Here is a 57671-nt window from a genome sequence, read left to right on the forward strand (position 1 = left end):
GTTTCAGGGAAATATTGGCCTGGTAGGTATCACTAAGGTTCAAATTGGGCATTAAGGCGGTGCGGGTTACTACCCCTTTGATCCGCATTTGTGCCTTGATCACATCTTCTATATCCGGCAATAGGGCTGTAGGTTCTTTACTCACTTTGTCATTAGTTATTGAAATACCTTACAAAGGTAAAGCAGTATCCAAAAGGATAAGCAGGGTTTGCGGGATTTTTACAAAGCTAAGCCTCTTTCAAATATGGTGATTTACCTTCAATAAGTACAAATTTCAAGTAGAATGAAAACGTTTGCATTACACTCTTATCAGTCATTTTCCAAAATCATCCTTAACTTTATTACAAGTTAAAATGTGGTTTTTCTTCTGGAGTCCTATGCTTAAATACTGAGAATAAACCATCATTTTAGTGCATAAAACACATTTCACCTTTTTGATTCACTCAAAATATAATACTGAGAATGAAATTCATTTACTTATTTACTTTTTTAGGTATTATTCAAGTTTTTCTTTCCTCCTGTGAAAACAAGAAAGAACAAACTACAAAACAGTCTCCGTTACGGCTATGGTATCAGGAGCCGGCAAATGTTTGGGAGGAGGCTTTGCCCGTAGGAAATGGCCGCTTGGGGGCAATGGTGTTTGGCAATCCGAAACATGAACGCATTCAACTCAACGAAGACTCCATGTGGCCTGGCAAGCCGGGGCAATGGGGGAAAACCAAAGGTTCACCGGAAGATTTAAAAGAAATCAGACAGCTTGTAAAGGATGAGAAGTTCCAAGAAGCGGACAAATTGTTGGTGGAGCGTTTTTCCAGAAAGAGCATGGTCCGTTCCCATCAAACATTAGGCGAGTTGTTTTTGGACTTTGCACACGATAGTGTTATTACAAATTATCAACGGGAATTGGATCTGGACAAGGCTGTAGTGACCACTACCTATCAACTTGAGGGGTACCCCGTCACACAAACTGTATTTGCCTCTCATCCGGATGATGTTTTAGTGATAAAGTTGGAAACCGAGCATCCGGAGGGTTTGGCTTTTAATATCCGACTGGAACGCCCGAAAGACGGGGATTGGGAAACGGCCACTACCGAATGTATGGACAAGCATACCTTATTGATGTCCGGGCAAGCAATGCAATCAGAGGGTATGGTGGATTCTCAGGAAGCACCTTTGCAGGAAGGGGTAAAATTTACCACCTATTTGAAGGTGCTCAATAACGGAGGTGAAATAAGCCCGGAAAATAATCAGTTGAAAGTGAGTAACACTCAATCTGTAACCTTGCTTTTAGTGGCTAATACAGATTTTTACCATGAGGATTATAAAGAAAAAGGGAAGGAACAAATGGTACAGTTGGAAAAAATAGCTTATCAGAGTTTATTGGCCAGCCATATCAAATCCCATCAAGAATTGTTTCAACGAGTGCAATTGGACTTGGGTACAGGGACTTTGGCCGACTTGCCTACCAACCAACGGGTGGATTCGGTAAAAGCCGGAGCCGAAGATCCTGATTTAGCGCGTTTGTTGTTTCAATACGGTCGTTATTTGCTGATCAGCTCCTCTCGGCCCGGAACGAATCCGGCAAATTTGCAGGGTATCTGGAATCAACATATCAAAGCCCCCTGGAATGCAGATTATCATTTGAACATCAATTTGCAGATGAACTATTGGCCAGCCGAAGTAAGTAATTTGAGTGAGTGCCATGAGCCTTTATTTGATTTTATAGACCGTTTAGTAGAGAATGGAAAGCTTGTAGCCAAAGAGCAATACGGTTGCCGTGGGTTTATGGTACACCATGCTACTGACCTGTGGGCAACCGCATATATGCGGGCGGCACAACCGTATTGGGGAGGCTGGCAACATGGAGGAGGTTGGTTGATGCAACATCTTTGGGAGCATTATCAGTTTACTCAGGATAAAGAGTTTTTACAAAACCGGGCGTATCCGGTCTTGAAAGAAGGAGCTTTATTTTACATGGATTGGCTTCAAAAAGCTCCGAACGGGGATGAATTGGTTTCCTATCCTTCTACCTCTCCGGAAAATTCATTCATTGCTCCCAACGGGCAACAAGCGGCAGTCAGTATCGCTGCAGCCATGGACCAACAAATCATTGCCGAGGTGTTTGACAACACTTTAGCTGCGGCTGAAATTTTGGGAATTGAAGATGCATTTATAAAAGAACTGAAGGAAAAACGAGGCAAGTTGCGTTCCGGGACCGTAGTGGGACAGGACGGCCGCTTGATGGAATGGAGCCAGCCGTATGAAGAACCGGAAAAGGGGCACCGGCATATGTCGCACCTGTATGCGTTCCATCCGGGAGATGATATTACCAAAGAAGGAACTCCGGAACTGTTTGAAGCAGTAAAGAAAACGTTGCAATACCGCTTAGACCACGGTGGTGCCGGAACGGGCTGGAGTCGCGCTTGGTTGATTAACTTTTCTGCTCGTTTACAAGACGGAAACATGGCGCATGAGCATATTCAGTTGTTGTTACAAAAATCCATTTTTAAAAACCTGTTCGATGCACACCCTCCTTTTCAAATAGATGGGAATTTTGGCGTAACGGCCGGAATTGCCGAGATGCTATTGCAATCGCACGAGGGTTTTGTGCATTTGCTGCCGGCTTTGCCTGCTCAGTGGCCTGATGGAAGTGTGAAAGGCCTAAAAGCAAGAGGGGGCTTTACAGTGGACATTACTTGGAAGAATGGAAAAGTTACGGATTATGCCATTCAGTCAACTGATGGAAAACCTTGTGTCGTCTTGGTCAACGGGAAAAAGAAATCCATTCAATCCTCAGTCTTGTAGAAAGGATGCTTTGATTCAGCCATCAGTATTTATCCTGATGGCTGAACCTATTTGCTGATCCAACGTTCCAAAATATCTCCCACGAAATATGCCAGAACAGCTGCGGAAACGCCTAACAAGAGGGTTTCAAAAATGCCCTTCCATCGGCTGGTTTGATTAATATAGGATTTTAAAAAACCTATAAATATAAATGCCAAGGAAGTCAACAGGCAAGAAATCAGAAAAGCATGTGCCAATACTTTTTCTGTAAAGTAACTGAAAACATAACTCAACAACGGAATAAAACCTACGGCCAAAAAGGATAAGAAAGTAGTGGTAGCGGTGGCCAATGGAGATTTATGATCCGGAATCATGCCTAATTCATCCTTCATCATCACATTTACCCAGCGGTCTTTATCCGAAGTGATTACTTGTACCACTTCTTCCAAAAGTTCTCCTTCAAAGCCTTTTTCCCGGTAAATTTGCCGGATTTCCTCTTTTTCTTCTTCGGGCATGTGTTCGACTTCCCAGTATTCTACGCGTTTGTGTTTTCGGTAATTTTCCAATTCTGATTTGGTAGAAAGGTAACTGCCTACAGACATGGAAAAACCATCTGCAATCAAATTGGCAAAACCCAGAATAATGGTGACTGTGGCGCCTAATTCTGCACCGGCAGTCCCTGCTACTACGGCAAAAGTGGTGACACTGCCATCAATTCCTCCATAGACAAATTCGCCCAAATGCTTTTGAAATGTCTTCAAAAAACCATTGAGTCGGGCTCCGTGGATTTTATCTTCCTGATGTACTTGCATATCAAAAGAAGTGGTTTGCTTCAGGCTGTACAATTTTCTTGTCTCTCCTTGGAAAGGCTGCTGCTCAGGGTTTCCAAAGGATGCAATTTAGACATGCTCTAAGACATAATTTACACAAGCTTTTTAGAAAGGAGAAATTCTTTTAGTTTTTTTGATGTGCAATAAGAGGCCTTCCTAAGCTTTCGGGAAAGGTTTCAGTTTCTCTTTTGTTTCGGGCAATTCACTCCTGAATCATTGTCCAAAATAAGTAAGGGGAATGTTGGGTGCTATTTTTAAAGTTTATCGTATAGCTCTTTTACTTTTACTCTTTGTTGCTCTTCTTTTTTGTTGATTTCGTTTTGAATAATGATTTCTGCTTTATGAAAAAGCGAGTGGGTAGAATCAAAATAATAAATTTCATATTCTACACTATCCTCTACTAGAATAACATTTCCTTGTGAGTCAATGATTTTCTGACTTTTAAAATCAATGGCTTGGTTCAAGTATTTTTCTTGTAAAATACTTTGGACTTCCTGTTGGTTTGGGACCGGAAGATGAGGGAAAGTGTATTTATAAAGGAATAGTTTCTCTTCGGAAAAGTGGAATTCACACTTTACCCTAAAGCCACCAATTAGCATTTTATAAAAAAATATGGATGTTTTGAGTGGTAAACCTTGCTTGAAATTAATGATGGGTTTACCCAGGATTTTTTTGACTTCCTGTTCCGTATTTCCAAAATGAGGACGGGAGGCTGACGACATGATCTTGTCAGTCCGTATACTATTTTTTTGAGTGCTTTTTTTACATAATTCTATGTATGTTTTAGGGTTTTTATACGATTCTGCAATTCGTTCATAATGGAAATACCTACTAGGGTAGTAATTTCTATTTTGCAGATAAGTATCTTTTATGAGCAATCTGCTCATTGTCTTCTTGAAACGATGTTTAAATTTGCTCATGAGGTCTCGTTAGTCTGTAACGGACAAGGCTATCAGGAGTGTAATTGCCTATTATTTTTTTCAAAGTTAGTTAAAGTGAATAAGCCAATGAATGATTGAGGTCACTCTGTTCTATGACATTTTTTATAAGCACAGAGTGCACTAATGGTTCATTTTCTTAGAAATTACTCTACATAAATTGTGGAATCCGGGTGCAATTTACAAACTCCTTGAGCTCATTTGAAAATGAACAAATGATAATTTTTAGGTAAAAAGTACATGCCCCTTTTAAGAAAGCATAAAGTTTCTTTTGTAAAGGAATAAGCATAAGAAGGTGTCTGAAATTCGTTGCGGGGAGCCCCCCCTTTGATGGCAAAAAGTCTCGATTTAGGGTTCTCAGAATAGCATTATTTGACGGGAATATACTAAGAAGAAAAGTGGCTGAAAGAGTCAGGTTGATTGGTAGACTCTTTCAGCAGTGGAGTGATTTACAGGATTGTCTTGATCACGCCCCCGTCAGCACGTATGGCTGCTCCATTGGTAGCAGAAGCCAATGGACTGGCCAAATATGTGACCATATGAGCGACCTCATCCGTAGAGGTAAACCGTTGGATAAGAGAGGTAGGTCTTGCCTCTTTGAAAAATTCCTGTTCAATGGTTTCCACACTTTTGTTTTGTTGAGTAGCCAAATCTTTGACAAAGCCCTCCACGCCTTCGGATTTGGTAGGGCCAGGCAATACGGAGTTTACGGTTACTTGTGTGCCTTTGGATAATTCTGCTAACCCACGGGCTACGGCCAGTTGGGCTGTTTTGGTAGTGCCGTAGTGAATCATTTCTTCAGGAATTTGTACAGCCGATTCGCTGGAAATAAACAGGATCCGTCCCCAGTTTTTTTGCAGCATGACAGGGAAGTAATGTCTGGATAAACGTACACCACTCAGTACATTGACTTCAAAAAAATAAGACCAATCCTCATCGGAAATGCTTTCAAACTCTTTAGGCTCGAAAATCCCAACGTTATTGATCAGGATATCTACTTCGGGTTCTGATTGCAGTAATTTTGCAATAGAATCTTTTTGAGAAAAATCCACGGCATATCCCTTCAATTGAGCTTCGGGTATTTTCTTTTTTATCCTTTCCATCGCCTCGTTTACCCGTGAAAGGCTACGACCAGTGATAATGACTTCGGCACCCTCTGCGGCCAGTTGTTTGGCGGTTGCATAGCCAATGCCTGCCGTAGAGCCGGTAACCAGTGCTGTTTTTGCTTTAAGTTGTAAATCCATGTGGTTGATAGGTTTGTATGTTGGAATGTTGTATTGTCGAATAGGGTAATGACAGAAAGGCCTCCCTGGCAATCAAGGTTTACCAAAACTATGAAAAAGAGCATTTTCAGCCATTAACTTGATCTGTTTCCCTACTTTCGCTAAGCGGGTGCAACGAAGTATAAAATTAGTGAAAAACAATTAGAAGGAGGGAGGAATGCCAAGAAGGTTGGCGGTCAATTTTTGAAGGGATGATTGGATAATACAAAACAAATAAAAAAGGGGGCTGATTTCCAGCCCCCCTTTTACCTACATCTATTAACAAGATAATCATTAATAAGACCAAAGTGTCGCTTCGTATTCCATTAATTTGTACAAAGCTTCTTGAGACTTAATCAACCCTCTTTTCCCCTCTCCATAAATATCTACAATTCGATTGTCGCGAGGGTTTTCATATTTTACCAGTAAACCATCGTACAACCTCAAGTCAAAAGCATGCTCTAGACTCATGTGAGCCGCAGCGTTTTGAGAATTGAACCATACCGCATTGGGATCGTTTCTAAATACATTTTCAACGAGCTCTTTATAGCTAAAAGAGGCTAAAACTTTATCGATGCCTGTTGGGTTTACTTCCGAAGGAATTAGTATCGTGATCGCCAAGGGATCGTGAATCATTCTGGAGCGTCTTTTATCAAAGATCAAATCTTCTTTTAGCTCGATTACATATAGTTGCCTGGCTAAGTACTCTTCCGGGCCCAATTCTACGGTTTCATTGGTATTGGTTCCCCAGTTGGCATTTTCTTCCTGAGTACTTTCCCAGTTATCTTCAAACATGATTTCTTCCCGTTCTGTTTGAGGAATTCGTAAGCCTTGGATAAATTCCTCTTGGCTCATACGCGTACTCAACGAGTCGTTTTTAAAAGGTTGCAACTTACCCGACTTCACTGCATCAATGATGACTTTTGTAATCTCCCTGTTCTGGGCATAGAACCCGGAATTGATTTTGCTTCGCAAGTCAATTCGAAACCACAAAGATTTTTTCCACATGATATCATGGGATCTTACCGGTCTCACGGATTGTGCATTGTATTGGTTGTCGGTTGGTTTGGGATTGCTTAATTGTGCATAAGAGGTTACAGTCCCTAGCATTATCACCACAAAGCTGGTAAATCGTATGATGGACTTCATATTCATTGAATGCGTTTGGTCTTTAGTTATAAACACTGACTTCATAATATAAAAAGTAAATATTATGCCATTCTTATAAGAAATGAGAAATAAATTACTTTTAACATCGTTTGAGCTTCTTATTCTAAAAAATTTACCACTTAATATACCTTTTGTGCCATTTGCACCCAGTGACAGTAGGGTGTTGTATATATAACTGAGTTTAAACTAAAAAAGTAGGTCCACCGGAAAAAGAAAACCCCAATCTTTGTTAAGAAGATTGAGGTTTGTGTATTAAAAACGAGAGCATGGATTACACTTTATTTAATGCCTCATGGTACATGTGGTCTTTCCCATATATATCTTCGTACAACATCAGATTGCCCTGTTCATCTACCCAAGCCGTCATATACACTAAATATACCGGAATTTGTTGGTTCAGCCGGATACTTTTTGTTTCATGGCTTTTGATAAGTTTGTTAATTTCCTCTTTTGCCAAGACATCCTGATTTTCCAAAATATCAGTGGCTAAGGCGATGGGGTTTTCTACCCGGATACAGCCGTGGCTAAAAGCCCGGTGTGCATAGTAAAATTTGCTTTTTGAAGGGGTATCGTGCAAGTAGATATTCCAGGGATTTGGCATATTGAACTTTACCATACCCAGGGCATTGCCCGGTCCCGGCTTTTGCCTGATTCTGACTTTGGTATAATCAATGCCGTTATTCCAATCGATATCACTGGTTAAGTCCAATTCATCATTTGTGCCCCAGCCTCCTACTAATTCATAGTTCTTCTTGCTGAGGTATTCCGCATCTTTACGGGCTTGCGGACTGATTTCATTTTTGGCGATGGAGTAGGGTACATTCCAGTACGGGTTAAACACCAGGTTGGAAATGTTACGTGTCAGCATGGGAGTACGGTGCTTTTTTGCTCCGACTACCACCTTGTGTTGTCTCACTACTTGGTCATTCCTGTAGTAGCGTAAATTGTATTCGGGAATATTGACCCAGATATACTGGGAGTTGACTTGTTGTTGGTTTGGAAGCCATTTGAACCGGTCCAAATTTATTTCTATTTGGCGTAAGCGATCTTCCACCGGAATATTAAGGTTATATAAGGTGTTTTTACCGACCACCCCGTCAGTCTTTAAACCGTGTCGGTTTTGGAATTTTTTTACGGCAATTTCTACAATGGAATCATAGATATCCCCGGGTAAATGTTGGTCGTGGAGATCATTGGTGACCGAAAGCCGTTGTTTCAAAGACTGAACAATCGAACTGGTATCTCCTACTTCTATATTCAAAATACTGTCGGGCACAGAAGGCCAGCCCCCATGTAATGCAATTTCTTCATAGTTGCGCTTATAGGTTAAAAGCTGTCGATAGACCTGATGTTGAGGTAACAGGCTGTCCAGTGTTTCCTGGAAATGGGCCGTTGCCTTTAAGTGGTTGATAAAGAGTTGGTCGATTTCCGCATACCTGGCCGAAATGTACCACTCGGAATTCTCCATTGATTCAGGCGTGACGTATCCTTTCAGGTTGTATTGAGCCTGTTGGATAAAGGCCTTGGACAAAGCCAGTTCTACTTCTCCGTAAACGGAAGCCGGAACATTGTTTTCTCCCGAGGTTTGTAATTGCCCTAACTTCCCATAAAAACTCTCCGTCAGGATTTTTTGAGGGTATGGGCATTGCTGAAGATATTGTAAAAGCTCTTTCGCCCGGCCATTGAGTTCGCCTTGCCGGGTTAACCAAATGGATTGAAAGCCTTGGGTTTGGTATACGGCATATAAAATCTCTTCAACACTAAAGGGCTTATTTTGAGTATTGATTTCAGGAGTTGCTACTGAAAGTTTGATATAAGTAGATACTTTATGAGGAATTTCATTAGGAAATGTTTGTGACAACCCCTCACTTATATGAAGTGAACTTACAGCATAAACAAAGAGGAACAATTTGCTAACTGGTTTCATTGTTAACTATCAATTCAAGAAATTTATAAATGGTAGTTTATTTATAATTTGGTAATACGTAATGTACTAATTAGAGTTGGTTCAACTCTAAGGAAGGTTGGTTGTCTGGATAGTTTATTAGATGGGTATTTTATTCTGAAGTAAATCCTAAAGCAAAGATATTAAAAAGAATCAGAGAGTTTTGTTAATAAAAGTTTTTAACGAAAATAGATTGTTAATGAATCTTAACAGTGATTTGCTTTATAAAAAGAATGCCTCCCTGCGGATTTAAAAAAGATTCTTTGGTTACGAAGGGGCTTGAAAATAATTGACTAATAGCAAGGATTTTCCTAACTTGATCGGATCGCTAACCCTCAATGTTGAATAAGCCATGAAGTTCTTGTTCCTTTATTGTAGCCTTTTGTTTGTCTGCTTCCGGTATACTGCAAATGCCCAGCAAACTCCTTCCTTACAATACCAACTGGACAGCGTAAATGAACAAGTGAGGCAGTTGCAAAAACAACTGGCTGAAGAACATTATACCCGCATTCCCAATAATGATTTTGACGAACGGCTAGAGTATAAAATTTCCAATCAAATGCAATCCGAGTTTCTGTTTTGGGGTACCGGAATGATTGCCTTTTTTGGGCTGATAGGGGGAATATTGGCCTTTGCCGGCGACAAATTAATGAATGACCGGGTGGAAAAGGTGGTTCGGAAAGAATTGAGTCATTTAAAAGATCAGTTGGTTTCGGATATTCACCAAAAGATAAAAGATGTGGAAGGCTCTTTGGAAAAGGAGTTGAGCCATGTGGAAGCCAGTTTGACCGAAGTAATGAATTTTACGCTGGAATCGAAGAAATTTATCTACCAGCAAGAATTGGAGAAGCTGCGTAATGAAGTCAACAAAGCCCCGAACTCCACAGATGTGATGCATCGACTACAGGAGTTGTTGCGCAAAGCCGAAGAAATTCGGTACGAAACGTTGATTCCTTTAATTGTAGAAGAGTTGACTTATGTATACTATGCCAGCCGGAAGTACAAAGACTTGGAAAAGTTGATCTCTACCTATGCCAAAGATTATCGTTTGAAAGAAACGACTTTGGTGAATGCCGCCTTGAGTTGTATCAATGATTATGAATCCTACGGATCCAAGTCCAAGCGGGAAAAGGGGCTGGAGTATTTGGAATTAGCCTTGGATCAAGTGTCGGGTTATGGTGAAGCTCAAGGATTGAAACTACAGGTCTATATGATAGACTATTCCCGGGCAAAGGTGGAACAAGAGAAAAACATGGCCCTGAAAGGTGCCCAAGGGGTGCTGGATGAAATTGTATTCGCCTATTCGGATGTTTCGGCTGGTGAAACGTTGCGAAGGTTGAGCCGGGATCATAAAAACAAAGCTTTTGCCAAATATGTGGACTTATTGCACAATCTCTTTCCTGAAGAAATGAAAAAAATGGAGGAAAGAGCAACAAATTACAATCATTTGCTTCAAGAGGCCAAGTCGGGAAATTAAGGGAGTTTTTACCGGCTCAATGAAAATTTGCCCCGCTTGAGTCAGTTTCTTGCAGGTGCTCAGTATATTAGACTTAAAGTTTGTCTTGAAAATGGAAAAAGTGAAGGAATAATTGTATGAAACACATTAAAACGTTCCTCGCTTTTAGGTTATTTGATAAAAAGGTATAAACTTTGTGTCAGAGTTAATATTTTGAACTCTCAATGAACTTCGTTTGAGAGATGGCAAATATGCGATTTTTGTGGAGCTAATCTAGCTTTTTATCTTTGCTCGGGTTAAATTGACGATTAGTTTTACAAATTTTTTTCCCCTTCCTGCAAAGTACAACTACTAACTTAAATTATAGAACTGAGGTTATTAATTTTTTTTGAGGAATAGTTATGAAGAATGTTAAGCTTATTGTCTATATCACTTGTCTTTCATTGTTAAGTTTTAGCTCTTACAGTCAAGACGCGAGTGAGTCAGATAAGAAGACCGAGACAACTACTCAACAAACCCAAGTAGATACACAGAAGAAAACCTCTACACCAAAGAAAAAGAGGACGGTGCAAAAAAAACAAGAAGATGAAGAGCCTACGGCTTTCGGAAGCTTGGATGATCATTTCAAGTATTTGAAAGACAAATCCAATAACTACGAGACGTACAAAGTCATCAAGAAAAACCGCTTGGAATCTTTCTGGAATGTAGTGACGGATTCCGTCCATGAATTGAAAGGTAAGTTGGACGAAGCTAATCAAAAAATTGTAGCGCAACAAAGCAATATTGAGCAGTTGAACGGCAATCTGAAAACCAGAGATCAGGCCTTGGAGGAAAGCAACTATTACAGTGACCATATTAAAGTCATCGGGATTGATTTTTCAAAAGGCTCGTATATCACTATGAATTTTGTAGTCATCATTGTACTGATTGCAGCCGTTGGAGTGATTTTTTACCGTTTCAGAGATGCCAATATGGTAGCTACGGAGAAGCGCAAAGAATACGATGATATTGTAGAGAATTTTGAAGAGTATAAAAAGCAAGCCCGGGAAAAGCAAATTAAGTTGAAGCGGGATTTACAAACCGAGTTAAATACGGTAGAAGAATTAAAACAAGAAATTACGGCTTTAAAAAATAAAATGCTTACTTAAGCAAGCTTTTGTAATTGATTTGAAAAAGCCCGGGAAATATCCCGGGTTATTTTTTTGCCCTATTTGCGGAAAGGGTATTATTCAAAAGGCTGATCGTGTCTGGCTTTGGGCTTGGCTTTGGGAAGTTTGATTTCAAAAATGGTAAACTTATTTACTTCACTTTTTACCGTGACAGTGCCTCCAAGTTTATCAATCGCCTTTTTGACGACATAAAGCCCCAGGCCATTGCCTTTTGACAGCTCTGAGCCTCTGAAAAACATATTGAATATTTTGGGCAAGTGTTCTTTGGGGATACCGGAACCATTATCGGCCACATTTACCCGGATATAAGGCCCTTCGTCTTTAGCATTCACTAAGATATAGGGCTCTACTTTATAGCTTTGGGAGCGGAAGGTAATGGAATTTTCAATCAGGTTGCTTAAAATCATTTTAATAAGCTTTTCATCCGAATGGATATTAAATCTTCCATCCATATCCACCTTTAATTGGATCTTATTAGGCGACAGTAAAGAGTCAATAGGGATGCGTATTTCATCCAGAAGTTTGTGAAAATCAATAGGGACAGCATCCAGGGCTGAGCGATTGATAACATTGATCATTAGCAATTTATCCAAAGTGCTGTCCATGTCGTGAGCAGTGCTTTCCAATTGATCCAGATAGGAAAGAGCCGTATCTTCTTTAATGTCCAGTTTGGCGATATTTGTTAAGCCTGTTAGTCTGGCCAAGGGTCCTTTTAAATCATGAGAAGCCCGGTATACAAACAAATCCAATTCTTCATTGGCTACTTTCAGGTCTTCGTTGGCTTTGCGGAGTTTTTTAGTTCTTTCATAGACTTGCTTTTCTAACTCCATATTCATCCGTTGTAATTCTTCATTGGCAGCCTTGAGTTGGTCTTTTGCATCGATGTATTGTTGGGTGCGTTTGCTAACAACTTTTTCCAGTTTTTCATTTTCCAGCTCTAGTTTTCTGACTCTGTAACGAATATACAGATATACCAAAAAGGCAAGGATGAGCACCACCATGCCAATAAACCAGGGTTTTTTCCAAATAGGAAGAGCTACTTCGATATGTAAGGTTAAGGGCAATGTACTGGCAATGCCATCGCTATTGAATGCCTTTACCTGAAGGGTAAACTCACCCTCTTCTACTCTGGGGTAAGTAATCTGGTTAGAGGCACTGGGCTCTGTCCAGTCAAGGTCATAGCCTTCCAGTTTAGAAGTGTAAGTAACTTTCCCCGATTCTTTCAAACTCACTCCTCTGAATTCAAATTCCATTTTGTATTGGCCGTAAGGCAACTGAAGGTTTTCGGTAAGAGGAATGGGCTCGTCATTGATTTTTATCGAAAGGAGGTTGATTTGAGGCGGGAATGTGTTGATTTGATCGTCTGCTATATTGTACCGGACAAGCCCTTTGTCGGAGCCAAACCATAGGTTGCCATTTGTATCTTGTACGGCGGCATTATTATGAAATTCATTTTCGATACCTTCCTTTTCCGTATAGGTTTTGAAATGATCTTCCCCATATACTAGTTTGCTGAGGCCATTGCGATGCCCAACCCAGATGTTGTTTTTGGTATCGGTAATGACACTGTAACAATAGTCCGACAGTAAGCCATTTTCACTGGTATAGATGGTAGGGTGAGCGTTGACAAATTTCAATAGCCCGTTCCCGGCGGTTCCCAGCCAAAGATTACCTTGTTGGTCTTCGGTGATGCACCGGATGTTGAGCAGAGGAGAGGAGTTGTGAATAGCAATCCGTTCCACCTGTTTTTCTTGGTCTATAGCGATGAGAAAATTTCCTTGTGTTCCTACGTATACCTTATTGTTTGTTGTAGACTTATAAAGACAGTTGATCCGGTTGTGAACCAGTCCTTTTTGTGTGTTGATGGTATCCAACACTGTACCTTGTGGGTTGAGAATATAGATGCCTTCTTTGGTGCCTGCCCAAATGTGCCCTTCATACTCGATAAGGTCTGTGATAAAGTTTGCCGGGTTATTGGAAGAGTGCATGACCTGCCGGAGTACTTTATTGCTGGGGTTAAACTGAAACAAGCCATTGCTTTTTGTACCTACCCATAGAGTGCCGTTTTTACTTTGAAGGATACTGCTGACTTCTTTGGGTTGTTGAGAAATAACTTCAATATTGTTTTGTTTTTCATGCTCAACACCCGGTATTTTCAAAATGCCATTTTCAGTTCCCAACCATTTGTTGCCGGAAGAGTCAATGTTTACAGAAAAAACCTGGTTACTCTTTCCTAAATGTTGAAATTGGTAAAACAAGAAGTAGTTGATGTCTAGTTTGAACAGTCCGTCACCTGTTGAACCCAACCAAATATTACCTTCCCGGTCTTCAAAAATTTTCCGGATGTTTTGAGTGGCGAGCCCACTTTGAGGTTGATATAAGAATTGTTCCTGTATTTGAGAGGCATTTTTTGTCAGTATTAATTTTGAGACTCCTTTTCGCAATTCGCTGACCCAGAGTTGGTCTTGCCCAATGACTTGTATGTCCAGAATATGTTTGAAATCCTTACTTAGGAGAGTCGGTTTTGCACTTTTTTGTGTTGTAGATAACTGAAAAATACCTTGCTCTTCCGTTCCGATCCATACCTTTTGATTGTCTGTTGATGTCAGACAAGTAATCTTTTGACCTTTTAAACTTTCAAATTGATAAGGGGCATTCAGTTCTTCCCTCTCCAGTTTATAAGAGAAGAGGCCCTGATCGGTTCCGAGAAGGACTCTTTGATCGGGCAAAAATGCAATGGAATAGGTTAAGAATTTACTTTTCTCTATAGGCACTTTGCCTAGCCGGGCATGGCTTTTATCCACCAGGAAGATTCCGTTGTTCAGTGTGACGACCCATATATCGTGGTTTGTATCTTCAATAATTTGGGTAATAGGGCTGGCAATTGTCCCTTGTGTATTGATAGAACGGAACGTTTTTCCATCTTTCGAAAGAGAGAGGCCTCCTTGATGATGGCCAAACCATAAGGTGTTATCGGAGGAAAGGTAGGAACTGGTGACATAGTTTTCAGCCAGTTTATTTTGTGTGGAGAACCGTTGAAAGGAAATGCCATCGAAGCGTGCCAAGCCATCTCCCGTGCCAATCCAGATAAAGCCATGTGCATCTTGTATGAGGGTATAAACAAAGGATTGCGGTAAGCCATCACTGGTCAAATACTGGTGAAATTTGTAAAACTGAGCCGATGCAAAAGAAGAGATGAAAAAGCATAGACAACCAAGCAAGTATTTACCTGCTGTCAGATGGAAGTTGAATGTTAGTTTCATTGTGTATATCCTGGATTAGTTATACAATTCTAAAAGTAGTAGTTTAGGTCAAAAGGCTGAGCTAAGTTGTTTCTGGTAAGAAAGGCAAAAGCAGCGCTTTGTATGAAGAAGCAACTTGGCTATCAGTAACTCACAGTATGTACGCGTTGATGTTTTACTCTGACTTTTTTCCTTACCGGTGAATAGTATTATCCTAAAGTTACAAAAATCAAGTTTAATAATTTTAGAGTTATCCTCCATATAATTTTAACCGGGCCTAACACTTATTAACTTCTTTTTGGCATCTAAGAAGAATTATTGAAAGGTAGTGGGGTTTCTGAAAGGTAAAATATAAAAGAAAAGCCCTTGCACTAGTGCAAGGGCTTTTTCACTTGAAAAAGGTATGTTTTATAATACTTCTTCCAAAGAAGTATATTCCAAATCAAAGGCTTCGGCCACTGCTTGGTATACTACTTTTCCCTGGATGATATTCAGTCCTTTTTTCAGTTCTTCATTTTCCCTACATGCTTTTTTCCAGCCTTTTTCAGCCAGTTGTAAGGCATATGGTAAGGTAGCGTTGGTCAAGGCCAGAGTAGAGGTGTAAGGAACGGCTCCTGGCATATTGGCCACGCAGTAATGAACCACATCGTCAATAATGAAGGTTGGGTTTTCGTGGGTAGTCGGTTTACAGGTTTCGATACACCCGCCTTGGTCTACGGCAACGTCAACCAATACCGTACCCGGACGCATTTCTTTCAGCATATCTCTTGTAATCAAATGAGGGGCTTTTGCGCCAGGAATCAATACAGCACCCACAATCAAGTCTGCTTGTTGGATCAAAGAACGAATGTTGTATTCGTTAGACATGATGGTGTTTACGTTTGCCGGCATGATATCTTCCAGGTAGCGCATTCTGGCTAAGTTAACATCCAATATAGTGACATCAGCTCCCAAACCCGCAGCCATTTTTGCCGCTTCTGTACCCACTACTCCACCTCCTAAAATCAGTACTTTTGCCGGAGCAACGCCAGCAACGCCTCCTAACAAGATTCCTCTACCTTTCATGGTTTTTTCCAGGTATTTTGCACCTTGTTGAACCGACATTCTACCAGCTACTTCAGACATTGGGACTAACAATGGCAATGAGCGGTCAGGTTTTTCTACGGTTTCATAAGCCAAGCAAACCGATTGGCTGTCAATCATGGCTTTGGTCAGAGGCTCATAAGACGCAAAGTGAAAGTAAGTGAATACCAACTGATCTTTCTTGATCAATTTGTACTCAGGCTCGATAGGCTCTTTCACTTTCATGATCATTTCAGCGATCTCATAAACATCTTCTATGGTTGGCAATACACTGGCTCCGGCCTGTTGGTATTCTTCATCGGTAAAACCGCTTCCTTCCCCCGCAGTTGCTTGCATATACACCGTATGTCCCCGCTTCACAAATTCTTTGACACCGGCTGGGGTGAGAGCCACCCGGTTTTCATTTGTCTTAATTTCCTTTGGTACTCCAATAATCATTTTATGCCTTGTTTATGTTTAAGTTAATTTATTGACTATTGATCGCAAACATAAGTATCAAATTTTAATTTTTTATGGCTTTGATACAGGGAAATTACACTTTGAATCAGATTGACAGAAAGAGGTTGGATTAAGGCTTTACTTGCTTCTTAAGGTTGGCACAGAGGGGATACAAAAACTTATCTCGTAAATCGGATGTTTTTTTGAGTTTTTAGGTTTGAAAAGTGAGTTGTATTATCTGTTGTAGAAGGAGGAAAAATGGACTGGAATTTTAATCCTTATCCAAACTTTTTTGCAAGTCTTCCAAAAAGGCCTTGACTTTTTTCAGGGAATTGATCATTTCTATTTTGTTCTCTACCTGAGGTTTGGAACGGAGGAGCTCTTTGGCACCCTGAAGGGTATAGCCCTTTTCCTTTACGAGGTGGTAGATGGTTTGAAGTTTTTCGATATCTCCTCGGGTGTATTGCCGGACTCCGTTTTTATTTTTTTTGGGCCGGATCATGTCAAATTGACTTTCCCAAAAACGGATCAAGGAAGGGGCAACATCAAATTGCTCCGCCACTTCTCCAATAGAGTAGTATTTCTTTTCGATTGCCATTAGGTGAGATTTTAATTCCAGTGTGTTAGTTGAATGAATACAAGTATAACAAATTGCGCGCTTATCTATTGAAAAAAATAGAGGAGACACCTGCAGGTATCTCCTCTTGTAATGAGTTTGTGTATGATACATTAATATCCCAAAGACGAATTTTCCCTTGAGGCCATCTCCACCAAAATTTCAAATTGCTCTGGGCTTAAATCATTGTAAAAATAGTGTACCGGGTTTTTCTTTTTTCCTTTATGAATGACTTCATAGTGCAAGTGAGGAGCCACTGACAAACCTGTACTACCGACTTTTCCGATAACTTGTCCCCGGCTAACTTTCTGCCCTTTTTTTACATTGAACTCATTCATATGAGCATATTTTGTGATATACCCGAAGCCATGGTCGATTTCCACTTGTTTTCCGTAACCTCTATTGAATTCTACCGTGATGACTACCCCATCACCTGTGGCGTATATGGGTGTGCCTTTGGGAGCGGAAAAATCACAACCCGTATGCATTTTTTTAACTTTTAAGATAGGGTGGAGGCGGTAACCGAAGCCTGAGGCGAATCTTTTTAAATCTTTGTTGGCAATCGGCTGAATGGCGGGCATGGCGGCAAGTAGCTTGTTCTTATTTTTGGCCATTTCAACCAAATCGTCATACGACTTAGTCTGGATGTACATCTTCCGTCTTAATTGGTCGACCTTTTTTAACGTTCCGTGAATCAGTTTTTCACGGCTAAGTTTTTTGTCTAACAAGTCTTGGAATTTTTGACTTCCTCCCGAACCTGCATTCCGGATTTCCATGGGGATGGGATCCATTTCGAAGATCACCCGGTAAATGTTTTCATCCCGGTCTTGGAGGTTAGCCAACATGTCATTGGTATTTTCAATTTCTTTTTGGAGTAAATCATAAGAGTAGAGCAAATCTTCATTCTCTTTGATTAACTGAACTTCTTTGGACGAGGGGAAATACTCAGAGTAAATAAGTGAGAAAATAAAGCCAAAGGTGATACACAAAAACATTAAGCCTAGTGCATTGATAACGATATCCGTTGTGGAGGTTTTAATTCGCTCGTACCGGCATGTTTCTGTGTCGTAATAGTATTTGATCTTTGCCATTACTTAAAATTAAATTTCTACTAGATTTACAACGGAATTAGTCGTAAATCCTTATATCTTCGCAAGAGTTTGAAGCTTTTTCGTAAGTTTAAACAGTCGCAAAGATAAGAGTCCAAAAATAAAATGCCAGTTTTTTTTCTGAGCATTATTTTGTAAAGGATTAAATATTAATGAGTTAAACAAATGGAATCGAAGGAGATAAGAAACCGGTTTTTGGAGTTTTTTCGTGGGAAAGGTCATAGCATTGTCCCTTCTGCCCCTATGGTGGTAAAAAACGATCCGACCCTGATGTTTACCAATGCAGGGATGAATCAATTCAAAGACTTCTTTCTAGGCAATGCCACACCGGAGGCCCGTAGAGTAACCGACACACAGAAGTGTCTTCGTGTATCCGGAAAGCATAATGACTTGGAAGAAGTAGGCTTGGATACCTACCATCATACAATGTTTGAGATGTTGGGCAACTGGTCTTTTGGAGATTATTTCAAAGAAGAAGCCATTGCCTGGGCATGGGAATTGTTGACAGAGGTGTACAAACTGCCGAAAAACAGGCTGTATGTAACCGTGTTTGAAGGCGATAAAAAAGATGGCTTGGAAGCAGATAATGAAGCCGCTGAAATCTGGAAAAAACATATTTCCGAAGACCGTATCTTGTTCCAGTCGAAAAAAGATAACTTCTGGGAAATGGGTGACACAGGTCCCTGTGGCCCTTGTTCAGAAATTCATATTGATATCCGTTCCGAGAAAGAAATCGCACAAAAGCCAGGAGGGGAGTTGGTAAACCAGGACCATCCCTTGGTCATAGAAATATGGAACCTGGTATTTATCCAGTTTAACCGCAAGGCAAATGGCAGTTTGGAAGAGCTGCCTGAAAAGCATGTGGATACAGGGATGGGTTTTGAGCGCTTGGCCATGGCTATACAGGGAAAAACTTCCAATTATGACACAGACGTTTTCCAACCCTTAATCCGGTTTATTGCCAAAGAGGCCCAAGTGACTTATGGAGAAGATGAAAAAATAGACATAGCCATACGGGTGATAGCCGATCATATCCGTGCGATTGCCTTTGCCATTGCTGACGGACAACTGCCGTCTAATAACAAGGCCGGGTATGTTATCCGGAGAATCTTGCGGAGAGCCGTGCGGTATGCAATGACTTTCTTAGGTTTTAAAGATCCTTTTATCTATCGATTATTGCCAATATTGGCTGAACAGTTCGGAGAAGTGTTTCCCGAAATCAGATCACAAGAGGACTTTATTGCCAAAGTAATTAAAGAAGAAGAAACTGCCTTTTTGAGAACCTTGGAACAGGGATTGAAAATCCTCCAAGACATTATTAATCAATCACAATCTCAAAAACTGATTGATGGCAAAACGGCTTTCGAATTATACGATACTTTTGGTTTTCCATTTGACCTTACGGCATTGATTGCCCGGGAAAATGGCTTCGAAGTAGATGAAAAGGGCTTTGAAGCGGCTATGCAAGAGCAAAAAGACCGCTCAAGAAATGCAGCTGCTTCGGAAAAAAGTGATTGGACTGTGGTAAATGAGGGAGACGAAGTAGAGTTTATTGGCTACGACCATTTGTCTGCCCAAACGCGCATCCTGAGATATCGTCAGATCAAAGAGAAGAAAAAGAGCTTTTATCAAGTGGTGTTCGAAAAAACACCCTTTTATGCCGAAAGTGGTGGGCAAGTCGGAGACCGCGGCTACCTGGAATTGGAAGGCAAGCGCTTTTACATTCTGGATACCCAGAAAGAAAACGATTTGATCTTCCATCAAATGGAAAAGCTTCCCGAAAACCCGGCTCAATTATTTACTTGCTATGTGGATGAAACCAAGCGTAAGTTGACGATGAATAATCACTCGGCAACACACTTGTTGCACGCAGCATTGAAAGAAGTGTTGGGTGAGCATGTGGCGCAAAAGGGTTCTTTAGTGAATGACAATTTGTTGCGTTTTGATTTTTCCCACTTTTCTAAAATGACGGAAGAAGAAATTGAACAGGTAGAGCGGATTGTCAATGAGAAAGTAAGAGCCGATATCCGGCTGGAAGAGCAGCGCAATGTGCCTATCGAAAAGGCAATGGAGATGGGAGCTACGGCATTGTTTGGAGAGAAGTATGGTGACTTTGTACGGGTGATTACATTCGATAAAAATTACTCTGTAGAATTATGCGGAGGTACGCATGTGCCTTCTACCGGGCATATCGGGTTTTTAAAAATCATAACCGAAACGTCAGTGGCCGCCGGAGTAAGGCGTATCGAGGCAATCACGGCAACCAAAGCCGAAGAGTACGTTAGAGAACAAGAGCGCTTATTGAAAGATATTACGGAGCTTTTGAAAAGCCCTAAAGACTTGAGAAAGTCCATTCAGGATTTACTCGAAGATAAAAATAACCTGTCAAAGGAGCTGGAGCTATTGCAAAATAAAGAGGTGCAGAGCTTGAAGACGGGCTTGCTTGAAAAAGTGAAGGAGATTGACGGAGTTGCCTTTATAGCTGGAAGGGTGGATCTTCCAAAAAATGATAGCTTGCGTCAGTTGGCTTTTGACCTGCGGGCGAAAGTCGATAACTTGTTCTTGGTTTTGGCCGCGAATATCAACGGAAAACCTCAAGTGGGAGTCATGATTTCGGATGAGTTGGTGAAGGAGCGAGGCTATCATGCCGGACAAATGGTGAAAACACTGGCAAAGGAAATCAAAGGTGGGGGAGGAGGACAGCCCTTCTTCGCAACCGCCGGTGGGAAAGACATCAATGGTTTGGATGCCGTATTGCAAAAAGCAGAGGAATTATTATAAAATAAATGAAACGATATAATTGATCTGTATCCGGCTTGGCAGGTTTATCTGTCAAGCCGGATTTTTTTATAAGATGGGATTTTTCTTATTGAGCTTCCTCTAAGAAGAAGAAAAATACCCTGTTTGGGAAGATTTAAAAGTGTAGAGTGCGTAATTTAGTACAATAAATGGATACCCGGTCGAAGGCATGACAAAAGTCAAAAAATGCCAAGCAAACAATCTTACCATGGATTAGTTTGTTATTTTAGGTTGTCCAAGCAGAAATTGCTACACACCGTTTCACAAATGTATAACTAAATAAAATCATGTTTACCGGAATAATTGAATGTACTGGCAAGATCCTCAGTATTGAACAGGAAGAACAAAATTCAATTTTAAGAATCCAGTCCGATATTTCTTCTGAATTAAAAATAGATCAAAGTGTATCACACAATGGTGTTTGTCTTACGGTAACCTCCGTGGATGGAAATACCCATACCACTACGGCCATTCATGAAACCTTGGAGAAAGCCAGCTTGGGTGAATGGAAGGTTGGGGATGAAATTAATTTGGAAAGGTGTATGCCTATGAACGGACGGTTTGACGGACATATAGTACAAGGGCACGTAGACCAGGTCGGGATTTGTGAAGAAGTACAAGATGAGAAGGGCAGTTGGCGGTTTACCATTTCTTATGACCCTGCTTTAAAAAATATAACCGTAGAAAAGGGTTCGATTTGTGTCAACGGAATTAGCCTCACGGTGGTAGATTCGCAAGAAGGGCGTTTTAGCGTGGCAATTATTCCTTATACCTTCGAACATACCAATTTCAAGACGTTACAGGAAGGTCAGAAAGTTAATTTGGAATTTGATATTTTAGGAAAGTATATTCAAAAATTGTTTGCTCAAAACAATTACTTGTCTGCTAGTCAAGGTTAAGTTTTTTTGTATATAAAAAATAACTATACCAGTTTAGGTAATAGCTTGGCATACCATTCGCAAAGGAATTCTGCAGATTACTTATATTTAGTTTGAGGTTGTATCTTCAAATCTCAACATTCTAAATGTATTTTTTAGGGGGACACTCTCTCGTACTCGATCTAGCTTGGAAAGAGTATTTTTTCAATATATTAACAATTAACCAAATGCTTATCATATGGATTGCATAATAGTAGATGATGAATCGGTGGCTAGGCAAATCATAAAAACGCATGTGTTGAATACTCCTGAATTAACCTTGGTAGGGGAGTTTGAAGATTCTATTGAGGCCTTTAACTTTTTAAAAGATAATAAGGTGGACGTGGCTTTTTTAGATATAGAAATGCCGGAAATGACCGGGATGGATTTAGTGCAATCTATTCCTGATTTGCCCCAAATCATCTTGATTACCGCACAAAAGGAATATGCCTTGGAGGCCTTTGAATACAATGTGGTGGACTTTCTGGTGAAACCGGTGCGTTACCCTCGCTTTATGAAAGCTTTGGATAAAGTGAAACAAAATCTTCAGAAAACCTCTGAAAAAGCCCCGGAGGATCAAATCTATGTAAAAGCCGACAACAAAATTGTCCGCCTTACCTTGGAGGATATCTTTTTTATTGAAGCGCTTTCCGATTATGTGATTATCAATACGCTACAGAAAAAGTATGTGGTTCACTCTACCATGAAGGGAATGGAAAAGCGATTGGCCGCCACAAACTTCATCCGGGTGCACCGCTCTTATATTGTCAATATCAATAAAATCGATACAATTGAAGATATGACGATAGTGATGCCACAAAAAGAAATCCCTATCGGAGCTTCATATAAAAGTAGTTTTATGGAAAAACTGAATTTTTTATAGAGGAAGTGAATTAACCTTTTTCTTTTTCCTAAAAAATGTTTCAAAATCGGCCAAAAACTATAAGTTTAAACCACTTCGAGGACAAAAACCAATCAGTAGAAAAGCATTTGTGATGCATGTATGTATCTGATTGAGAAATGTATAATTGAACAAAAGAAAAGCCGTAAGCAGAAGTATTAACTCTTCGCTTACGGCTTTTCTTATTCTTATAGAAAGCAATAGGTTTACTTTTGGTAATACAGGCTTTTTTGAGGAGCAAACTTGTTCCAGAGAAACATTAATAGTTTGAATGAGAGAAAGCCCCAAAGTATTCCTGTTAATGCGCCTACCATGAGGTCTCCCGGATAATGAACGCCCACGTAAATCCGGCTATAAGAGACAATGGCTGCCCAAAGAAACATCAGGCTAATATAAGCGACCCGTTTCCTGAACAAACAGAATAAAAAAGAGGCAAGTCCGAAAGTATTGGCCGAGTGCGAAGAGATAAACCCGAAAGAGCCTCCCTTGTAATAGTTGCCGTTTTTGTCTTGTATGAGGTGTACTAATCCTTCCAGTTCCGGGCTATGAGAAGGCCTGAGACGCTCGAAAAAAGGCTTACAGAACCCGGACGCAAATTGATCGGCCAGAGTGATAGTAAGGCCGATAGCCATTAAAATAAAAATGGTATTCCAACGGAATTTATACACTAAAAATGCAATGATCAGCACATAAAAAGGAATCCAGGTACCGGATTCGGTAATGGCCCACATGATAGGGTCGAGCCAATCGGCATGCAGAGAATTAAAAAACAGAAAGATCTCTTTATCAAGTTTGTCTAATGATTCCAACATTTTGAATGATGATAAGTGTGACAGATTAGGAAGTTGATAACCTCAACGCTGAATATTTACTAGCTATCGTACTCATCTGAAAAAAGAGACAAGTACCTGGCAAAATGCAAGTATAGGGGAAATATTACATTAAACAAATGCCGGTATTCTACCAATGAAAAGGCGTATCTGACTTTACTTTTAGCAAATATTTCAACAAACCTTCTTCAATTTTTCTCGGCCTGAAGAAATTTAGTAATTTTGCGCTTTGATACGATAATGGTAAGAAGCAATGGATCAGTTGATTAAGGATATTGGTATTTTAAATGAAGGCGATACGCAGGCTTGTGAGGTAGTAAATGTCTCTAAAGACATGGCAAAGCCTGACCAACGCAAATTATATATTGAGAGCTATGGCTGTCAGATGAATTTTTCGGACAGCGAGATTGTAGCCTCTATCATGGAAAAACAAGGATTTGGCACAACTTCCAAGTTTGAAGATGCCGATCTGATTTTTCTTAATACCTGCTCTATCAGAGATAAAGCAGAGCAAACCGTACGTAAGCGTTTGAAACAATTCAATGCGGTGAAAACCGATAAGCCAGGCTTGGTGATCGGTGTGCTGGGCTGTATGGCCGAACGGCTAAAGGCTCAACTACTGGAGGAAGAAAAGATTGTGGATTTGGTAGCAGGTCCGGACGCCTATCGTGATTTGCCGGAACTGGTGTCCAACGTGGATGATGGCCGTAAAGCGGTGAATGTCTTTTTGTCTAGAGAAGAGACTTATGCCGATATCAATCCCGTTCGCTTGAACAGCAATGGCGTAACCGCATTTATTTCCATTATGCGGGGATGTGACAATATGTGCTCTTTTTGCGTGGTCCCTTTTACCCGGGGGAGAGAACGAAGCCGTGATCCGCATTCCATTGTAGAGGAAGCCAGGCAACTGGCAGCCAAAGGATACCGGGAAGTTACTTTATTAGGACAAAATGTAGATTCATACAAATGGTCTTCTGAAGATTCTCTTAAAGGAAAAGCACAAATCGAAAGGGCTGAAAAGAAAGGTGAAACTATTGAAGTAGTTAACTTTGCGAATCTTTTGGAAATGGTGGCCCAGGTGGATCCCTTGCTCAGAGTAAGGTTTTCTACATCCCACCCCAAAGATATCACCGATGAGGTATTGCATACCATGGCTAAGTACGACAATATCTGTAAGTACATTCACCTGCCGGTACAAAGCGGAAACACGCGTGTGTTGGAGATTATGAACCGTACATATAGCAGGGACTGGTATCTGAATAGAGTGGATGCCATCAGACGGATTTTAGGGGACGACTGTGGTATTTCTTCCGATATGATTGCCGGCTTCTGTACCGAAACGGATGAAGAACATCAAGAGACCCTCAGTTTGATGGACTATGTGCAATACGACTTCAGTTATATGTTCTACTATTCGGAGCGTCCGGGTACATTGGCCGCGAAAAAGTTTGAAGACGATATTCCTTTGGAGGTGAAAAAGCGAAGGTTACAAGAAATTATTGCCAAACAAAATGAACATTCCATGGCCCGGAACCGGCGGGATGTTGGGAAGGTGCACCGAGTCTTGGTAGAGGGGCTGTCCAAGCGGTCGGACGAATATCTTCAAGGAAGAAATACTGCGAACAAAGTAGTGGTTTTCCCGAAAGAATCGTACGAAAAAGGACAATATGTAAATGTACTGGTAGAAGATTGTACCTCAGCGACTTTATTAGGAAAAGCAGTCAAACAAGCCGCTGAGATAGTTTAATAAAAATTAACCGCATACTTGTTTGATAATAGAATAAAGCTTAGTAATTTTGCGGGAATTCTTAACGGAGTATAGAAAATTAATATTAGGATAAATGTATTTGTCAAAAGAAAAGAAAGAAGAGATTTTCAAGGCTCATGGTTTCAAAAAAGAAGCAACTGATACAGGTTCACCAGAAGCTCAGGTTGCTTTGTTTACCCACCGAATCCAACATTTGACAGAGCACTTGAAGCAAAATAAGAAGGACAGCTCTACCCGGTTAGGTTTGATGAAGTTGGTAGGTAAGAGAAGAAAATTGTTGAAGTTTTTGCAAAAGAATGATATTACCAGATATCGTGCGATCATTAAAGAATTAGGTATTAGAAAGTAAATGGAAAGTCTTCGACATGTTTCTCGACAAGATTTTGGTTTTGTCGGTTATACTTTCTACAATTGTTAAAAGAAATCCATAGTTTTAGGGGATTCATTTATGAATTCCCTTTTTCGGTTTTTAAACATTCAGGAATGCTTCCGCCTGTCTCAGCCTTAACCAGGGGAAGTGATTCGGTTCAGACTCAACGGAAAAACAGAACTTAGCCCAGGCCAAGTGCCATTTTTCTGAAGGTAACATTCAAAAAAATATACTGTGTTAGGTTAGTAAGAACCACTCCTAGTATTGAAAATACTGTCTGACGTTTAGAGCCCCCAAGCTTTGCTGTTAAGGAATAGCGAAGAGTAGACCATTCATAAAACTCACTATTTAAGTCTATCGTAATGCATCACGAATTATATCCTAATTTTATCACCAAAGAAATTGAACTACCCGATGGCCGGACCATCACCCTGGAGTCTGGTAAATTGGCCAAGCAAGCCGATGGCTCAGTGGTAGTTCGCATGGGTAATACGATGCTCCTGGCCACAGTGGTGTCGAATACAGAACCCCGAGAAGATGCTGATTTTTTACCTTTATCTGTAGATTATCAAGAGAAATTTTCTGCCGCGGGAAAGATCCCCGGTGGTTTTATTAAGCGAGAAGGAAGATTAAGCGAGCATGAGATACTCGTTTCTCGTTTGGTGGACCGGGCCATCCGTCCACTGTTCCCTGACAATTATTACTGTGATACCCAGGTCAATATTTATTTGATTTCTGCGGATCAAGAAGCTCAGCCGGATAGCTTAGCCGCTTTGGCTGCTTCTACGGCTTTCGCAGTATCTGATATCCCGTTTAACGGACCTATTTCGGAGGTGCGAGTAATTAAAACGGACGGACAATATTGGGTAAATCCCGATTTGACTACCTTCAATGATAAAAATATCGAATTGGATATCATTGTAGCCGCTTCCATGGAAAATATCATGATGGTGGAAGGGGAAATGGATGAAGTAAGCGAATTGGACTTGCTGGAAGGTATGAAGGTAGCCCATGAGGCCATCAAAGTACAGTGCCAGGCTCAAATCGAATTTGCCGAGTTGGCGAATGCTACTGAGAAGAGAGTTTGGGAAGGTGCGGAAGAGGATGAAGAGCTTAAAGCACAAGTTTTTGAAGCTGTATATGATAAACTGTATGAGGTTGCCAAATCTTCGGTTTCGGTAAAATCGGAAAGAAAAGCGGCCTTTAAAGAAGTAAAAGAAGGATATTTGGATACATTGCCTGAGGACGATGAAACCATTAACCTGACTTTGATTAAGCGCTATTTGGATGCTGCGGAAAAGAAAGCAGCAAGGGATTTGGTGCTGAATGACAGAGTTCGTTTGGACGGACGCCAGTTAGACCAAGTACGCTCTATTGCCTCCGAAGTGGATTACTTACCTTCAGCCCATGGTTCAGCAATTTTTACCAGAGGTGAAACTCAATCACTTACCTCGGTTACTTTAGGAACCAAATTAGATGAGCAAATCATCGACCGGGCAATGCACTCAGGTACCAGCAAATTTATTTTACACTATAATTTCCCAGGCTTCTCTACCGGAGAGGTAAAACCTAACCGTGGACCTAGCCGAAGAGAAATTGGTCATGGCAACTTGGCGCACAGGGCCTTGTTCCGCATGGTGCCAAAAGATTTGGAAAATCCGTATACCATCCGGGTAGTTTCTGATATTCTGGAGTCAAACGGTTCTTCTTCTATGGCAACTGTTTGTGCCGGTACGTTGGCATTGATGGATGCAGGGGTAAAACTGAAAGCACCTGTGTCAGGGATTGCTATGGGGATGATTTCGGATGCCGAGACGGGTAAATATGCGATCCTTTCGGACATCTTAGGGGATGAGGATCACTTAGGAGATATGGACTTTAAAGTAACCGGTACGGAAAATGGTATCACTGCTTGTCAGATGGATATCAAGATAGATGGTTTGTCTTTTGAAGTATTGGAAGAAGCTTTGGAACAAGCACGCAAAGGCCGTTTACATATTTTACAGGAAATGGGTAAAACCCTTACCGAGCCACGTGCCGATTATAAACCACATGCTCCTCGTTTGGTAAGTATCGAGATCGAGAAAGACATGATTGGTGCGATTATCGGACCGGGAGGTAAGGTAGTTCAGGATATCCAGCGTGAGACCGGAACCACCATTACCATTGAGGAAGTGGATAAATCGGGGATCGTAAATGTATATGCTTCGGATAAAGAGGCCTTGGACAAGGCTGTGAAGCGTATACAACGTATCGTAGAAGTACCTGAAGTCGGTAAAGTATATGACGGTATCGTCAAGTCAGTGACCAACTTCGGGGCCTTCGTAGAGTTCTTACCGGGGAAAGAAGGTTTACTTCATATTTCCGAGATCTCTTGGGAACGCTTGGAGAGTATGGATAATGTGATGGAGAACGGAGAGGAGATCAAAATAAAACTGATGGATATCGATAAGAAAACCGGTAAGTATCGTTTGTCCAGAAAAGTATTGCTGCCAAAGCCTGAAAACTACCAAGAACCTCAGGGGTCGAGAGATCGGGGGTACGGGCAGAAAAAGAAGCGATATTAACGATCTTTAAGTCTAAGAAACTTCGTACCGGGCTTGTTAGTCCGGAATAAAAACTATATACTTGACAGAAACGTATAGTAAGATATGAATATGAAGTATCTTGGAAAGATTAAAGAACTTATTCCATAAATTAAATACCAATTCTACATGTTAGGATTGGTATTTTTTGTTTTTACCAAACGATTTTGTTATTGCAATAACGTATACTTTACTCTTACTAGCCTTTCGTTCCCTGTATTAAGAATGCTACAGCCTTTCTCCTCAAAAGGATTACGCGATTAGTACCGGGAATATACTACTACAATCAGAACCAGCATTTACAGTTCTACTAACTCTGCTATCTCTCATTATTATCTGTTAATAATTGTCCTGAACTAATGAAATTTTAAGTTCGTTTAGTTTTTGAATTTATTACCTCATTATCTTTAAAGCCGTCTTTTTATGAGACAACTAAAAATCAGTAAACAAATTACTAACCGTGAAAGTCAGTCTCTGGATAAATACTTGCAAGAGATTGGCAAAGTTGAATTACTCACTCCTGATGAAGAGGTAGAACTTGCCAAACGTATCCGGGAAGGTGATCAACTGGCTCTTGAAAAACTTACCAAAGCGAACTTGCGTTTTGTCGTGTCAGTAGCTAAACAATACCAGAATCAAGGCCTATCCCTAGGCGATCTCATCAATGAGGGGAACCTGGGCTTGATTAAAGCAGCACAACGGTTTGACGAAACCAGAGGGTTTAAATTTATCTCTTATGCTGTCTGGTGGATACGACAGTCCATTTTGCAAGCCTTGGCGGAGCAGTCTCGTATTGTGCGTTTGCCTCTAAACCGTGTCGGGTCGTTGAATAAAATCACAAAAACCTTTTCCGAGTTAGAGCAAAAGTATGAACGGGAGCCCTCTCCGGAGGAACTCGCTGAAGTTTTGGAGGTCACTACAAATGAAGTAGTGGATACCATCAAGATCTCAGGAAAACATGTTTCGATGGATGCTCCTTTTCAACAGGGGGAAGAAAACAACCTGTACGATGTCCTGGAAAGTAATAGCGATCAAAAGCCTGACTCAGCATTATTAAATGATTCCCTTCGAAGGGAAGTCTACCGGGCGCTGTCTACTTTAACCAAACGTGAGGCCGATGTGATTTCACTTTACTTTGGCCTGAACGGAGAACATTCAATGACTTTAGAAGAAATAGGTGAAAAGTTTAACCTTACCCGCGAGCGTGTAAGGCAAATCAAAGAAAAAGCCATAAGGCGCTTAAGACACACTTCTCGTAGTAAAGCATTAAAACCCTACCTGGGTTGATCTACAGGTAGATTTGGGCTTAAGAACGAAACCTCGTCTTAAGCCTTTTTTCTTTGATAGGAGATGATAGAATGCGGATACTGATTTTTAGTATCTTCCGGGTAATCCTCTCTGCTAAGTTCTTGCCACTCATGGGTATCCAATGCCGGAAAAGTCGTATCCCCATCAAATGTTTCATGGACTTCCGTAATGTATAGTTTGTCAGCTAATGGAAGTGCCTCTCTGTAAATGGTTCCTCCGCCAATAATGAACAGGTTTTCTTCTTGTACTTGTTCTGTGGCGTATTCAATTGCCTCTTTTAAAGAATGCTTCACGATACAGCCCTCAGGTTGATAGCTTGTCTGCCGGGTTATAATTATATTCGTACGGTTCGGTAAAGGCCTTCCTATGGATTCAAATGTTTTTCTACCCATTATGATAGCATGGCCACTGGTGGTTTTTTTGAAAAATTTAAGATCATTGGGTAGGTGCCATAGAAGTTGGTTGTTATTACCGATAATATTGTTTTGTGCTTTGGCTACAATGATGGAAATTGTCATTTTTACAAACTTATTAAGTGATGGTATTTACATACGTAATGATCCGTAGGGCAAAGGTATGTGAAATCTTTTGATAATAATTCATTCGACTCAGAGCACGTCCAAAATTCGTTGTTGGGCCAAAGGATGAAATTTAGCTGTACTTTTTTAAATAAAAAGACTAAATGGTTGTTTGGGTTACGTCTGTTTAGTTTATTGAAGGGAATTAACCTTTTTCTTTTTGCTAAAAAATGTTTCAAACACGCTTCCTCTGTGTTACTTTTTTCAACAATAGCTTTGGCTATTCTCTTCAAAAAGTGCCTTGATGAGCCGATTTTGATTCCATTTTCGGTCAAAAACTATAAGTGTAAACCACTTCATTGAAAATAAACTGGTTAACTGTGTTGTTTTTTGAAATTGTTTCGGATGCCTTTACTCCTAAAATTACCTACCTGAAAGTTTAACGCTAAATGTAAGAATATCATGAAAGCTTTTCAACTACTACAAAACTTGTTGTTTGTAGATATCGAAACCGTACCGGAATGGGCCGAGTGGGAACAAGTACCGGAGAAAATGCAATTATTATGGGAAAAAAAAGCCCTTTCCATTGATAAAGAAGCAGATGCTGCCGATTTGTATTCAAAGAAAGCCGGGATTTATGCAGAGTTTGGGAAAATTATTGCAATAGGTGTGGGGTATTTCTGTTTGGATGAAGCCAGTGAGTTAAGTTTTAGAGTGAAGACTTTCAAACAGCAAAAAGAAGAAGATCTATTACAGGCATTTCACTCCCTTTTGCAAAAGCCTTATACATTGGTTGCTCATAATGGGAAAGAGTTCGATTTTCCCTATTTGTGCAGAAGGTTTTTTGTAAAAGGAATCGCATTACCGAAATCCTTGCAAATACAAGGTAAAAAACCATGGGGGATACCCCATATTGATACAATGGAAATGTGGACGTTTGGAGATAGGAAAAGTTATACTTCTTTGGATTTGTTAGCGACTATATTAGATATTTCATCCAGTAAAGGAGATATGGAAGGAAGTAAGGTCAGGGATGTGTACTATAATGAAAAAAACTTGGAAAAAATAGCGGAATACTGCTCGAATGACGTAGTCGTTACGGCTCGTTTGTTTTTAAAACTAAAATCTCTTCCGCCTATCTCCGAAAAAGCCATCATCAAAGTATAGTCCGGTATGTCATAGGAAGTACTGTTATTTTCCGTTTGGATAAAAAAAAGCATGGTACAATAAAATATTGTACCATGGCTTACAAACAAACAACAAAAACAGAAAACTAATTTTTATTCAAGAGCCACTTTTGTATATCCAGTTGATGACTATAACCGGGCTCATTGAAAATATTTTTTATCGTAACTTCCTTCATATTGAGAGAAGAAGTTAATTCATTATTTTCTACAAATCCAATATGTTTTATGCCTGCATTGAACATTTTAGGCATCCATTCATGCTCCAACCAATTATTTATATTTTTAGGAGATCCCAGCATTTTACTTTGGTCTGAAAGGCATTTCTTTAAACGACCTTCCTTAGCTCTTGTCAGTTGGAGGGCTTTCACATAGCCACTCTTAATGCTTTCAACACTTTGATAGCCATTCCATACAAGGGTTACTGTGTTTGCCTCTAGGTTAGTTTTGATTACACAGTAGAGTATTCCTGTTTTAGTTCTAAGATAAATTGTGCGGTTATTCATAATCGAATGAACTGTGATGTGTTGAATTGTAACCAAATTTAGGGGGTTATTTACTCCCTTACTTTTAAAAGCTACAATTTACCTTGCTTGTGTAATTTTTTATAAGTTTAAGAGAAATATAAGGATAAATGCTTATTTTTTATTAGCAATTACTCAATTTTATTGTTAATAAATTAAAATAAATTGATGGTCAATTTGTGATATTGAATTTTTTTTTGGTAGTGTTTTGATATTTCCTTTTTATAGAGGGTTAATCTTTTAACAAAAAAGCAATTTAAGTAGTCTTGACTCACAGGAAATAAAAGTAATGTTTTATTGAGAAAAGCTTGATTTTAAGCTAAATAGTGATGGGTTGACTTGTTTAATGACTCTTTATATCGGCTTGTTTGGTACCATACTATTTTCTTGAGAAATACGCTTTTTTGTGTATTGTACAGGTTGTTATTTGAATAATGCAAACCCAATGCAATACACTGCATTGACAGGTGTTTGATTTATTGTTTTGTTTGGTGCTTATTGGCAAGTTGTCCACAAGCGGCATCAATGTCTTTCCCCCGGCTTCTTCGAATGTTTACATTGACGCCACGGCCACGTAAGTAATGGGCAAAATGATCCAACTTATCCTGTTTGGTATTTTGATAGGCCGCTTCTGCAATGGGGTTATATTCAATGATATTGACTTTACAAGGTAGGTGTTTGGTAAATTGATACAACTCTTTTGCATCTTCAATAGAATCATTAAAGTTATTGAAGACAATGTATTCGTAAGTAATGGGGGTTTTCGTTTTGCTGAAAAAGTATTTCAGAGCTTCTCTCAAAGCCTCTAAGGAGTTTGTCTCATTGATGGGCATAATTTGAGCTCTTTTTACATCATTGGCTGCATGTAAAGAAAGCGCCAGGTTAAATTTCACTTCTTCATCTCCCAGTTTCCGAATCATTTTGGCAATACCTGCTGTAGAAACGGTAATGCGTTTTGGCGACATGCCCAAGCCTTCCGGTGAGGTAATATAGTGGATGGATTGAAGTACGTTTTTGTAATTGAGCAGAGGTTCTCCCATACCCATATATACAATATTACTCAAAGGCTTTTGATAACTTTCTTCGGCTTGCCGGTTGATGGCGACCACTTGGTCGTAAATCTCTCCAGCTTCTAAATTTCTTTTTCTGTCCAGGTAACCCGTAGCACAAAATTTACAGGACAAAGAGCAACCGACTTGAGAGGAAACGCAAGCCGTGATTCGGCTGTCAGTAGGGATCAATACTCCTTCAATGATATTATCGTCAAAGAGCTTGAATGCATTCTTGATGGTGCCGTCAGAGCTTAATTGGGATTGGTCCAACCGGAGGGCAAAAATATCATACTGTTGGGACAGTAAGGTCCGGGTTTGAAGCGAAAGGTTGGTCATTTCTTCAAAAGAACGTGCCGACTTACGCCATAGCCATTCATACACTTGTTTGGCCCGGAATTTTTTTTCACCAATGCTTAGCATAAAAGCTTCTATCTCTGCGAGGGTCAGCTTTCGGATATCCCGTTTGATCTCTGTAACTTGCATAACTGCAAAGATACGATTTCTACAGGATTTGAAGGAATGTTGTTTTAAAGAAAGAGAGGGGTGGGAAAGAAGCGGAAAAAGCTCCTCAAAGAATGTAACATAATTGTATTGAGGAGCTATTGAATTTTTTTTACTTATAAAGGCAGTCTGTTGTCATTGACAAATTTGATTAAAGCAGCCGTATTTCCCACGTTTAGTTTTTTCGCTAAGTTTTTACGGTGGGTTTCTACGGTTCTGACGGTAATGCCGAGCTCTTTGGCAATATCATTGTTTTTGAACCCTTGCATAATCAATTGTACAATCTGACGCTCACGTTTTGTGACCAAGCTCCACAAGGCTTTGTTCATACTTCTCTTGAATTGGTTATCATTCACCTTGATGGCAGAGATATCGGTACCAATTGTCAGAATTTGTTTAGGCGTGCCTTTTTTGTCTTTTTTATGTACTGTAGACACCAAGTTGAACAAGTGGAATTCACCTTTTCTATGGCGGATCTCAGCGACATAAGACCGGGTTTCATACTCTCCTCCGGCTACAGCTTTGAAGTTTTTAGCAATATTCTCTTGAAAGTCCGTGTTGAGGTTTTCTTGATAAATTTTTTCACCTCGTCTGTCCAAGTCCTCTAGTTTGTATCCCAAAGATTCTAATGCTTTAAAATCTCCGTACAAAATTTCTCCGTTGGTGTCTTGAACCATAAAGAATGCGGGAATATTAATCGCTGGCTTTAGCGAAGATACGTAGTCAACTTCGAACGTATCCAACTCCGACTTTAACTTTTGAATAATGTCCAATACGTTGTTTTTACTAATTGTTTCCATTGTATACTATGATTAAGTTAGTAGTTTCATAATACGAATAGTTAGCTGATAATCTACTTGTATTTGTTGTTTGTAACTATCTTTTAGTTTCTACGGGTATTAAGTACCCTTACTATAGTAAGAATACAAAAAAAATATTATTAATAAAAGTGCAGTGTTACCAAAAAATAGTTAATAATGCTGAATTATGACAAATTTATCATAAAATAATGAAAAATAACACTAAGTTCCCAATTTTGAGTAGATTATCAATGAAACTTTTCAAGTAAAAAAAATCAAATACCCCTTAGGGGAGGTATATTAGGAGTTTGACCGCTTCCGGTATTGTATCCATAGCCAGATAAATCCGGGAATCATAAAAAGCCAATAACTCTTTTGGATTCCATAATAAAAGGACTGATGAATCGCAATCAGGATAAAGGCCACAGCCACAGATAAAAGTATACTATGAAGTTTCATGTTTAGTTATTTTCGCTTAGAGAGATTGTACCTGTAGGTTCCAATATGGTAGGATGCTTAAATTCTTGGTCGGAAACTAACCCTATTCCTTTGAGTATATTTTGGGGAGTAGTAATTACTACAGCCGAATCGGTATAAATCTTCCGGGTTTTCTTGTCCCAGTTTAACTCCACTGTTTTCAATTCATTTTGCTCTTGTACATTGTTGACAATCACGTTTCCAATGGCCTGATACCTTTGTTCTTTGTAGTTGTGAATGGCCGAATCGGCCTTCAAAGTCGTTTTTAGTTTGCCTTGTTCATCAAACATTTCGATAAAAATCCCATCCGGAAATTTTTGGTCATTGTTTTCATAGTCCATCCGGGTTTCTGCTTGAATTTTGGCCGTGAGAAGAGCATCCTTACTATAATAGATCGTAGAGTTGGAGTAAACACTTATTGGAGTATTTTCTTGCGTTTGTTTATGTGGGTCTGCAAATTTGGTCTTTTTGCAGGCTCCAATACTGAAACATAAACTGCCGAATAGAACAAAATAAAGGAATCTACTCACGATGATTGTTTTTTTTGATTCAACTGTAAAAAAAGCAAAAAAGCGTTTAATTTGAATCAATTAAACGCTTTTTTGAAAATTTTAACTTTTATCTTATCGCTTAAGGGCGCTTACGTACGGTGGTTGAGCCTCCGATCCAGCAGCCTACATTGATGCTTTGTCCCACCTCATAATTATGAGTAAAGATTTCCTCCATAGATGGGAATTGCGCTTGTGCTCTGGACATTTTGCTTGAGTTGCCGGCTTGAGAATACATGTCATATGCTTTCATATAGCAAGCACGGGATTTTACCGGGTTGTCACCTTTACAATGCGAACCGCTAGACATATATAAATCACCGATCAAGGTATATGCTTCCTTGCCTTGATTCGGGTCAATTTCAATGGCTTTTAAAGCATATTGTCTGGCTTCAGCGTATTTTCTTTGTACTTGTTTGATCTTTGCGATATCCAAGTTTACTTCCGCTTGCTTTTCAGGTTCTTCTTGGTATAATTCAATCGCTTTACCCAACCATTCAATGGCGGTGTCATAGTCTTCAGAAGCTTTATGCTTGTTGGCAATTGTAGACGCTAATCCTCCTTTAGGCTCGGTTTCAAAGATGTTTTGAGCGGCAATCAGAAATAAGGGGTCGTCAGTACACTTACCGGTAAGCATGAATTTCAAAGCTCTTTTGGCCAAGTTGATATCATCCGGATTGTTTTTCAAATCCTCACCCATTTTTTCTCTTACAAAGTCACAATCAATATTGACCACTTTGGAAATCAAGCTATTCACAAGGGATTGCGTTTTTTCCCAGTTAGCTTTGGATTTTTGCTCTTCATTTTCAATGTTGTGCTCAATAGTACCTGACACATTTTCATAAAGTGTCAAAATCCAATCTTCACTATATTGTTCGTAAAGTTCTTGATATTCCTTGTATTTGTCTTTTTCTTTATACTCATCAATTTTTTTCATGTAGGCATCTGCCAAGGGCTGGTTGCCTTCGTCTTCTGCATCCTTCGCTTTAGAGCGGTAGTTGTCAATGGTTGCTTCTATTGCATATGCTTTGGCGCGCAAACCTACGGCCAATACCATCATAATAGTGATATTGGAATTTTCGGTTTCGTCTTTATTCAATTCGTAGATTTTCTCGTATAATTTCAGCGCTTCAGCTTCATTAAACTCTTTTCTGTCCTTCATATAGTTGTAGTAGCGAAGGCCTTTTCGCTGAATGACGTATTCCTCTTCGCCAAAGTGTTCAACTCTTTTATCTAAGAGTTCCAAAATTTTGTCTTGGTATTCAGTAATTTTTGCTGTGTTTTTTTCTTTAGTTGCTTTGCTCAATAGTTTATTATACAATTGAGTAGCTTTGATGTAAAGGTTCTTATGCAAGTAAGGAGTATTAGACAAGAGCCAACTGCATGGAGTAATAGCTTGGTCTAAACTATTCATTTTGTAGCTGTCTGAAAACAGTACATACTGTTCCTTGGATTTTGTAGGATCAGGTCCCCAACACCAACCGTTCTCATCACAATTTTTGTTGTCTTGGTTGTTGTTAGCTGCTACTTCATCTTGAGCATAGCTCAAATTAAACATACTTAACAAAAACAGAAATAAAATCGCTTTTCTTTTCATAAGTCATAAAATTTTATTCAATAGCTCGCTTGTAAAACCATTGTGTATTGATAGTAATTCCGAGATGAAATTTAAAGTATTCTTTTTTAATGGGCACTTCTCCTTTGGAGTCCATATTTCCATAGGCTCCTGCTAAGTTGATTGAAGAGAAGCCTTTGGCCATAGGAAAGGAGATTCCCAAACTCCCGCTGAGGTCTTCTAACTGTTCCTGACCGATAGCCCAAGGCATTTGTTCATATTTGAATCCTGCCCGGAAAGTCATCCGTTTCAAGTAATTTGATACGGATGAATAATCAGGAGTATATTCCCCTCCTACACTCAAGCGGTAAGTATCCGATAAGTCTCCGTTGCCATCTGCATCTACATATTCCGACCATTTTCTCCATTCGAAGTCAGCTCCTACTACAAATTTTCCGGTTTGCTCAAAGCTGGCACCTATCACATATCCCGAAGGCATGGTCACTGCACCTTTGGTGTTATAGGCCGTGGTGTCAGAGGATTTGACAATATCCTGTAAGCGAATTTGTCTGGATGCCAGGTATTTTGAATTAAAGTCGGTTTTAAAATCATAAGTAGCTCCAATGTTGACCCGTTTGTTTTCTGCTACTTTCAAAGAGTATTGGATGCCAGGCTTGAACGTGAATTTCGTGTAGTTTGTTCTGGTGAACTCACCCACTTCGTAGGCACTGGGTTCCATTAATTGTGAAGTCTCTTTTTTGTTAATAGCTCCGAAATTAAAGGCGATTTCCAAGCCTAAAGAAAGGCCTTTTCCTATATAAAAGCCATTGGAAAAATATACTTGAGAAATACCTCCATCCCCTTCAAGCGCATATTTTACAAATGCGGGAGAAGGCGTGGCAGCAATCGTATCCATTAGGGAAATACTGTAATTGACATTCGTAAGGGGCCGCAGACCGATGCCCATGGTCCACCAGCGAGTGTTTACCGGAAAGGCAAAGGCAATATTACGCAAGTTTGCACCCATGTCGTTTTGCTCTGCGGATTTGGTGGTTAAGGTACTGTACTCACCGGTATAAATGGCTTCGAATACAGTGTACTTGTTATACACCAAGAGGGCAGGGTTCATCTGATTGAGGTAGGCAACATTACCTGAACTCACGCCCATATTCGACATGCCTAAGTTGCGCATCGAACTGTTGCCCAACACTTCACCTATCCCTCTACTCGTATAGGGATTGTTACTTCCGAACTGGGCAAATCCCTTGAAGGAAATAAGAAGTAATAGAAGTACTACAAATAAGCTATTCTTCACAAACATTGTTCAATAAGATTCTATTGAGCCCCCACATCGTCAAATTCCGATTTACAAAGATGTGAGGTTTTAATTTACTTTCAAAAAAAATTGAATCCCCTCCACACAATACCACATTAATTCCTCCAAATAATTGTGAATATTTTTCAATAAACCCTTCTATTTCGAACCAAACTCCATGCAAGACCCCTGCTTGTATACATTCTTCCGTACTGGCTCCTACAAACGGAGCCTCGGGATCGGGTGTAGACAAAGAAGGTAAGCCTGCCGTAAAGTGATGCAGGGCCTGGAATCGCATATGAATTCCCGGGGAAATTCCTCCTCCTTGATAAGTACCCTCTGCATCTACTACATCATAGGTGATACAGGTTCCCAAATCAATCACCAGATTGGTAGCTCCCGGATACAACCTGTAGGCTCCTACTACAGCCGCAATTCGGTCAGCTCCTAAGGTGGAAGGGGTTTTGTACCGAATCCGAATGGGTAAATGGGTTTGATGATCAAGAAGAATTAATTGAAAAGAACTCGTCAGCTCCTCCAGAAAATTGGGAGTGTAATGTCCTACTTTGGAAAGAATCACATGCTGGACGTCATGTTGTAATAAAACCTTCCGAACGTCCTTCAGATGGCTTGTTGATAGTTGGTCAATGAGTTGATCTCCGTCAAAAATACCAATTTTGCAATGGGTATTACCTAAATCAATGGCTGCATTCATTAACTTCGTACAATTGCCTTTTCAATAATGCTTTGAATTCAAGCGAAAAAACAAATTTAGTAAGAAATATTTCGAAATAGTTTCATGTCAGATAAATTTTTAATCGTAGTAGTGGGTCCTACCGCTGTGGGCAAAACCGAAATCAGCCTTCAAATCGCTCAATATTTTAACTCCCAGATTATCAATGCCGATTCCCGGCAAGTATATCAGGACTTGAATATTGGTACGGCCAAACCGACTCCTGACGAATTGAAACGCGTTCCTCACCACTTGGTTGATTTTCTACCTGTTTCTATAGAGTACAATGCGGGAAAGTTCGAAAAGGATGCCTTGACTTGTTTAAAGAAAATTTTCGAACAGGATAATTGTTGTGTACTGGCCGGTGGCTCTGGCTTGTATGTAAAGGCCTTGTGTGAAGGACTGGATGCCCTGCCCAAAAACAAAGAAATCCGTACGAAACTGACTGAAACTTACCAAGAAAAAGGACTTGTTCCCTTGTTGGACGAATTACAAAAAAAAGACCCGGAATATTTTGACCAGGTAGACCGGCAAAACCCTCAACGCATCATCCGGGCTTTGGAAGTGATTCGTGCCAGCCAAAAAACATATACGGAACTGCGAAAAGGCGAAAAAAAAGAAAGAAATTTTCAGGTGATTAAAATTGGTCTCACTCGTGACCGTGAAGAATTGTATGAGCGTATTAACCTCCGGATGGACAAAATGTTGGAGGAGGGCCTTCTGGAAGAAGTGAAATCGCTGGAGAATTACAAACAGTTGAATGCCTTGCAAACAGTGGGCTACCAGGAAGTGTTTGACTATTTGGATGGCAAATACGATTGGGAGGAAATGGTCCGGCTCTTAAAGCGAAACAGCCGGAGATATGCCAAGCGTCAATTGACTTGGTTTCGAAAGGATACCGAAACGACTTGGTTTGATGCCGGTGATCTCAAACCTATCCTCGATCATATACAAAAGCGAATGGCAGACTGATTTAACTATTCACATCGTGTTATGCCGATACCATCGGATCGGGTTCTTTGAGGGTGTAATAGTCCGTGAGATCACCCGGATGCAATTCCAAAACATCGGATAAAGTGAGCTTGACCAAAGTGTCCGAAGCTTGTAAATAACTGATATTAGCCAACTTCATAAACGTCTCTACATTCACTTGCTCGTTTTGACTCAGGTAGCGGAGGATAAATTGCTCCAGTTGTCCGTATTGTAATAATGTGGCGATATCCCTGCTTCTGGCTTTTAAAATTTCCCGGACCTCCCGGCTACTCTGGATACTTTTGTCGGCCAAGCGGATATAAGCTTTTCCCCTTTGTTTTTTTAAGTTGTAAAGGAGAAAAACGGGTTTGACAGGGTTGCTTTTGATATGGTAACGAAGTACACTTTTTTTTCTGTTGAGAGGAATGATTTGCTTGGTATACTGCACCATGGGTCGGCAGTATTTTTGGATGGCTTGGTCCAGTACAAAAGCTTCCTCCTCGGGATATTTTAAACCGGGAATGCTCCCGTCATCACTGACACCAATCAATAAGTCGCCTCCTTCCGAATTAGCAAAAGCCACTACTTCCCGCATGATTTTTACAGGATCAGCGGCTTTGCGCTTGAACTCCAAACGCATCCCTTCTCCCCGGGCCACCAGTTGTTGTAATTCGCGCAGGTCCATATCTTTTGAGGTACTGCTATTCTTGTAACACATAAATATCCTTAAGGTTTCGCGCCAGGCCATCGTAATCCATGCCATATCCGACAATGAATTTATTCTCGATTTCCAGCCCCACATAATCGATCGGTATAGAGGTTTGTAATGCCTCAGGCTTAAATAAGAGGGTGGCTAATTTGACCGATGCCGGTGAGAATTGGGTGATTTCCTGAAGAATAGCCTTTGCCGTGAGGCCTGTATCTACTATATCTTCTAACAAAATGACCTCCTTGCCCCGGATAGTAGAAGAAAAACCTAAACTTTGTGAGACATTACCTGTGGTGTTCATTCCTTGATAGGAAGTATATTTAACAAAGTCAATTTCAGTTTCAATGGTGAGTTTTTTGACCAAGTCCGCAGCAAACATAAAAGCTCCGTTCAATACACATACCAGATAAGGCCTCTTCTCCCGGTAATCCTGATTGATTTGAGAGGCTATACCTGCTATAGCCTTTTGGATTTGTGCTTCATTCAAAAACAACTTGAATTGCTTTTCTTTAATAGTTATCATGTCGATGTATCAGTAATGCCTCTTCAAAAAGTTTGTACAAAGTAAATGGATCAAAGGCATATTTACAGTCCTGAGGTTTTGTTTTATCGCATTGTGTTGAAAACCAAAGCATGAAAGGTTTAAGTTAGCTCTTTTGTACAGAGCTTGTTTTGTGTCTTGCATATTTTTACCTTCTCAAGGTTTTACCGCTCTTCAATAGGGGTTTTATTCTTACAGTAAGACCGGCCAAAAAAATTAATAGGGTGTTTTTAATACATAATCCATGAAGAGGTTTACACATATAGTTTTTGACCGAAGGTGGAATCAAAATCAGCTCATCAAGGCACTTTTTGAAAAGAATAGCCAAAGCTATTGTTGAAAAAAGTAAGGCAGAGGAGGCGTTTTTGCAACATTTTTCAGGAAAAAGAAAAAGGGTAATTCACTTCAATATAAAAGTCGATGAGAGTGTTTATTGATGTTACCTTTATATTGCAGGGGAATTTGTACTGATATAGGATTGAATAAATAGTTGAACCGAGCTCTTAAGAGTGATGAGTGAATAGCTAGAAATTATTTTCAATTATAAATTATTGATATCGAATAAGTTGTTTCTTTATAAGAAAATATAAGTACTTACTATGAATTATTGGTTAGTGAAATCAGAACCGGAGGCATATTCCTGGGAGGACTTTGTCAAGTTGGGGAGAGATCATTGGGACGGGGTTCGGAACTATCAGGCCAGAAATAATATGCAGGCGATGAAGGAGGATGACTGGGTCTTATTCTACCACAGTGGAAAAGCCCGCGAAGTAGTGGGAGTGTCTAAAGTGGTTCGGGAATCCTATCAAGATCCGACCACAGCCGACGAGCGTTGGGTAGTGGTCGACCTGGTTCCGGTACGGAAATTAACCCAGCCGGTGAGTTTAAAACAAATTAAAGCCGATGCACGCTTGCAAGCCATTGCCTTGATTAAGCAATCTCGCCTTTCTGTAGTACCTTTGACAAAAGAAGAATATGAGATTATTTTAGGAATGGGAGAGGGATAACCTGAAGCATGTTAAACAATTTAACTTTGAATTTTTGCGTTTTTTTCTGTCTTTAAACAAACTAGTCGTGCTACTGACAGGCTTGTCCTACTTAAGTGTATGGATTCCTCCGGATGTCTTTTGGCCGGCAGGCTTCGGAGCTTTGTTGATCCCAGGCTTTCTGTTCATAAATGTTCTTTTTCTGTTTTACTGGTATTCCCGGAAAAAATGGAACATGCTTTTTTCAGCTTTGACCTTATTGCTTGGTTATAAATTCATATTGGCATCCGTGGCAGTAACTTTTCATTTGGACCAAGACGGGGAATTTCGGGTGATGAGTTACAACGCCCGTGTTTTTAATGTTTACGAACATTTGCAATCCAAGAAGAAAGAACAAAGGTTGGACATTGTCAACTGGGCCGTAACCAATAAGGCGGAAATCAAATGTTTTCAGGAATATTATAATGATCCCAAATCCAAAGAATACAATACTACTCAACAGCTTTCCCGGAACGGACAATACCAAAGCTTCGTACACCCAACATTTGTCAACAAGAAAGGAGCGGAATTTGGTCTGGCGATATTCAGTATATATCCGATTGTCAACAAAGGAGAGATTACCTTTGCCAACCGCTCCAATAATACAGCCATTTTTGCCGACCTGAAGAAAGGAGACGATACCGTTCGGGTCATCAATGTACATTTGGAATCCATGCATATTGACCAAAACCTGGTGGTGAATACAAATGATTTTAAGAAATCCTCTAAAGATTTGTTTCGGAGAATGCGCAGGGGGTTTATGGTCCGTTCTCAACAAATTAAAACCTTGATTGATTTTATCGAAGAGTCACCACACCGGATTATTTTATGTGGCGATTTTAACGATACTCCTTATAGCTATTCGTATTTTCAATTAGGTAGGCATTTACTCAATGCGTTTGAGCATACCGGTAATGGCTTGGGATTCAGCTTTAACGGGAAGTTATTCTTTTTACGGATTGACAATCAGTTTTTTAGTGAAAATATTGATGCCGGCTATTACCGGACGTATAGGGAGGTAGCATTTTCGGATCATTTCCCCATTGAAGTGGTTTACTCTATGGATTAACAGGTTCCGTTACTTGTTTTTTTCTTTGATCAACTCCCCATTTTCCCAAATACCCTGTTTAATGGTGCCATCCGATAAGTATAAGGTGCCCTTGCCATTTAGCTGATTTTGGGATATTTCCCCTTCGTATCGAGTGCCATTCTGATAAATTAATTGGCCCTTTCCATGCATTTTTCCATAGTGGTACTCTCCAATGTATTTATCTCCGTTGGGATATACAAAAGTACCTTTTCCGTGTAATTGTCCGCCTTTTACTCCTCCCGTATAGTATCCGCCATTGGCATATTGGAGGGTGCAAGAGCCCTCTTTTTCTCCGTTTTTAAAGTCACCTTCATAGCTGTTGCCATCCGGCCAGGAGTAGGTGCCCTTGCCATGTTTGATGCCCTTATGCCAATATCCGGTATATTTTTCTCCATTGTCTTTTACATACGTACCCAAGCCATGTTGATAGCCGTTTTTAAACTCACCGGTATACAAATCGCCATTATCAAAGTTCATGGTGCCTTTTCCGGTGAGTTTGCCTTTTTTGATATCGCCATTATAAGTGTTTCCATTGGGATAGTAGATAGTACCTGTGCCCGTCATGTCCCCATTGCGAAATTCTCCGATAAAAACAGCTCCGCTTTTAAATTCAAATTTTCCGGTGCCATTCTTACAGTCTCCCGTGATGCATTCGCCTCGTTGACTCCAAGTGGTATTAGGGTATAATATACTGATAATTAATATGATAAGAATGTTTTTGATCGTAAGCATTTTAGTGAGTGTTATAACTTTTCCAATTGGTTTTAGATGTTAAGAAATCTATTTAACAAAATTCGTATGCTGCCGGATTACCACCCGGTCATGATTATAAACCTCAATTGTCTGGCCAGCTTCGACAAAAGAGGGTTTAGGTCAGGTGCCAGTACCGAAAATGAAGATACTAAAAATCTTTTTGGGGAGCGTGGTTATCCCAATATAAAACTCCACTGTCGCTTGGACAGTGGAGTTTTATCGTTCGAAAATGATATACCTCTTAAAGCTACGATGAATAAGAAGTAATTTAAACTCCCAAAATTGATTTGGGAATGATATGTAATTCGTAGCGTAACAGACAGGTTTGTAATTTTTCAACTGCAATGTTTTTATGGACATAAACAGTCACTTCCTTGGGTTTTTTATCCGAATGGAAGATTACATCTTTCACTTCGTCAAATTTAAGCAAGGCTTCTTTCAGTTGATTAAAATGACGGGTGGTAGTAGCATTGGTGGTAAACGACTTTCCAACCGGACCTGGAAAAACTATATCATTTTCAATACTCATAATATTTATTCCATTAAGCTTTCTGTGAAAAGAAATAAGTTACGCTTCATTTCTATAAATTCTTTTTTGAAGCTTTTTAGTTCATCCAAAAGCTTGATATGCGTTTGGCGAAAGGACTCTTCGGAATAGGATTCGTTGTCTTGTAACAGACGGGACAGATATTTTTCGTGTTTTTTTAAGTCATGGGTGAATTGATCTAGCAATTCTCCATTATAATATATAATTAAATTTTGAAAATGGCTAATTTTTTTTCGCTGTTCAGAAGAGCTTATTTGTGAAGAGTACCGCTCTAGTAGTTTTTGAAAAAAGTTGATTTCCTCTCTCCAAAGTTGTGTTTCCGATAAGCGTTCTAAGTTTTGGCGGTGTAAATCTTGAAGGCTGGCTTTTAACAAATAAGCGTAATCTGGGGATTTCAGCAGTTCCATAATTGAAAATACTTTTGAGTGGAAAAACAGGTTTTGTCTTTATTCAAAAATGCACTTTCCTTCACAACAATCCTATGAGTAAAGTCATCCTAAAACAGGAAGAAAAATATAAAATGTCCATTCCTTCGGTGGATTTTTTTACGTTGTAGCTTGAGGTTTTTCCCTTTTGACCGGATGGAGGAAATCGTGTTTTTATGCTCCCCAAACCGTTAAAACCAACTGTCTGGCACTTGCCTGGTCGCGGTGCTCGCAGAGGTAGATACCTTGCCAGGTTCCCAATTGAAAGTGCCCTTGACTAACTGGTAGGGTCACCGAACTACCTAATAAAGAGGATTTGATATGCGCGGGCATATCATCGGGTCCTTCATAAGTATGTTCATAATAGGGGGCATTCTCCGGCACCATTTTGTTAAAATGACTTTCAAAATCGCTACGCACCGTAGCGTCTGCATTTTCATTAATGGTGAGACTGGCAGATGTATGTAGAATAAACAAATGTGCCACTCCTGCCTGTATTTGGGCCAGTTCAGGTACGGCTTTTTCTATCTGCCTTGTGATTAAGTGAAACCCTCGTTTGTACCTGGGAAGTACAATGTTTTTCTGGAAGACCTTCATTTTTTTGTTCGGTATTGTTCTTTGACGTATATCGATTCTAAAGGATGCGAATTATTTTGTCCAGTAGATGGCTCCTCCACAATTGTTGTGACGGGCCCCGGTAACAGAGCGCAAACAGTTAGGTGCCTGGTGCCAGCGCAAAACGCCTAAAAATGCAAAAATAAGGGCCTCTTTAAAGGCGATAATTGACTGGGAGGGGACAATGACTTTTACCTCTTTACAATATTCTTGAATCTGTTGCAATAGAAAGGAGTTGAAAGCACCTCCTCCTGTGACGAGCATTTGCCCTTGTATGTTTTTGTTCAACTGCATTTGTTCAATAGATTGCTGAATCTGAAAAGCAATATGATGGCAAAAGGTACAGAGTATATCTACGGTGCGAAGTTGGGTATACTGAGTCAATAAAGGGTAAACTTGGGCTACAACCCACTCTTTCCCCAAAGATTTTGGAAAAGGCAATTGATAATAGTCCAACTTGTTGAGTTCGTCAAAGAGAGAAGGTACAAATTGGCCTGTTGAGGCGAGTTCTCCGTTTTTATCATACATTTTGCCTGACTGTTCGGCTAGTGTATTCAATACCTGGTTACAAGGGCTGATGTCAAAAGCAATTTGTTGGTCGGCAATCTTGGCAGAGATATTGGCAATTCCTCCGAGGTTCAGGCAATAGTTGTACTCCGGGAATAAGAGTTGGTCACCTATCGGTACTAAAGGGGCGCCTTGCCCACCCAGAGCAACATCCATAGTTCTGAAGTCATTGACTACCGGGCTGTTGCAAATGGCTGCCATATGCGCTCCGCTGCCTATTTGGTAAGTGAGTCCTTTTTCTGGCTGATGAAAGATCGTGTGTCCGTGTGAAGCAATAAAGTGAGGTTGGAGTTGATATTGTTGCATGAATTGGTGTACTTGTTCTCCCATCCATTTTCCCAAGTCTACATCCGTTTGAGCCAAATCCAAGGCGCTTTGCTTTTCCACATGAGCCAAGCGTTGTTGCCAACTGGCTTCATAAGGGATTTCCTGCGTGTGCAGAAGTTCAAAGTGCCACTGATCGTATTCTTTCCAAAAGTTGCAATAAGCCATGTCAAGCCCGTCTAAGGAAGTGCCGGACATGACTCCGATTACGTTGATTTTTTCCATTTTTCGTATAGTTGAGATAGAGAAAGCTATTATTTACTTTTTTGAAACAGGGTCCGGTAAGAATTTAGCTCAGAAGTAACCAGGCAATAGTGAAAAACATGCCTAATAAAGCCAGGTAAATGATGAGTCGCCAAGGGATGTTTGACATTGCGTGCACCACTACCTCGTTAAAATCATGTTTAGGTGTCAGGTTGATTTCAGGAGGCAAGGGGAAATCAATTTTATGCAAATACTGATAATAGTTTTTGTGCTGACTAGCCAAATCCCACACAAATTCATCGACTTGTTGAAAGCGAAGTTCAGGACGGGTGGACAGTGCCTTCATCAGGGTTTCGTCTGTGGCATGACTGATTACTTTGTTGAAGGCCTGGGGGCCGGGGAGGTGGTTATGCATCCGCTCCGTAATATGCAAAGGCATGGTGCCACTAAGGCCGAAATAAAAAGTGGCTGCCAATGAATAAACATCGGAAAAATTGCCCGTTTGTTGTTGCCGGTGAATGACTTCCAAGGGGGTGTAACGGGAAGTGATGCTCGATTTTAAAATCCAACGAAAAAATTTGGTGGATTCATTGAGCATCAAATAGTCAATCAATACGGCTTTGCCAGAGGGAGAAATCAGAATATTGTCCGGAGAGACATTCAGGTGGTATAAGTTGTGTTCGTGAAGTTTTTCCAACGCACTAGCAACTTGAAATAACAATAAAACCCCCTCTTTTTCAGGCAAAGCTCCGGACTTGAGCACCATGTTGTACAGGGTTTGCCCGCCCACTTTTTTCAGAACCAAATACACCGTGTTGTTTTCAGTGAAATAATCCAGAATCTCCACCAAATGGGGATGACGTACTTGTGAGAGTTGTTCTATGAGTTTGATTACCTTGGGTTTATACCGTAAAAACAAGGGGGAAATGGTTTTGTCAAATTCCAAGGTGCCATCCGCATTTCGTTTTGTATGGTTTTCAAAAAAGTATTCTTTAATGATCACAGCTTTGTTTGCCGCTTTATCATGCCCTTCATAGGTAAAATAACTTGCACTTTGCCTACTGAGTTGAGTAATCGTATAACGTTGCAGGTTGAGTTGGTGACCATTTGGGAGTGTATCTGGATTCATGCTTTCTGTAAATGTGGTTGTTAATAAACAAATCTACTATGCGAACCATTAACTACGAAACATATTCTAAAATCTGCTGCTTGTTTGAAGTAGAATCTTTCAGGAAAACCATTCGTTCCCGTTTGATAGAGAGGAAGAGGGGGAGAAGATGGTTTCAGTAGAATAATTGAATTATTTTAATAGTAAATAGGATTTATTTTGAAAGCTGCAAATTCTGACAAAGATTCTTTTATAAGTACATTTTTCTATCAACAATAACCTTTGCAAATACCGTTAAAAATATACTGTTGAATGTGGCTGGCAAGGTTGTGTCATTTCAAAATGAGTAACTTAATTTTTTCCACTCTTTGTTGGCCCTATTGATCAAAAGATTTATCCATCAACTCAATTTGAATTGAGTTTTTTTTAGGCTTTAACCGTTCTCTATCATGACCTTGTCATTTCATCCAGATACGTCTTGCGGAATTCTGTTAGGAGCAGGGAATTTTTCAAAAGAAGAGCGTTTCAAACCGCTGCCCCAAGTGGCAGATAAAGTAGAGCGCCTGGCCAATACCATGAGTGCCCGAGAAAGTATAGGTATTCCTGCTAACCGGATCTTAAAACAAATTGATGCCGACAATAATATTCTTCTGAAAGAACACATTGCCGAAATAGCCGAACAAGCTGAAGATGCCCTGTTTTTTTACTATACCGGGCATTTGTTGTTAAGAAAAGGGCAGGTGTATTTGGCCACTCATCACACTACTTGGCATCAAGTACACATTAATGGATTGGCCTTGCGTGAGGTATTGGAGCTCATCAGTGAGTACACTATCAAACGGACATATATCTTGTTGGATGTCACCATTCACCAAACAACTACGGAAAGTGGGGGGGTGCATGAAGCCTTGAAGCGCTTTGTCACCCAGATGGAACAGGAATTTCCGGGTACGGCCATATTATCGTATCCGACCGGGGCCCGCATTGAAAATCCCTTCACCTGGAAATTGGTGGACTTGCTGGAAAAAGGTGTGGAAGTGAAGCAAAAGTCCTTGAGCATTGCACAGGTGCTTGCTTCTATACAGGGAGAGTGGATTGTCTCTTCTCAAACGGAACAATCCGGGGATAAAATCTGTCATAATACCCGTTACACTCAGTTCTGTGAATTACTTGACAAAGCCGAAAGTTATTTTAAAACCTTAGAATTACAAGAAGCACAAGCATATTATCAACAGGCCAATGAGTTGTTTCCGGGAGAGCTTGATTTGCATAACAAGCTTTCCTTTATCAGGCATTGGCAACAGGGGGAACGGTGCTTTCAAGTGGGAAACTATGTAGAAGCCAGAGCAAGCTTTGAAGAGGCCTTGGCATTGTTTGATATGCCTGCTGTGAAGCAAAAAGTGAATGAGTCCATTGAACTCATTGCACAAAGCTTATATCGTGAAGGGAGATATACCCAGGCAAAATTTTATTTTGAACTGTTGATCAAAAATGCAGGGAACAAAGCCGAATACGCTGAAAGCTTGAAGAAATGCGAGGATGAAATCAAATTTAAATCCACGGTAAACCATGCCGATCAATTGTACTTTGAAGAACGGTATGGGGAAGCATTAAATAAATACGAAGAAGCCCTTCAACTCCATCACGACCAAACCTTGCTTTCCAGAAAACAGGATTGTGTTAAATTTTTGGAGAAAGAAGAAGTCTTGAGAGCTCGTTTGATAAAGGAAATCCAAACAAAGAACACCCATGGAGAACAAAGGAATGAAATGGTCGACCAAGAAGCTGTTGAGCGGTTGTTACAAAAACAATTGACCGCAGAGAGGGAAGCATGGGAAGACCAGTTGTGGAAACAAGTGGAGGTAAAAAATCAAAAAGCCTTGTACGAGCTTTATTTAAGTTTGTTTCCTGAAGGAAGGCATGTGGAAGTAGCCCGGCAAAAAGTAGTAGAGCAAAAAGCAACCTCCGAAAATATAAAAGAAGTTATTTCTGAAATAGAGCAAACCGGAACGGAAACGGCTATTACTTCGCTTTCCCAAGAAGAGGGAAAAGAGCCTGAAACAGCTAAAAACGGCTCATTTATGACATTTGATTTTGATTTGGATATACCGGAGCCTTTCAGAAATAAAGTACGTCAGCAAGTCGTAGATGAAAAGGAGGAAGAAGAACCCCTTGTAGCTCCTTCTCCTGTTTCGGCAACTTCATCGGAGCCTGCGGAAGAAACCTTTTTGGAGGAAGAAGAATTATGGCGGCAAGCGCAACTACAAGACACTATAGATGCTTACAAAAGCTATCTGGCAAATACCCAAGAATCTACTTACCTGACGGATGCATTTTACATGATCAATAAATTAAGCAGGGAAGAGGAGGGAACATTTCCTGTGGAAGAAGTAGAAGACCCTGTATTTACCAATACACAATGGGAAAGTCAGGAAGAAGAAGTTGAAGAAGCACTTACATTCTCTTTTGAAGAAGAGCAAGAAGGTAGTATACCGGAAGAACCTGCCTCTACCGAAAAGTATGAAGAGCCGGATGATGAAGAAGCGCTATGGATACAAGCCATCAAAGAAAATACGCTTTCCTCTTACTTGGAGTATTTGAATAAGAGTGAAAGCCGGAATCATGTAGACGAAGCCAAGCAACGCATTCAGGAAATAAAGAAAATTTCTCAACAAAGAGAGGAAGAAGAGTGGACAAGTGTGAGTGGAAAGGATACTGCCGAAGCTTATAAAAGCTATATGAAAAAATATCCTTTGGGTTCGTATTATTCCAAGGCAATGTCGCGTATAAACGAATTGGGAGCAGAAGTTTAATTCAACTAAATATACACTTATAGAACAAAAGAAAGCCCTGGTGCCAGTAGCGCCAGGGCTTTCTTTTGAAAGAAATATGACTTGATTATTTTGTCTCTATAAACGGAGGACGGCACACTTGTGCTTTGAGTTTTCGTTTGCGTACTTCGATATAAATCTCCGTACCGGCTTTGCTATAGGCTGTTTGCACATAGCCCATACCAACTCCGATGCCCAACATCGGTGACATGGTACCGGAAGTTACTTCCCCTATGATTTCTCCTTCCGCATTCAATATATTGTAATGCTGACGGGGAATCCCTTTGTCCACCAGTTTAAAACCAACAAGTTTTTTAGATACCCCCTCTTCTTTTTGTTGTTTTAACGCAGCGCTGTTGGTAAATTCTTTGCTGAATTTTGTGATCCAACCTAAACCGGCTTCCAGGGGTGAAGTGTGGTCATTGATGTCATTGCCATACAAACAAAAGCCCATTTCCAAACGCAAAGTATCCCGGGCTGCTAAGCCTATCGGCTTGATGTGATGTGAAGCACCTGCTTCAAAGATTTTTTTCCAGACTTCTTCCGCTTTTTCATTCGCTACATAAAGTTCGAATCCTCCGGCCCCGGTGTAACCGGTTGCAGAAATAATCACATCGCTTACTCCCGCAAATGTAGCTTTTTCAAAAGTGTAATACTTCATCTCGTCCAGTTTTACATCCGTAAGAGATTGCAAGGCATTAAAACTTTCAGGTCCTTGTACGGCAAAAAGCGACATTTGATCAGAAATGTTCTCCATTTCTACCCCCTCTGTGTTGAATTGGCTGATCCAGTTCCAGTCTTTTTCAATGTTAGAGGCATTCACCACCAACATAAACTCTTCTTCACTTAGTTGGTAGATGAGTAAGTCATCTACAATCCCTCCGTCTTGATTGGGCAAACAAGAGTATTGAGCTTTGCCATTGAAAAGCTTGGAGGCATCGTTAGAACTGACCCGCTGGATTAAATCCAAGGCCTTGGGACCTTTCAGCAAAAACTCTCCCATATGAGAGACATCAAACACACCGACTCCATTTCTGACGGTTTTATGCTCTTCAATATCAGAAGTATATCTTACAGGCATTTGATATCCTGCAAACTCTACCATTTTCGCCCCTAAAGCTTCATGTACATCATTTAAGGCTATTTTCTTTGCTTCCATTTAGCTTATTGGTTAATAATTCGTGAATTACACTATTTCGGACAAAACTAGTGAAAACCAGTTGAGAAAAAAACAAGCCTCTGTGAAGTTCGCAACCAGAGGCTTATTGTAAAAAAACGATTGTTTGTTTTCCATCTGATGGAAAGTATCTTGGGCAGGGATAAATCCTGACACCAGGACAAATTTCTTGTGTACGGGTTGTTTTTTATAAAAAACCGGGTTAAGGTAAACTTAATGGATAGTTGGTTTTGAAATAGACTAGCGTATTATGTAGGATAATTGTTATCGAACCAAAGAAAGGCCGTTTAGTTAGTATTGAGTTGTAAAGGCCGGTTAAATCGCTCTTCGAGAGAAATAATGGTATCGGTGCGGGCGATGCCGGAAACCTTTTGAACTTTGTCGTGTAAGACTTCCCGAAGATGATTCGTGTCGCGGCAAGCTACCCGGGCAAAAATACTGTAGTCACCGGTGGTATAGTGGATACTGAGAATTTCAGGGATTTTTTCTAATTCTAAGGCTACATCATCGTACAAAGAGCTTTTTTCCAGAAAGATCCCTAGGAAAGCCGTGATGTCATAGCCCAGTTTGCCAAAGTTAATATCCAGGGTAGACCCTTTGACCACCCCCATTTTTTCCATTTTTTTCATCCTGACATGGACTGTGCCCCCAGATACAAAGATTCTTTCAGCGATTTCGGTGTAAGGAGTCTTGGCATCCTTCATCAATTCCGAAAGAATTTTGATATCAATATTGTCAATTTCTGAATTTTTATCCATTTAGCTGAAAATTTGTTATTAAAATATTAAGGATATTGCAAAATTATTATAAGATTGAAAAATATTTATTATTTTTATTGAGAATTTTTTAAAAATTAAAAAAACGTTTATACTTTTGTAGAGAAGCCGAAAAATCTAACTACCTATTAGTCAATAAGTATTCTCTTTTTGGAAGGATTCAATACAAGGATTGTCAGGAGGTTCGAGTCCTCTCTAATAGCAAGCATGTGTTTATTTTATGTGTTGTTTATTGGTTAAGGTTAAAGGTATGTGAATTTTTCGCATACCTTTTATTTATTAGCAGGGTTTTTTCCTTACTGTGCTTCTTCAAACAGCCTCATTTGCAGTGTGAAAGATGAAAAAGAAGATTTACCTCCCACCTCAGGTTGCTTCGCTTTCAATTCTCTCGAAAAAATGATAGCTTCGGGAAAGAAACGTTTCAAAACAACTTACCAAATGAAAAAAGTACACTCTATCGCTTTTGTATCACTACTAGGTTTGTGTATGGCTTGCGGGAATACAACCCAACAAGCCGAAGACTCTGACTCAATAACAAAGGAAACCACAGACACCGAAACCTCCGAATCGAAAACGATCTCTCACAATCAACTCTTGGAAGAAGAAAAAGCCGAAGGTTGGAAACTGTTATTCGATGGACAAACCACTCAAGGATGGCATTCTTATTTACAGGAAGGAGTAGTGGGTTGGGAAGTCAAAGAGGGGGTGATTTCAACCGAAGGAGGCAGCGGGGATTTGGCTACGGATGAAGAATTTGAAAATTTTGAATTGTCTATAGAATGGGCCATATCCCCTCAGGGCAATAGTGGTATTTTTTATATGGTGCAGGAAAGTGAAGAAAACAAAACACCCTATATGACCGGTCCGGAATACCAGTTAATCGATGACGAAGGCTACCCTACGGTTTTGGAGGAGGCGCAAAAGTCCGGGGCAAATTATGCCTTGCATGCCCCGGAAAGTATCGTTTCTAAAGCCCCCGGTGAGTTTAACCACACCCGGATCATAGTGAACAACGGACATGTGCAACACTGGCTTAACGGACAAAAAGTGGTGGAGTATGAATTGGGAAGTGAAGACTGGACTCAACGTAAAGAGGCTTCCAAGTTTAAAGAAATGACCGGCTATGCCACCGCTACGAAGGGCCGGATCGCCTTACAAGATCACGGAGACAAAGTAGAATTCAGAAATATCAAAATCAAGACCCTGTAAAAAGAAAGGGCTGAGGCTCAGCCCTTTTTTCATTGCATCCTATTTGCCTTGTGCAAACCATTAACCTCACCGGTTACAGTAAAATCCTCCCGGAAGATGTAGGTAGATCATTGGTATAACCGTTCAAAATCCTTAATTTTATTAGTTGGACACCAAACCAAAAATACCGTGGAAAATTCCACGAGGTTGTTGATTGGAGGCTTTTTAATACCCTGGACAATATGCAAGAAAACCTGAGTAATGCTTTGATGCTACTGGCTGTGGGAATGACCACCGTTTTTTTCATTCTGATATTGGTAGTCATTTTTGGGAAATTGTTGGTTCGTGCGGTTAACCGGTTTTACCCGGACGAAACAATTGTGGCTAAGACAGAAAAGTCGATTAACCTGCAAACAACTACAAGTTTTGACAAGAAAAAACTCAGCGCAATTGTGGCAGCTGTAGATCTTGCCACTCAAGGAAAGGGCAAAATTACCGAAATTAAAGAGGTGAAATAGAGGGGGCAAACTAGGATTCTTATTCATCGAAATCACTTGTAAACATGGGACGACCAATTCAGTTTTCGCTGGTATACAGAGATATGTGGCAGTCTTCGGGCAAATACATGCCGAGGATCGATCAATTAAAACGTGTGGCAGGCCCTATCATTGACATGGGCTGTTTTGCCCGGGTAGAAACTAATGGAGGTGGGTTTGAGCAGATTAATTTGCTTTTTGGAGAGAACCCGAATAAGTCGGTGCGCGAATGGACCCAACCTTTTAATGATGCAGGGATTCAAACCCATATGCTGGAAAGAGGTTTGAATGGTATCCGGATGAGCCCGGTACCGGCAGATGTCCGCAAGTTGATGTTTCAGGTGAAGAAGAAACAAGGAACCGATATCGCCCGCTCTTTTGACGGGTTGAACGATGCCCGGAATTTGAAGCATTCCATTGATTTCGCAAAAGAGGGAGGGATGGTTTCCCAGGCGGCCTTGTGTATTACCCATTCCCCCATCCATACGGTCGAATATTATATCAATCTGGCGGAAGAGCTTATCGGAATGGGCACTCAGGAAATTTGTATCAAAGATATGGCTGGGATTGGCCGGCCGGCGACCTTGGGCAAAATTATCCAGGCCATTAAAAGCAGCCATCCGGATATCTTAGTGCAATACCATGGGCACTCCGGCCCAGGTTTTTCCGTAGCATCTTCTTTGGAAGCAGCCCGTGCCGGAGCAGACATCATTGATGTGGCTATGGAACCGCTCTCCTGGGGAACCGTACATGCGGATGTGCTCACCATTCATGCGGTGTTGAAGGATGCAGGCTTTGTGGTACCGGATGTGAATATGAAGGCCTATATGGAAGTCAGAAGGTTAACCCAGGAATTTATCGATGATTTTTTGGGGTATTATATCAATACTAAAAACCGCTATATGAACTCCTTGTTGATCGCACCGGGTCTTCCCGGAGGAATGATGGGGAGCTTGATGGCCGATTTGGAAAACAATCTGGAGAGCCTGAATAAGTGGCTGAAGAAAAGGATCCAACCGGAAATTACACAAGATGATTTATTAATTAAACTCTTTGATGAAGTAGAGTACATTTGGCCGGAATTGGGTTACCCTCCCTTGGTAACACCTTTTAGCCAGTATGTAAAAAATGTGGCCTTGATGAATGTGGTACAGGGGATCAAAGGCAAAGAGCGTTGGTCGATGATTGCTGACAATATTTGGGATATGATTTTGGGCCGTTCGGGAAAACTTCCCGGAAAGGTAGGGGAAGAAATTAGAGCTTTGGCCGCACAACAAAACAGAACCTTCTTTACGGGAAATCCGCAAGAACTTTATCCCGATAGTTTGGAGAGTTTCCGGAAGGAAATGCAGGAAAAGGGTTGGGATACCGGTCAGGATGATGAAGAACTATTGGAATTGGCCATGCATCCTGAGCAATACCGGGCATATATGTCGGGAGAAGCTAAAAAGGCTTTTGAAGAAGACTTGGCTAGCCGGAAAGCAACTAAGTCCCAACTGCCTCTCAAAGAAGCGGCTCCTCAAATCACAGCAGGATTCCAACCTAAAACACTCAATGTAAATGTAAACGGTGAACAATTTCTCGTATCGGTATCCTATGAAGAGCAGCCCAATGGATCCGTACATCAAACAAGCATTCAGGCTCAAGGCCACCGCCAAGTGACTTCAGGAAATGGGCAACACAAGGAAATTCTGGCACCGGTAGAAGGGAAGTTTTTCTTGACAAAATCGAATGTGGAAACTCCGGTGAAAATAGGGGACATGATCAAGAAAGGGGATGTAATTGGTTACATCGAATCCATGAAGGTTTATAATGCCGTAGCGGCTGATCAGGAGGGGAAAGTCATTGAGATTTGTCGCAGTAACTCCGAAGATGTGGAAGAAGATGATGTGTTGATAAAAGTGGAATAAACATACGGCGAAATTCCAAGAGTGTAAGGATAAGAAAACCCAAAATGTACAACCCTTGAGAAGGCTCATTGCTAAGGGCATGTTTAAAATTCTTTTTTTGAGCCAAAAGGTGAAATTTACTCATGCTCTAAGACCTAATTTCTGACCACCATGCTTGAAAACCTTTATAAAATGACTGCGTTCGGTGAGCTGTTGAGCAACCCCGGAACGCTTATAATGTTGCTGATCGCATTTGTACTGCTTTATTTGGGGATTAAAAAAGAGTTTGAGCCCCTGTTACTGGTTCCGATTGGGTTTGGCTTACTGATCGCGAATTTTCCGGGAGGGGATATGAATGTGATTCAATCTACCGAGGAAAACAAGATTATGCACAAGAGCCTGGTGGAAATTGCCAAGGAGTATGGGATTATGAACTTTGTTTATTACTCCTTGATCAAAACCGGATTTCTTCCCCCTATCATCTTTCTGGGAGTTGGTGCGTTGACGGATTTCGGACCTATGTTGCGGAATTTGCGTTTGGCCTTGTTCGGAGCAGCGGCCCAAATAGGGATTTTTACAGTACTGTTTGGGGCATTGTTGATGGGTTTTTCTTTACCGGAAGCCGCTTCTTTGGGGATCATCGGTGGAGCTGACGGACCTACGGCAATTTTTACAACTATTAAATTGGCTCCTCATTTATTAGGCCCTATTGCCATTGCTGCATATTCCTATATGGCGCTGGTACCCGTAATTATCCCATTGGTAGTGCGCTTTACCGTTTCCAAAGAGGAATTGCAAATCAACATGCGGCAACAGGACAAGCTTTACCCATCCAAAACACCCATTAAGAACATCCGGGTTGTCAAAATCATCTTTCCAATCATGTTAGTAACAGTGGTAAGCCTTTTAGTCCCTTCCTCTGTGCCATTGGTCGGTATGCTGTTGTTTGGCAATTTGGTTAAGGAAACCGGAGCCATTACTGCCCGCCTGCATAGTGCCGCTACAGGACCGGTTTTAAATACTGCGACCATCCTTTTGGGGCTTTCTGTGGGAGCCACGATGACCGCGGATACATTTTTAAATGCCAAGACCTTGATGATCGTAGTAGGTGGGTTTATAGCCTTTGCGATCTCTATTTTAGGGGGGATTATGGCGGTGAAGTTGTATAATGTATTTGCAAAGAAAAAAATCAACCCTTTGATTGGCGCTACGGGGCTAAGTGCAGTACCGATGGCTTCCAGAGTTGCCAATGAAATTGCCTTGAAACAAGATGCAAGCAACCATTTGCTACAGTATGCCATGGCCAGTAATATAGCCGGCGTAATAGGTTCTGCCGTAGCTGCCGGAGTGTTGATTTCCTTTTTGGGATAAGAAAAAGCATTCGGGAAAGGCGGTGGTCCGTCTCATACCCCGAATGCTTTATTTGGGCAAGGTTTAACTCAAGCCTTCAATTTGTCCGTTGGCAATTTTAATATGTTCGGCCTGTGGTGAAGCGGGAAGGCCTGGCATTCGCATAATGGTGCCTGCTTTGGCAATGATAAATCCGGCTCCGCTGTTGATGATCAGATCTTCAATATTGGTAAAAAATCCTTTGGCTACTCCGGTTTTTTTCGGGTTGTCGGAAAACGAATACTGGGTTTTGGCAATACACACCGGATAGCGGTCAA

The 57671-nt window shown here is 40.5% G+C and carries 50 protein-coding genes (2 of these 50 only partly in view); 19 read left to right on the forward strand and 31 right to left on the reverse strand.

Features of this window, described 5'->3' with window-relative positions; genetic code table 11:
- Positions 1 to 145, reverse strand: the start of a protein-coding gene (gene ilvA / locus AAG747_RS02245) for a threonine ammonia-lyase (RefSeq protein ID WP_346819492.1). The gene continues 1121 nt to the left of window position 1, outside the view; 145 of the gene's 1266 nt are visible here — the first part of the coding sequence; its start codon is at positions 143 to 145; the stop codon falls past the left edge of the window.
- Between the two features lie 317 nt (positions 146 to 462).
- On the opposite strand from ilvA, the gene AAG747_RS02250 reads away from it, so the two are divergent.
- Positions 463 to 2805: a glycoside hydrolase family 95 protein gene (locus tag AAG747_RS02250; RefSeq protein ID WP_346819493.1), complete on the forward strand. Its 2343-nt coding sequence runs from the start codon at positions 463 to 465 to the stop codon at positions 2803 to 2805.
- A 47-nt stretch (positions 2806 to 2852) separates the two neighbouring features.
- On the opposite strand, the gene AAG747_RS02255 is transcribed toward AAG747_RS02250, so the two are convergent.
- The 5 genes from AAG747_RS02255 to AAG747_RS02275 form a co-directional block, all read right to left on the reverse strand.
- Positions 2853 to 3596 carry a VIT1/CCC1 transporter family protein gene (locus AAG747_RS02255; protein ID WP_346819494.1) on the reverse strand — a complete coding sequence of 248 codons (744 nt, stop codon included), beginning with the start codon at positions 3594 to 3596 and terminating at the stop codon, positions 2853 to 2855.
- Positions 3597 to 3868: 272 nt separating this feature from the next.
- Positions 3869 to 4501 (reverse strand): hypothetical protein, encoded by a 633-nt coding sequence (locus tag AAG747_RS02260; RefSeq protein WP_346819495.1) that lies wholly within the window; start codon positions 4499 to 4501, stop codon positions 3869 to 3871.
- 500 nt (positions 4502 to 5001) lie between these two features.
- Positions 5002 to 5796: an SDR family NAD(P)-dependent oxidoreductase gene (locus AAG747_RS02265; protein ID WP_346819496.1), complete on the reverse strand. Its 795-nt coding sequence runs from the start codon at positions 5794 to 5796 to the stop codon at positions 5002 to 5004.
- Positions 5797 to 6108: 312 nt separating this feature from the next.
- Positions 6109 to 6963 (reverse strand): type IX secretion system ring subunit PorN/GldN, encoded by an 855-nt coding sequence (gene porN / locus AAG747_RS02270; RefSeq protein ID WP_346819497.1) that lies wholly within the window; start codon positions 6961 to 6963, stop codon positions 6109 to 6111.
- A gap of 292 nt (positions 6964 to 7255) precedes the next feature.
- A complete protein-coding gene (locus tag AAG747_RS02275) occupies positions 7256 to 8845 on the reverse strand; it encodes a L,D-transpeptidase family protein (protein WP_346819498.1) in 1590 nt (529 codons plus the stop codon).
- Between the two features lie 436 nt (positions 8846 to 9281).
- Between AAG747_RS02275 and AAG747_RS02280 the strand changes: the two genes are divergently transcribed.
- Both AAG747_RS02280 and AAG747_RS02285 read left to right on the forward strand, forming a co-directional pair.
- The gene (locus AAG747_RS02280) at positions 9282 to 10406 is read left to right on the forward strand and encodes a hypothetical protein (RefSeq protein WP_346819499.1); all 1125 of its coding nucleotides are present in this window, start codon (positions 9282 to 9284) and stop codon (positions 10404 to 10406) included.
- Between the two features lie 380 nt (positions 10407 to 10786).
- Positions 10787 to 11533 (forward strand): hypothetical protein, encoded by a 747-nt coding sequence (locus tag AAG747_RS02285; protein ID WP_346819500.1) that lies wholly within the window; start codon positions 10787 to 10789, stop codon positions 11531 to 11533.
- Between the two features lie 77 nt (positions 11534 to 11610).
- Here AAG747_RS02285 and AAG747_RS02290 read toward each other — a convergent pair whose 3' ends face one another.
- The 4 genes from AAG747_RS02290 to AAG747_RS02305 all read right to left on the reverse strand — a co-directional run bounded on the left by AAG747_RS02290 (position 11611) and on the right by AAG747_RS02305 (position 18024).
- Positions 11611 to 14817: a two-component regulator propeller domain-containing protein gene (locus AAG747_RS02290; RefSeq protein ID WP_346819501.1), complete on the reverse strand. Its 3207-nt coding sequence runs from the start codon at positions 14815 to 14817 to the stop codon at positions 11611 to 11613.
- A gap of 387 nt (positions 14818 to 15204) precedes the next feature.
- The gene (gene ald / locus AAG747_RS02295; RefSeq protein ID WP_346819502.1) at positions 15205 to 16317 is read right to left on the reverse strand and encodes an alanine dehydrogenase; all 1113 of its coding nucleotides are present in this window, start codon (positions 16315 to 16317) and stop codon (positions 15205 to 15207) included.
- Positions 16318 to 16588: 271 nt separating this feature from the next.
- Positions 16589 to 16915 carry a MerR family transcriptional regulator gene (locus tag AAG747_RS02300; RefSeq protein ID WP_346819503.1) on the reverse strand — a complete coding sequence of 109 codons (327 nt, stop codon included), beginning with the start codon at positions 16913 to 16915 and terminating at the stop codon, positions 16589 to 16591.
- Positions 16916 to 17046: 131 nt separating this feature from the next.
- Positions 17047 to 18024 carry a M23 family metallopeptidase gene (locus tag AAG747_RS02305; protein WP_346819504.1) on the reverse strand — a complete coding sequence of 326 codons (978 nt, stop codon included), beginning with the start codon at positions 18022 to 18024 and terminating at the stop codon, positions 17047 to 17049.
- A 183-nt stretch (positions 18025 to 18207) separates the two neighbouring features.
- Here AAG747_RS02305 and alaS point away from each other — a divergent pair, with 183 nt between their 5' ends.
- From alaS to AAG747_RS02320, 3 genes are all read left to right on the forward strand, one after another.
- The gene (gene alaS, locus AAG747_RS02310) at positions 18208 to 20823 is read left to right on the forward strand and encodes an alanine--tRNA ligase (RefSeq protein WP_346819505.1); all 2616 of its coding nucleotides are present in this window, start codon (positions 18208 to 18210) and stop codon (positions 20821 to 20823) included.
- A 305-nt stretch (positions 20824 to 21128) separates the two neighbouring features.
- Positions 21129 to 21740: a riboflavin synthase gene (locus AAG747_RS02315; protein ID WP_346819506.1), complete on the forward strand. Its 612-nt coding sequence runs from the start codon at positions 21129 to 21131 to the stop codon at positions 21738 to 21740.
- Between the two features lie 217 nt (positions 21741 to 21957).
- Positions 21958 to 22641, forward strand: a complete 684-nt coding sequence (locus tag AAG747_RS02320) for a LytR/AlgR family response regulator transcription factor (RefSeq protein ID WP_346819507.1) — start codon at positions 21958 to 21960, stop codon at positions 22639 to 22641.
- A gap of 224 nt (positions 22642 to 22865) precedes the next feature.
- Here AAG747_RS02320 and AAG747_RS02325 read toward each other — a convergent pair whose 3' ends face one another.
- Positions 22866 to 23471 (reverse strand): phosphatase PAP2 family protein, encoded by a 606-nt coding sequence (locus AAG747_RS02325; protein ID WP_346819508.1) that lies wholly within the window; start codon positions 23469 to 23471, stop codon positions 22866 to 22868.
- Between the two features lie 271 nt (positions 23472 to 23742).
- Here AAG747_RS02325 and miaB point away from each other — a divergent pair, with 271 nt between their 5' ends.
- From miaB to AAG747_RS02345, 4 genes are all read left to right on the forward strand, one after another.
- On the forward strand, positions 23743 to 25236 hold the full coding sequence (gene miaB / locus AAG747_RS02330) for a tRNA (N6-isopentenyl adenosine(37)-C2)-methylthiotransferase MiaB (protein ID WP_346819509.1): 1494 nt from the start codon (positions 23743 to 23745) through the stop codon (positions 25234 to 25236).
- A gap of 94 nt (positions 25237 to 25330) precedes the next feature.
- Positions 25331 to 25606, forward strand: a complete 276-nt coding sequence (gene rpsO, locus AAG747_RS02335; protein ID WP_346819510.1) for a 30S ribosomal protein S15 — start codon at positions 25331 to 25333, stop codon at positions 25604 to 25606.
- Between the two features lie 383 nt (positions 25607 to 25989).
- A complete protein-coding gene (locus tag AAG747_RS02340) occupies positions 25990 to 28194 on the forward strand; it encodes a polyribonucleotide nucleotidyltransferase (protein WP_346819511.1) in 2205 nt (734 codons plus the stop codon).
- A gap of 441 nt (positions 28195 to 28635) precedes the next feature.
- A complete protein-coding gene (locus AAG747_RS02345) occupies positions 28636 to 29499 on the forward strand; it encodes a sigma-70 family RNA polymerase sigma factor (protein ID WP_346819512.1) in 864 nt (287 codons plus the stop codon).
- Positions 29500 to 29537: 38 nt separating this feature from the next.
- On the opposite strand, the gene AAG747_RS02350 is transcribed toward AAG747_RS02345, so the two are convergent.
- Entirely contained in the window at positions 29538 to 30038 is a 501-nt protein-coding gene (locus tag AAG747_RS02350) for a dihydrofolate reductase (protein WP_346819513.1), read from the reverse strand.
- Positions 30039 to 30500: 462 nt separating this feature from the next.
- Between AAG747_RS02350 and AAG747_RS02355 the strand changes: the two genes are divergently transcribed.
- Positions 30501 to 31205 carry a 3'-5' exonuclease gene (locus tag AAG747_RS02355; RefSeq protein ID WP_346819514.1) on the forward strand — a complete coding sequence of 235 codons (705 nt, stop codon included), beginning with the start codon at positions 30501 to 30503 and terminating at the stop codon, positions 31203 to 31205.
- Between the two features lie 106 nt (positions 31206 to 31311).
- Here the strand turns inward: AAG747_RS02355 and AAG747_RS02360 are convergent, their stop codons facing one another.
- From AAG747_RS02360 to AAG747_RS02395, 8 genes are all read right to left on the reverse strand, one after another.
- Complete coding sequence (locus AAG747_RS02360; RefSeq protein ID WP_346819515.1) at positions 31312 to 31728, reverse strand: hypothetical protein; 417 nt, start codon at positions 31726 to 31728, stop codon at positions 31312 to 31314.
- A 494-nt stretch (positions 31729 to 32222) separates the two neighbouring features.
- Positions 32223 to 33281, reverse strand: a complete 1059-nt coding sequence (rlmN, locus tag AAG747_RS02365; protein ID WP_346819516.1) for a dual-specificity RNA methyltransferase RlmN — start codon at positions 33279 to 33281, stop codon at positions 32223 to 32225.
- 134 nt (positions 33282 to 33415) lie between these two features.
- A complete protein-coding gene (locus AAG747_RS02370; RefSeq protein ID WP_346819517.1) occupies positions 33416 to 34099 on the reverse strand; it encodes a LuxR C-terminal-related transcriptional regulator in 684 nt (227 codons plus the stop codon).
- Positions 34100 to 34399: 300 nt separating this feature from the next.
- Complete coding sequence (locus tag AAG747_RS02375) at positions 34400 to 34558, reverse strand: hypothetical protein (protein WP_346819518.1); 159 nt, start codon at positions 34556 to 34558, stop codon at positions 34400 to 34402.
- 2 nt (positions 34559 to 34560) lie between these two features.
- Positions 34561 to 35106, reverse strand: a complete 546-nt coding sequence (gene lptC / locus AAG747_RS02380) for an LPS export ABC transporter periplasmic protein LptC (RefSeq protein ID WP_346819519.1) — start codon at positions 35104 to 35106, stop codon at positions 34561 to 34563.
- A 100-nt stretch (positions 35107 to 35206) separates the two neighbouring features.
- Positions 35207 to 36721, reverse strand: a complete 1515-nt coding sequence (locus AAG747_RS02385; protein ID WP_346819520.1) for a V-type ATP synthase subunit I domain-containing protein — start codon at positions 36719 to 36721, stop codon at positions 35207 to 35209.
- Between the two features lie 13 nt (positions 36722 to 36734).
- A complete protein-coding gene (gene bamG / locus AAG747_RS02390) occupies positions 36735 to 38000 on the reverse strand; it encodes a BamG family beta-barrel-assembly machinery protein (RefSeq protein ID WP_346819521.1) in 1266 nt (421 codons plus the stop codon).
- On the reverse strand, positions 37984 to 38709 hold the full coding sequence (locus AAG747_RS02395; protein ID WP_346819522.1) for a type III pantothenate kinase: 726 nt from the start codon (positions 38707 to 38709) through the stop codon (positions 37984 to 37986). The genes bamG and AAG747_RS02395 overlap by 17 nt, the downstream gene beginning before the upstream one ends.
- A gap of 84 nt (positions 38710 to 38793) precedes the next feature.
- Between AAG747_RS02395 and miaA the strand changes: the two genes are divergently transcribed.
- Positions 38794 to 39699 carry a tRNA (adenosine(37)-N6)-dimethylallyltransferase MiaA gene (gene miaA, locus AAG747_RS02400; protein ID WP_346819523.1) on the forward strand — a complete coding sequence of 302 codons (906 nt, stop codon included), beginning with the start codon at positions 38794 to 38796 and terminating at the stop codon, positions 39697 to 39699.
- Positions 39700 to 39718: 19 nt separating this feature from the next.
- Here miaA and AAG747_RS02405 read toward each other — a convergent pair whose 3' ends face one another.
- The gene (locus AAG747_RS02405) at positions 39719 to 40462 is read right to left on the reverse strand and encodes an AlbA family DNA-binding domain-containing protein (protein WP_346819524.1); all 744 of its coding nucleotides are present in this window, start codon (positions 40460 to 40462) and stop codon (positions 39719 to 39721) included.
- Positions 40401 to 40931 carry a hypoxanthine phosphoribosyltransferase gene (gene hpt, locus AAG747_RS02410; RefSeq protein ID WP_346819525.1) on the reverse strand — a complete coding sequence of 177 codons (531 nt, stop codon included), beginning with the start codon at positions 40929 to 40931 and terminating at the stop codon, positions 40401 to 40403. Before hpt ends, AAG747_RS02405 begins: the two co-directional genes overlap by 62 nt.
- Before the next feature lie 617 nt (positions 40932 to 41548).
- Here hpt and AAG747_RS02415 point away from each other — a divergent pair.
- Positions 41549 to 41956, forward strand: a complete 408-nt coding sequence (locus AAG747_RS02415; RefSeq protein WP_346819526.1) for an EVE domain-containing protein — start codon at positions 41549 to 41551, stop codon at positions 41954 to 41956.
- Between the two features lie 34 nt (positions 41957 to 41990).
- Complete coding sequence (locus tag AAG747_RS02420) at positions 41991 to 43043, forward strand: endonuclease/exonuclease/phosphatase family protein (RefSeq protein ID WP_346819527.1); 1053 nt, start codon at positions 41991 to 41993, stop codon at positions 43041 to 43043.
- 9 nt (positions 43044 to 43052) lie between these two features.
- Here the strand turns inward: AAG747_RS02420 and AAG747_RS02425 are convergent, their stop codons facing one another.
- The 6 genes from AAG747_RS02425 to AAG747_RS02450 all read right to left on the reverse strand — a co-directional run bounded on the left by AAG747_RS02425 (position 43053) and on the right by AAG747_RS02450 (position 47628).
- Positions 43053 to 43796: an MORN repeat-containing protein gene (locus tag AAG747_RS02425; protein ID WP_346819528.1), complete on the reverse strand. Its 744-nt coding sequence runs from the start codon at positions 43794 to 43796 to the stop codon at positions 43053 to 43055.
- A gap of 289 nt (positions 43797 to 44085) precedes the next feature.
- The gene (locus AAG747_RS02430; RefSeq protein WP_346819529.1) at positions 44086 to 44346 is read right to left on the reverse strand and encodes a hypothetical protein; all 261 of its coding nucleotides are present in this window, start codon (positions 44344 to 44346) and stop codon (positions 44086 to 44088) included.
- Between the two features lie 5 nt (positions 44347 to 44351).
- The gene (locus AAG747_RS02435; RefSeq protein WP_346819530.1) at positions 44352 to 44771 is read right to left on the reverse strand and encodes a hypothetical protein; all 420 of its coding nucleotides are present in this window, start codon (positions 44769 to 44771) and stop codon (positions 44352 to 44354) included.
- A gap of 192 nt (positions 44772 to 44963) precedes the next feature.
- Positions 44964 to 45386, reverse strand: a complete 423-nt coding sequence (locus AAG747_RS02440; RefSeq protein WP_346819531.1) for a secondary thiamine-phosphate synthase enzyme YjbQ — start codon at positions 45384 to 45386, stop codon at positions 44964 to 44966.
- Positions 45387 to 45437: 51 nt separating this feature from the next.
- Positions 45438 to 46520: an anhydro-N-acetylmuramic acid kinase gene (locus tag AAG747_RS02445; RefSeq protein WP_346819532.1), complete on the reverse strand. Its 1083-nt coding sequence runs from the start codon at positions 46518 to 46520 to the stop codon at positions 45438 to 45440.
- A 64-nt stretch (positions 46521 to 46584) separates the two neighbouring features.
- The gene (locus tag AAG747_RS02450; protein ID WP_346819533.1) at positions 46585 to 47628 is read right to left on the reverse strand and encodes a serine/threonine protein kinase; all 1044 of its coding nucleotides are present in this window, start codon (positions 47626 to 47628) and stop codon (positions 46585 to 46587) included.
- 428 nt (positions 47629 to 48056) lie between these two features.
- Here AAG747_RS02450 and AAG747_RS02455 point away from each other — a divergent pair, with 428 nt between their 5' ends.
- Entirely contained in the window at positions 48057 to 50420 is a 2364-nt protein-coding gene (locus AAG747_RS02455; RefSeq protein ID WP_346819534.1) for a hypothetical protein, read from the forward strand.
- An 85-nt stretch (positions 50421 to 50505) separates the two neighbouring features.
- Here the strand turns inward: AAG747_RS02455 and gcvT are convergent, their stop codons facing one another.
- Positions 50506 to 51597 carry a glycine cleavage system aminomethyltransferase GcvT gene (gene gcvT / locus AAG747_RS02460; protein ID WP_346819535.1) on the reverse strand — a complete coding sequence of 364 codons (1092 nt, stop codon included), beginning with the start codon at positions 51595 to 51597 and terminating at the stop codon, positions 50506 to 50508.
- Positions 51598 to 51902: 305 nt separating this feature from the next.
- A complete protein-coding gene (locus tag AAG747_RS02465; RefSeq protein WP_346819536.1) occupies positions 51903 to 52373 on the reverse strand; it encodes an Lrp/AsnC ligand binding domain-containing protein in 471 nt (156 codons plus the stop codon).
- A 456-nt stretch (positions 52374 to 52829) separates the two neighbouring features.
- On the opposite strand from AAG747_RS02465, the gene AAG747_RS02470 reads away from it, so the two are divergent.
- The 4 genes from AAG747_RS02470 to AAG747_RS02485 all read left to right on the forward strand — a co-directional run bounded on the left by AAG747_RS02470 (position 52830) and on the right by AAG747_RS02485 (position 57375).
- A complete protein-coding gene (locus AAG747_RS02470; protein WP_346819537.1) occupies positions 52830 to 53600 on the forward strand; it encodes a 3-keto-disaccharide hydrolase in 771 nt (256 codons plus the stop codon).
- A gap of 221 nt (positions 53601 to 53821) precedes the next feature.
- A complete protein-coding gene (locus tag AAG747_RS02475) occupies positions 53822 to 54097 on the forward strand; it encodes an OadG family protein (protein WP_346819538.1) in 276 nt (91 codons plus the stop codon).
- Between the two features lie 44 nt (positions 54098 to 54141).
- Positions 54142 to 56025 (forward strand): biotin/lipoyl-containing protein, encoded by a 1884-nt coding sequence (locus AAG747_RS02480; protein ID WP_346819539.1) that lies wholly within the window; start codon positions 54142 to 54144, stop codon positions 56023 to 56025.
- Positions 56026 to 56196: 171 nt separating this feature from the next.
- Positions 56197 to 57375, forward strand: a complete 1179-nt coding sequence (locus AAG747_RS02485) for a sodium ion-translocating decarboxylase subunit beta (RefSeq protein WP_346819540.1) — start codon at positions 56197 to 56199, stop codon at positions 57373 to 57375.
- 63 nt (positions 57376 to 57438) lie between these two features.
- Here the strand turns inward: AAG747_RS02485 and AAG747_RS02490 are convergent, their stop codons facing one another.
- A protein-coding gene (locus AAG747_RS02490) for a formate--tetrahydrofolate ligase (protein WP_346819541.1) crosses the window boundary here: on the reverse strand, positions 57439 to 57671 show its 3' portion. Its footprint extends 1435 nt past the window's final position; 233 of the gene's 1668 nt are visible here — the last part of the coding sequence; its start codon lies off the right edge, out of view; its stop codon occupies positions 57439 to 57441.

This window comes from Rapidithrix thailandica (genome assembly GCF_039710355.1).
Lineage (GTDB): Bacteria > Bacteroidota > Bacteroidia > Cytophagales > Flammeovirgaceae > Rapidithrix > Rapidithrix thailandica.

Bases quoted from the DNA above. Each gene is read 5' to 3' on its own strand.
- AAG747_RS02250 (WP_346819493.1), top strand. From the start codon at position 463: ATGAAATTCATTTACTTATTTACTTTTTTAGGTATTATTCAAGTTTTT.
- AAG747_RS02255 (WP_346819494.1), bottom strand. From the start codon at position 3,596: ATGCAAGTACATCAGGAAGATAAAATCCACGGAGCCCGACTCAATGGT.
- AAG747_RS02260 (WP_346819495.1), bottom strand. From the start codon at position 4,501: ATGAGCAGATTGCTCATAAAAGATACTTATCTGCAAAATAGAAATTAC.
- AAG747_RS02265 (WP_346819496.1), bottom strand. From the start codon at position 5,796: ATGGATTTACAACTTAAAGCAAAAACAGCACTGGTTACCGGCTCTACG.
- porN (WP_346819497.1), bottom strand. From the start codon at position 6,963: ATGAAGTCCATCATACGATTTACCAGCTTTGTGGTGATAATGCTAGGG.
- AAG747_RS02280 (WP_346819499.1), top strand. From the start codon at position 9,282: ATGAAGTTCTTGTTCCTTTATTGTAGCCTTTTGTTTGTCTGCTTCCGG.
- AAG747_RS02285 (WP_346819500.1), top strand. From the start codon at position 10,787: ATGAAGAATGTTAAGCTTATTGTCTATATCACTTGTCTTTCATTGTTA.
- AAG747_RS02290 (WP_346819501.1), bottom strand. From the start codon at position 14,817: ATGAAACTAACATTCAACTTCCATCTGACAGCAGGTAAATACTTGCTT.
- ald (WP_346819502.1), bottom strand. From the start codon at position 16,317: ATGATTATTGGAGTACCAAAGGAAATTAAGACAAATGAAAACCGGGTG.
- AAG747_RS02300 (WP_346819503.1), bottom strand. From the start codon at position 16,915: ATGGCAATCGAAAAGAAATACTACTCTATTGGAGAAGTGGCGGAGCAA.
- AAG747_RS02305 (WP_346819504.1), bottom strand. From the start codon at position 18,024: ATGGCAAAGATCAAATACTATTACGACACAGAAACATGCCGGTACGAG.
- alaS (WP_346819505.1), top strand. From the start codon at position 18,208: ATGGAATCGAAGGAGATAAGAAACCGGTTTTTGGAGTTTTTTCGTGGG.
- AAG747_RS02315 (WP_346819506.1), top strand. From the start codon at position 21,129: ATGTTTACCGGAATAATTGAATGTACTGGCAAGATCCTCAGTATTGAA.
- AAG747_RS02320 (WP_346819507.1), top strand. From the start codon at position 21,958: ATGGATTGCATAATAGTAGATGATGAATCGGTGGCTAGGCAAATCATA.
- AAG747_RS02325 (WP_346819508.1), bottom strand. From the start codon at position 23,471: ATGTTGGAATCATTAGACAAACTTGATAAAGAGATCTTTCTGTTTTTT.
- miaB (WP_346819509.1), top strand. From the start codon at position 23,743: ATGGATCAGTTGATTAAGGATATTGGTATTTTAAATGAAGGCGATACG.
- rpsO (WP_346819510.1), top strand. From the start codon at position 25,331: ATGTATTTGTCAAAAGAAAAGAAAGAAGAGATTTTCAAGGCTCATGGT.
- AAG747_RS02340 (WP_346819511.1), top strand. From the start codon at position 25,990: ATGCATCACGAATTATATCCTAATTTTATCACCAAAGAAATTGAACTA.
- AAG747_RS02345 (WP_346819512.1), top strand. From the start codon at position 28,636: ATGAGACAACTAAAAATCAGTAAACAAATTACTAACCGTGAAAGTCAG.
- AAG747_RS02350 (WP_346819513.1), bottom strand. From the start codon at position 30,038: ATGACAATTTCCATCATTGTAGCCAAAGCACAAAACAATATTATCGGT.
- AAG747_RS02355 (WP_346819514.1), top strand. From the start codon at position 30,501: ATGAAAGCTTTTCAACTACTACAAAACTTGTTGTTTGTAGATATCGAA.
- AAG747_RS02360 (WP_346819515.1), bottom strand. From the start codon at position 31,728: ATGAATAACCGCACAATTTATCTTAGAACTAAAACAGGAATACTCTAC.
- rlmN (WP_346819516.1), bottom strand. From the start codon at position 33,281: ATGCAAGTTACAGAGATCAAACGGGATATCCGAAAGCTGACCCTCGCA.
- AAG747_RS02370 (WP_346819517.1), bottom strand. From the start codon at position 34,099: ATGGAAACAATTAGTAAAAACAACGTATTGGACATTATTCAAAAGTTA.
- AAG747_RS02375 (WP_346819518.1), bottom strand. From the start codon at position 34,558: ATGAAACTTCATAGTATACTTTTATCTGTGGCTGTGGCCTTTATCCTG.
- AAG747_RS02385 (WP_346819520.1), bottom strand. From the start codon at position 36,721: ATGAAAAGAAAAGCGATTTTATTTCTGTTTTTGTTAAGTATGTTTAAT.
- bamG (WP_346819521.1), bottom strand. From the start codon at position 38,000: ATGTTTGTGAAGAATAGCTTATTTGTAGTACTTCTATTACTTCTTATT.
- AAG747_RS02395 (WP_346819522.1), bottom strand. From the start codon at position 38,709: ATGAATGCAGCCATTGATTTAGGTAATACCCATTGCAAAATTGGTATT.
- miaA (WP_346819523.1), top strand. From the start codon at position 38,794: ATGTCAGATAAATTTTTAATCGTAGTAGTGGGTCCTACCGCTGTGGGC.
- AAG747_RS02405 (WP_346819524.1), bottom strand. From the start codon at position 40,462: ATGGCATGGATTACGATGGCCTGGCGCGAAACCTTAAGGATATTTATG.
- hpt (WP_346819525.1), bottom strand. From the start codon at position 40,931: ATGATAACTATTAAAGAAAAGCAATTCAAGTTGTTTTTGAATGAAGCA.
- AAG747_RS02415 (WP_346819526.1), top strand. From the start codon at position 41,549: ATGAATTATTGGTTAGTGAAATCAGAACCGGAGGCATATTCCTGGGAG.
- AAG747_RS02425 (WP_346819528.1), bottom strand. From the start codon at position 43,796: ATGCTTACGATCAAAAACATTCTTATCATATTAATTATCAGTATATTA.
- AAG747_RS02430 (WP_346819529.1), bottom strand. From the start codon at position 44,346: ATGAGTATTGAAAATGATATAGTTTTTCCAGGTCCGGTTGGAAAGTCG.
- AAG747_RS02435 (WP_346819530.1), bottom strand. From the start codon at position 44,771: ATGGAACTGCTGAAATCCCCAGATTACGCTTATTTGTTAAAAGCCAGC.
- AAG747_RS02440 (WP_346819531.1), bottom strand. From the start codon at position 45,386: ATGAAGGTCTTCCAGAAAAACATTGTACTTCCCAGGTACAAACGAGGG.
- AAG747_RS02445 (WP_346819532.1), bottom strand. From the start codon at position 46,520: ATGGAAAAAATCAACGTAATCGGAGTCATGTCCGGCACTTCCTTAGAC.
- AAG747_RS02450 (WP_346819533.1), bottom strand. From the start codon at position 47,628: ATGAATCCAGATACACTCCCAAATGGTCACCAACTCAACCTGCAACGT.
- AAG747_RS02455 (WP_346819534.1), top strand. From the start codon at position 48,057: ATGACCTTGTCATTTCATCCAGATACGTCTTGCGGAATTCTGTTAGGA.
- gcvT (WP_346819535.1), bottom strand. From the start codon at position 51,597: ATGGAAGCAAAGAAAATAGCCTTAAATGATGTACATGAAGCTTTAGGG.
- AAG747_RS02465 (WP_346819536.1), bottom strand. From the start codon at position 52,373: ATGGATAAAAATTCAGAAATTGACAATATTGATATCAAAATTCTTTCG.
- AAG747_RS02470 (WP_346819537.1), top strand. From the start codon at position 52,830: ATGAAAAAAGTACACTCTATCGCTTTTGTATCACTACTAGGTTTGTGT.
- AAG747_RS02475 (WP_346819538.1), top strand. From the start codon at position 53,822: ATGCAAGAAAACCTGAGTAATGCTTTGATGCTACTGGCTGTGGGAATG.
- AAG747_RS02480 (WP_346819539.1), top strand. From the start codon at position 54,142: ATGGGACGACCAATTCAGTTTTCGCTGGTATACAGAGATATGTGGCAG.
- AAG747_RS02485 (WP_346819540.1), top strand. From the start codon at position 56,197: ATGACTGCGTTCGGTGAGCTGTTGAGCAACCCCGGAACGCTTATAATG.